The 57,671-nt window shown below is 44.9% G+C and carries 52 protein-coding genes and 2 tRNA genes (2 of these 54 cut by a window edge); 32 read left to right on the forward strand and 22 right to left on the reverse strand.

Annotated elements, in window-relative coordinates; genetic code table 11:
• The 4 genes from RTP55_RS05005 to RTP55_RS05020 form a co-directional block, all read left to right on the forward strand.
• Positions 1 to 539 carry the 3' portion of a homoserine kinase gene (locus tag RTP55_RS05005; protein ID WP_312115265.1) on the forward strand. The gene continues 445 nt to the left of window position 1, outside the view, so 539 of the gene's 984 nt are visible here — the last part of the coding sequence; its start codon lies off the left edge, out of view; its stop codon occupies positions 537 to 539.
• Between the two features lie 3 nt (positions 540 to 542).
• Positions 543 to 1,310, forward strand: a complete 768-nt coding sequence (locus RTP55_RS05010; RefSeq protein ID WP_065253845.1) for a DUF3800 domain-containing protein — start codon at positions 543 to 545, stop codon at positions 1,308 to 1,310.
• Positions 1,311 to 1,448: 138 nt separating this feature from the next.
• Positions 1,449 to 2,333 (forward strand): class II glutamine amidotransferase, encoded by an 885-nt coding sequence (locus RTP55_RS05015; protein ID WP_312384671.1) that lies wholly within the window; start codon positions 1,449 to 1,451, stop codon positions 2,331 to 2,333.
• 1 nt (position 2,334) lies between these two features.
• Positions 2,335 to 3,237: a histone deacetylase family protein gene (locus RTP55_RS05020; protein ID WP_312384673.1), complete on the forward strand. Its 903-nt coding sequence runs from the start codon at positions 2,335 to 2,337 to the stop codon at positions 3,235 to 3,237.
• A 90-nt stretch (positions 3,238 to 3,327) separates the two neighbouring features.
• Here RTP55_RS05020 and RTP55_RS05025 read toward each other — a convergent pair whose 3' ends face one another.
• The 5 genes from RTP55_RS05025 to RTP55_RS05045 all read right to left on the reverse strand — a co-directional run bounded on the left by RTP55_RS05025 (position 3,328) and on the right by RTP55_RS05045 (position 6,366).
• Positions 3,328 to 4,470: an aminotransferase class V-fold PLP-dependent enzyme gene (locus tag RTP55_RS05025; RefSeq protein WP_312384674.1), complete on the reverse strand. Its 1,143-nt coding sequence runs from the start codon at positions 4,468 to 4,470 to the stop codon at positions 3,328 to 3,330.
• A gap of 130 nt (positions 4,471 to 4,600) precedes the next feature.
• A complete protein-coding gene (locus tag RTP55_RS05030; RefSeq protein WP_076774781.1) occupies positions 4,601 to 5,089 on the reverse strand; it encodes a YchJ family protein in 489 nt (162 codons plus the stop codon).
• 1 nt (position 5,090) lies between these two features.
• A complete protein-coding gene (locus RTP55_RS05035) occupies positions 5,091 to 5,810 on the reverse strand; it encodes a metal-dependent hydrolase (protein WP_060996019.1) in 720 nt (239 codons plus the stop codon).
• Between the two features lie 369 nt (positions 5,811 to 6,179).
• Positions 6,180 to 6,255: transfer RNA gene (locus tag RTP55_RS05040), tRNA-Glu, on the reverse strand.
• Positions 6,256 to 6,290: 35 nt separating this feature from the next.
• Positions 6,291 to 6,366 (reverse strand) — tRNA-Ala (locus RTP55_RS05045).
• A gap of 204 nt (positions 6,367 to 6,570) precedes the next feature.
• Here RTP55_RS05045 and RTP55_RS05050 point away from each other — a divergent pair.
• The 8 genes from RTP55_RS05050 (at position 6,571) to glmS (ending at position 15,149) form a co-directional block, all read left to right on the forward strand.
• On the forward strand, positions 6,571 to 7,197 hold the full coding sequence (locus tag RTP55_RS05050; RefSeq protein WP_007115137.1) for a DedA family protein: 627 nt from the start codon (positions 6,571 to 6,573) through the stop codon (positions 7,195 to 7,197).
• Between the two features lie 173 nt (positions 7,198 to 7,370).
• The gene (gltX, locus tag RTP55_RS05055) at positions 7,371 to 8,867 is read left to right on the forward strand and encodes a glutamate--tRNA ligase (protein ID WP_312384678.1); all 1,497 of its coding nucleotides are present in this window, start codon (positions 7,371 to 7,373) and stop codon (positions 8,865 to 8,867) included.
• A gap of 158 nt (positions 8,868 to 9,025) precedes the next feature.
• Positions 9,026 to 9,541, forward strand: coding sequence for a 6,7-dimethyl-8-ribityllumazine synthase (gene ribH, locus RTP55_RS05060; RefSeq protein ID WP_007115135.1), 516 nt, complete (start codon positions 9,026 to 9,028; stop codon positions 9,539 to 9,541).
• A gap of 9 nt (positions 9,542 to 9,550) precedes the next feature.
• Positions 9,551 to 10,111: a transcription antitermination factor NusB gene (nusB, locus tag RTP55_RS05065; RefSeq protein WP_100274173.1), complete on the forward strand. Its 561-nt coding sequence runs from the start codon at positions 9,551 to 9,553 to the stop codon at positions 10,109 to 10,111.
• Positions 10,112 to 10,165: 54 nt separating this feature from the next.
• Positions 10,166 to 11,131, forward strand: coding sequence for a thiamine-phosphate kinase (gene thiL / locus RTP55_RS05070; protein ID WP_312384681.1), 966 nt, complete (start codon positions 10,166 to 10,168; stop codon positions 11,129 to 11,131).
• A gap of 14 nt (positions 11,132 to 11,145) precedes the next feature.
• The gene (locus tag RTP55_RS05075) at positions 11,146 to 11,724 is read left to right on the forward strand and encodes a phosphatidylglycerophosphatase A family protein (protein WP_312384683.1); all 579 of its coding nucleotides are present in this window, start codon (positions 11,146 to 11,148) and stop codon (positions 11,722 to 11,724) included.
• 45 nt (positions 11,725 to 11,769) lie between these two features.
• Positions 11,770 to 13,128, forward strand: coding sequence for a bifunctional UDP-N-acetylglucosamine diphosphorylase/glucosamine-1-phosphate N-acetyltransferase GlmU (glmU, locus tag RTP55_RS05080; protein WP_312384685.1), 1,359 nt, complete (start codon positions 11,770 to 11,772; stop codon positions 13,126 to 13,128).
• A 182-nt stretch (positions 13,129 to 13,310) separates the two neighbouring features.
• Entirely contained in the window at positions 13,311 to 15,149 is a 1,839-nt protein-coding gene (gene glmS, locus RTP55_RS05085) for a glutamine--fructose-6-phosphate transaminase (isomerizing) (RefSeq protein ID WP_312384687.1), read from the forward strand.
• Positions 15,150 to 15,216: 67 nt separating this feature from the next.
• Here the strand turns inward: glmS and RTP55_RS05090 are convergent, their stop codons facing one another.
• The 4 genes from RTP55_RS05090 to acs all read right to left on the reverse strand — a co-directional run bounded on the left by RTP55_RS05090 (position 15,217) and on the right by acs (position 21,415).
• On the reverse strand, positions 15,217 to 17,004 hold the full coding sequence (locus tag RTP55_RS05090) for an FMN-binding glutamate synthase family protein (RefSeq protein WP_312384688.1): 1,788 nt from the start codon (positions 17,002 to 17,004) through the stop codon (positions 15,217 to 15,219).
• A 154-nt stretch (positions 17,005 to 17,158) separates the two neighbouring features.
• The gene (gene fghA, locus RTP55_RS05095) at positions 17,159 to 18,043 is read right to left on the reverse strand and encodes an S-formylglutathione hydrolase (RefSeq protein WP_312384689.1); all 885 of its coding nucleotides are present in this window, start codon (positions 18,041 to 18,043) and stop codon (positions 17,159 to 17,161) included.
• Positions 18,044 to 18,085: 42 nt separating this feature from the next.
• Positions 18,086 to 19,195: an S-(hydroxymethyl)glutathione dehydrogenase/class III alcohol dehydrogenase gene (locus RTP55_RS05100; protein WP_312384829.1), complete on the reverse strand. Its 1,110-nt coding sequence runs from the start codon at positions 19,193 to 19,195 to the stop codon at positions 18,086 to 18,088.
• A 270-nt stretch (positions 19,196 to 19,465) separates the two neighbouring features.
• On the reverse strand, positions 19,466 to 21,415 hold the full coding sequence (gene acs, locus RTP55_RS05105) for an acetate--CoA ligase (protein ID WP_100274165.1): 1,950 nt from the start codon (positions 21,413 to 21,415) through the stop codon (positions 19,466 to 19,468).
• Between the two features lie 380 nt (positions 21,416 to 21,795).
• Here acs and RTP55_RS05110 point away from each other — a divergent pair, with 380 nt between their 5' ends.
• Positions 21,796 to 23,136: a BaiN/RdsA family NAD(P)/FAD-dependent oxidoreductase gene (locus RTP55_RS05110; RefSeq protein ID WP_312384693.1), complete on the forward strand. Its 1,341-nt coding sequence runs from the start codon at positions 21,796 to 21,798 to the stop codon at positions 23,134 to 23,136.
• Between the two features lie 153 nt (positions 23,137 to 23,289).
• On the opposite strand, the gene ygfZ is transcribed toward RTP55_RS05110, so the two are convergent.
• Positions 23,290 to 24,018 (reverse strand): CAF17-like 4Fe-4S cluster assembly/insertion protein YgfZ, encoded by a 729-nt coding sequence (gene ygfZ, locus RTP55_RS05115; protein ID WP_312384695.1) that lies wholly within the window; start codon positions 24,016 to 24,018, stop codon positions 23,290 to 23,292.
• A gap of 227 nt (positions 24,019 to 24,245) precedes the next feature.
• Between ygfZ and RTP55_RS05120 the strand changes: the two genes are divergently transcribed.
• From RTP55_RS05120 to pdxJ, 8 genes are all read left to right on the forward strand, one after another.
• Positions 24,246 to 24,611, forward strand: a complete 366-nt coding sequence (locus RTP55_RS05120; RefSeq protein WP_100274163.1) for a zinc ribbon domain-containing protein YjdM — start codon at positions 24,246 to 24,248, stop codon at positions 24,609 to 24,611.
• 189 nt (positions 24,612 to 24,800) lie between these two features.
• A complete protein-coding gene (lepA, locus tag RTP55_RS05125; protein ID WP_065253830.1) occupies positions 24,801 to 26,606 on the forward strand; it encodes a translation elongation factor 4 in 1,806 nt (601 codons plus the stop codon).
• A gap of 8 nt (positions 26,607 to 26,614) precedes the next feature.
• Positions 26,615 to 27,520: a signal peptidase I gene (gene lepB / locus RTP55_RS05130; RefSeq protein ID WP_312384698.1), complete on the forward strand. Its 906-nt coding sequence runs from the start codon at positions 26,615 to 26,617 to the stop codon at positions 27,518 to 27,520.
• Positions 27,521 to 27,627: 107 nt separating this feature from the next.
• Entirely contained in the window at positions 27,628 to 28,020 is a 393-nt protein-coding gene (locus RTP55_RS05135; RefSeq protein ID WP_312384700.1) for a DUF4845 domain-containing protein, read from the forward strand.
• 93 nt (positions 28,021 to 28,113) lie between these two features.
• Positions 28,114 to 28,899, forward strand: a complete 786-nt coding sequence (gene rnc / locus RTP55_RS05140; RefSeq protein ID WP_312384701.1) for a ribonuclease III — start codon at positions 28,114 to 28,116, stop codon at positions 28,897 to 28,899.
• Between the two features lie 115 nt (positions 28,900 to 29,014).
• Positions 29,015 to 30,064, forward strand: a complete 1,050-nt coding sequence (era, locus tag RTP55_RS05145) for a GTPase Era (protein ID WP_227715550.1) — start codon at positions 29,015 to 29,017, stop codon at positions 30,062 to 30,064.
• A 22-nt stretch (positions 30,065 to 30,086) separates the two neighbouring features.
• On the forward strand, positions 30,087 to 30,842 hold the full coding sequence (gene recO / locus RTP55_RS05150) for a DNA repair protein RecO (RefSeq protein WP_312384707.1): 756 nt from the start codon (positions 30,087 to 30,089) through the stop codon (positions 30,840 to 30,842).
• A gap of 39 nt (positions 30,843 to 30,881) precedes the next feature.
• A complete protein-coding gene (pdxJ, locus tag RTP55_RS05155; protein WP_312384710.1) occupies positions 30,882 to 31,631 on the forward strand; it encodes a pyridoxine 5'-phosphate synthase in 750 nt (249 codons plus the stop codon).
• A gap of 3 nt (positions 31,632 to 31,634) precedes the next feature.
• Here the strand turns inward: pdxJ and RTP55_RS05160 are convergent, their stop codons facing one another.
• A complete protein-coding gene (locus RTP55_RS05160; protein WP_312384714.1) occupies positions 31,635 to 32,198 on the reverse strand; it encodes a pilus assembly FimT family protein in 564 nt (187 codons plus the stop codon).
• 669 nt (positions 32,199 to 32,867) lie between these two features.
• On the opposite strand from RTP55_RS05160, the gene RTP55_RS05165 reads away from it, so the two are divergent.
• From RTP55_RS05165 to RTP55_RS05180, 4 genes are all read left to right on the forward strand, one after another.
• Entirely contained in the window at positions 32,868 to 34,025 is a 1,158-nt protein-coding gene (locus tag RTP55_RS05165) for an OmpA family protein (protein ID WP_312384717.1), read from the forward strand.
• Positions 34,026 to 34,191: 166 nt separating this feature from the next.
• Complete coding sequence (gene typA / locus RTP55_RS05170) at positions 34,192 to 36,030, forward strand: translational GTPase TypA (RefSeq protein WP_036595294.1); 1,839 nt, start codon at positions 34,192 to 34,194, stop codon at positions 36,028 to 36,030.
• Between the two features lie 193 nt (positions 36,031 to 36,223).
• Complete coding sequence (gene mscL / locus RTP55_RS05175) at positions 36,224 to 36,655, forward strand: large conductance mechanosensitive channel protein MscL (protein WP_036595296.1); 432 nt, start codon at positions 36,224 to 36,226, stop codon at positions 36,653 to 36,655.
• 92 nt (positions 36,656 to 36,747) lie between these two features.
• On the forward strand, positions 36,748 to 38,160 hold the full coding sequence (locus tag RTP55_RS05180) for a D-amino acid dehydrogenase (protein ID WP_312384718.1): 1,413 nt from the start codon (positions 36,748 to 36,750) through the stop codon (positions 38,158 to 38,160).
• Here RTP55_RS05180 and phoR read toward each other — a convergent pair.
• From phoR to dtd, 3 genes are all read right to left on the reverse strand, one after another.
• Positions 38,135 to 39,442: a phosphate regulon sensor histidine kinase PhoR gene (phoR, locus tag RTP55_RS05185; RefSeq protein WP_312384720.1), complete on the reverse strand. Its 1,308-nt coding sequence runs from the start codon at positions 39,440 to 39,442 to the stop codon at positions 38,135 to 38,137. The genes RTP55_RS05180 and phoR overlap by 26 nt on opposite strands.
• Positions 39,443 to 39,532: 90 nt before the next feature.
• Positions 39,533 to 40,231, reverse strand: coding sequence for a phosphate regulon transcriptional regulator PhoB (phoB, locus tag RTP55_RS05190; protein WP_007115106.1), 699 nt, complete (start codon positions 40,229 to 40,231; stop codon positions 39,533 to 39,535).
• Between the two features lie 190 nt (positions 40,232 to 40,421).
• Positions 40,422 to 40,874: a D-aminoacyl-tRNA deacylase gene (gene dtd / locus RTP55_RS05195; protein ID WP_312384722.1), complete on the reverse strand. Its 453-nt coding sequence runs from the start codon at positions 40,872 to 40,874 to the stop codon at positions 40,422 to 40,424.
• A gap of 151 nt (positions 40,875 to 41,025) precedes the next feature.
• Between dtd and asd the strand changes: the two genes are divergently transcribed.
• Complete coding sequence (asd, locus tag RTP55_RS05200; protein ID WP_100274153.1) at positions 41,026 to 41,859, forward strand: archaetidylserine decarboxylase; 834 nt, start codon at positions 41,026 to 41,028, stop codon at positions 41,857 to 41,859.
• Positions 41,860 to 42,056: 197 nt separating this feature from the next.
• Entirely contained in the window at positions 42,057 to 43,298 is a 1,242-nt protein-coding gene (locus RTP55_RS05205) for a multidrug effflux MFS transporter (RefSeq protein ID WP_312384726.1), read from the forward strand.
• A gap of 3 nt (positions 43,299 to 43,301) precedes the next feature.
• Here RTP55_RS05205 and RTP55_RS05210 read toward each other — a convergent pair whose 3' ends face one another.
• Both RTP55_RS05210 and rlmH read right to left on the reverse strand, forming a co-directional pair.
• A complete protein-coding gene (locus tag RTP55_RS05210; RefSeq protein WP_219299572.1) occupies positions 43,302 to 44,126 on the reverse strand; it encodes a DODA-type extradiol aromatic ring-opening family dioxygenase in 825 nt (274 codons plus the stop codon).
• 177 nt (positions 44,127 to 44,303) lie between these two features.
• Positions 44,304 to 44,810, reverse strand: a complete 507-nt coding sequence (gene rlmH / locus RTP55_RS05215) for a 23S rRNA (pseudouridine(1915)-N(3))-methyltransferase RlmH (RefSeq protein ID WP_312115360.1) — start codon at positions 44,808 to 44,810, stop codon at positions 44,304 to 44,306.
• 365 nt (positions 44,811 to 45,175) lie between these two features.
• Here rlmH and rnr point away from each other — a divergent pair, with 365 nt between their 5' ends.
• On the forward strand, positions 45,176 to 47,572 hold the full coding sequence (gene rnr, locus RTP55_RS05220; protein WP_409418416.1) for a ribonuclease R: 2,397 nt from the start codon (positions 45,176 to 45,178) through the stop codon (positions 47,570 to 47,572).
• Between the two features lie 178 nt (positions 47,573 to 47,750).
• Here rnr and RTP55_RS05225 read toward each other — a convergent pair whose 3' ends face one another.
• Positions 47,751 to 48,023 (reverse strand): hypothetical protein, encoded by a 273-nt coding sequence (locus RTP55_RS05225; protein WP_203172435.1) that lies wholly within the window; start codon positions 48,021 to 48,023, stop codon positions 47,751 to 47,753.
• A gap of 182 nt (positions 48,024 to 48,205) precedes the next feature.
• Entirely contained in the window at positions 48,206 to 48,994 is a 789-nt protein-coding gene (locus RTP55_RS05230; protein WP_284035078.1) for an endonuclease/exonuclease/phosphatase family protein, read from the reverse strand.
• Between the two features lie 284 nt (positions 48,995 to 49,278).
• Between RTP55_RS05230 and RTP55_RS05235 the strand changes: the two genes are divergently transcribed.
• From RTP55_RS05235 to RTP55_RS05250, 4 genes are all read left to right on the forward strand, one after another.
• A complete protein-coding gene (locus tag RTP55_RS05235; RefSeq protein ID WP_312384732.1) occupies positions 49,279 to 51,489 on the forward strand; it encodes a M3 family metallopeptidase in 2,211 nt (736 codons plus the stop codon).
• A gap of 39 nt (positions 51,490 to 51,528) precedes the next feature.
• Positions 51,529 to 51,780 (forward strand): YheV family putative metal-binding protein, encoded by a 252-nt coding sequence (locus RTP55_RS05240; protein ID WP_312384734.1) that lies wholly within the window; start codon positions 51,529 to 51,531, stop codon positions 51,778 to 51,780.
• 256 nt (positions 51,781 to 52,036) lie between these two features.
• Positions 52,037 to 53,272 (forward strand): hypothetical protein, encoded by a 1,236-nt coding sequence (locus RTP55_RS05245; RefSeq protein ID WP_312384736.1) that lies wholly within the window; start codon positions 52,037 to 52,039, stop codon positions 53,270 to 53,272.
• A 29-nt stretch (positions 53,273 to 53,301) separates the two neighbouring features.
• The gene (locus RTP55_RS05250; protein ID WP_312384737.1) at positions 53,302 to 53,802 is read left to right on the forward strand and encodes a hypothetical protein; all 501 of its coding nucleotides are present in this window, start codon (positions 53,302 to 53,304) and stop codon (positions 53,800 to 53,802) included.
• A 245-nt stretch (positions 53,803 to 54,047) separates the two neighbouring features.
• On the opposite strand, the gene pnp is transcribed toward RTP55_RS05250, so the two are convergent.
• The 4 genes from pnp to RTP55_RS05270 all read right to left on the reverse strand — a co-directional run.
• Positions 54,048 to 56,189, reverse strand: a complete 2,142-nt coding sequence (gene pnp, locus RTP55_RS05255; RefSeq protein ID WP_312384739.1) for a polyribonucleotide nucleotidyltransferase — start codon at positions 56,187 to 56,189, stop codon at positions 54,048 to 54,050.
• A gap of 397 nt (positions 56,190 to 56,586) precedes the next feature.
• Positions 56,587 to 56,856 carry a 30S ribosomal protein S15 gene (rpsO, locus tag RTP55_RS05260; protein ID WP_050324867.1) on the reverse strand — a complete coding sequence of 90 codons (270 nt, stop codon included), beginning with the start codon at positions 56,854 to 56,856 and terminating at the stop codon, positions 56,587 to 56,589.
• A gap of 208 nt (positions 56,857 to 57,064) precedes the next feature.
• A complete protein-coding gene (locus tag RTP55_RS05265) occupies positions 57,065 to 57,250 on the reverse strand; it encodes a hypothetical protein (protein WP_007115089.1) in 186 nt (61 codons plus the stop codon).
• Between the two features lie 25 nt (positions 57,251 to 57,275).
• On the reverse strand, positions 57,276 to 57,671 hold the 3' portion of the coding sequence (locus RTP55_RS05270; RefSeq protein WP_007115088.1) for a type 1 glutamine amidotransferase domain-containing protein. It continues 135 nt past the right edge of the window; 396 of the gene's 531 nt are visible here — the last part of the coding sequence; the start codon falls outside the window, past its right edge; its stop codon occupies positions 57,276 to 57,278.

Genomic DNA, 57,671 nt, shown 5'->3' on the forward strand with positions numbered 1-57,671 from the left:
CTTGGCATCTGGTGCGTGACCGTGAAACCAAGTTTATGCCAAGCGATGAAGCCAAACTGATGAATGATATTTGGCAAGCCTACGAAACTGTAGCGAGCAAAAATTTGCCAACAGGTTTATGTCATCTAGATATGTTTGCCGATAACACGCTGTGGGATTTTAGTGATGAAACCCAGCCAACACTCACAGGTTTGCTTGATTTTACCGAAGTCAGTGTTGAACATTTTGTGATGGATGTGGCGATTACCATTAATGATTTTTGCACCACTTGGGGTAACGCCAATGATGGCGAAGCGGTGAATTTTGATGACGCCAAAATGCAAGCGTTTTTACAAGGGTACGAGAGCAAACGCGCTTTGAGCGATGATGAGAAAGAGGCATTGCCGATTATGCTTGCCATGGCGGGCGTGACGTTTTGGCTGCTGCGTTTGAATGTGATTTATTATAACCGTCAGCAAGGTCGTACGGGCGATAATATTATGGTGAAAAATCCTGATTTGATGAAACGCTTGGCGGCATACCATTGGGCGAGAAAATAACAAATGTATATTGTTTATGTTGATGAAAGTGGTGATATAGGATTACAAAATAGCCCTTCTAATTATTTTTGCTTGAGTGCAATCATTATTCATGAAAGTAAGTGGGACCAAACCTTGAATTCAATCATTGACTTTAGGCGGTTTCTGAGAGAAAAATACGGGTTCAAATTACGTGAAGAGATTCATTGCTCACATTTTATTCACAAACCTGCTGAGTTCCAACGAATCGCCAAATCCATGCGTTTAAGATTATTGAGAGATGTAATTGATTTTCAAGCAAATTTATCAAACTATCAAATCATCAATGTAGTGGTAAATAAAAAGAATAAACAAATAGGCAGTGACATTTTTAATTTGGCATGGCAAACTTTAATTCAACGTATTGAAAATACATTGCAGTATCGAAATTTTATTGGTTCAACGAATATTCAAGATACTGCCATGTTATTTGTTGATAAAACTGATGAAGTCAAGCTAAGAAATCTCACCCGAAAAATGCGGCGTTATAATCCCGTTCCTAACAGCTTTAATCTAGGTGCTGGTTATCGTATCTTACCAACTAAACTAATTATTGAAGACGCAATTCATAAAGATTCTGCACATTCTTATTTTATTCAGTTAGCAGATGTTAATGCATATTTTCTCAGTCAAAAGTTTCAACCAAATCAGTATATTAAAAGAAAAGGTGGTAAAAATTACCTTGACCGCTTGCAACCAGTATTATTTAAACAGGCAAGTAAGAAAGATTTACTAGGAATTGTTATTCGCTAAAAAAGAAAGGTTCAGCTTTCGCTGAACCGATGAGTCCTACTGTAAAGTCTAGCTTTAGGTCAGACTACATCGTTATGATAGCATTTGCTATGAAATAGTTCAAGGAACTAAACCAAATATTACAAAAAGTGAATTTTAATGTGCCAATTATTAGGAATGAATTGTAACACACCCACCGATATTCATTTTAGCTTTGCGGGGTTTCGTCAGCGAGGCGGGCAGACCGATATCCATACCGATGGGTTTGGTATTGTGTTTTTTGAAAAAAATCCCGACCCATCACAGGGTAATCGTAAAGCTGGGGTACGTCAATTTCACGATGACAAGCCAAGTTTCTGCTCACCGGTGGCGGATTTAGTCAACAGTTATCCGATTAAGGCGATGAATGTAATTAGCCATATTCGAAAAGCCACGCAAGGCACAAATTGCTTGGCTAATACCCACCCATTTGTCCGTGAGGTATGGGGCGAGGAATGGGCATTTGCGCATAATGGGCAATTGCAGATGGATTTTATTGACCAGCTCAGCCCTGTGCCCACCCACTATCAGCCTGTAGGTACAACCGATTCGGAGATGGCATTTTGTTATCTGCTCAATCGCCTCAAATCACAATTTAGTGAGCCGCCCAGTGACGAGGTGTTATTCCAGTTTTTGACCACGATTTGTCGTGAGTTATCGGCGCTGGGCTTGTTTAATTGTCTCATTAGCAATGGTGATTGGCAGTTGGCCTATGCAGGGAGCTTGCTGTTTTTTATCACCCGTAAAGCGCCATTTGGTGAGGCGAAACTCGCTGACAGTGAGCTGGCGATTGATTTTAGTGAAGTGACTTCGCAGACCGATAAAGTGACCTTGATTACTACCATTCCTTTGACTTATAACGAACACTGGCAACAGCTGTATGTGGATGAATGTTTGATGTTTCGGGATGGCGATATTTTATTTAAAGATACCCCTGATAATCCGATCTGCTTAACCATTGAAGAAGGCATTGCCATCGCCCGCAAAGTAGGGGCGAGCTTATAATATGATAAAAGTCGCTTATTCTGATATTTTTAAATATGACGTCCCCGAACGCCATCGTTTCCCTATGCAAAAATATCCAATGATTGCGGCGCGGTTATTGGCGGAGGGTACATTGACCCAAGCCAATTTTTTTGCCCCGCAGCGATTGAGCGAAGACGAAATTCTCACCACACATACACAAAGGTACTGGCAGCATCTAAAACAGCAAACATTGCCTGCCAAAGACGCGCGCGCCATCGGCTTTGAGATGACGCCAAGGCTCGTTGAGCGGGAACGCGTGATTGCCCACGGCACTTATGAATGTGCGTTATTCGCCAAACAATTCGGTGTCGCGCTCAATATCGCAGGCGGTACCCACCATGCGTTTGCCGATCATGGGGAAGGGTTTTGCGTGTTTAATGATGTGGCGGTGGCGAGTAATTTATTGTTGGCACGTGGACAGGCGACCCAAATTCTGACCGTGGATTTGGACGTCCATCAAGGGAACGGTACAGCGCATTTGATGGCAAATGAACCTCGGGTATTTACCTTTAGCATGCATGGCGCAAAAAACTATCCGTTTCGCAAGCAAGCATCTGATTTGGATATTGATTTGCCAAACGAGACAGGGGATGACGCGTATTTAGCCATATTAATGGAGACGCTGCCCAGACTTATTGCAAAAGTGAAACCCGATATGCTGTTTTACCAGTCTGCTGTGGATGTGCTCGCCACCGATAAGCTCGGTAAACTTGCGCTCACCCGTGACGGCTGCGCCAAGCGCGATGCGTTTGTATTTAGCCAAGCCAAAGCCCATCGGATCCCAGTGGCGGTGGTGATGGGTGGCGGTTACTCAGAAAACATCGACGATGTGGTGGAAGCCCATTGCAATACCTTTCGCATGGCAAAAAGGCTGTATGAGTGAGTGTTAAGAGATAAAAAAAGCCCTGTTTCACAGAGCTTTTAAAATAAACCGTGGTTATGCTAATAAATGCACTCACACGTACGCTGATAATTAAGCTAATACTTTCTCAAGCGCTTGCTTAAAACGGCTGACGGTACCGTCAATATCCGTCAACTTATCCAGACCAAACAGACCTAAACGGAATGTTTTAAAGCTGTCAGGTTCGCCAACTTTCAGTGGGACGCCGCCTGCAATTTGTAAGCCTTGGGCGGCAAATGCTGCACCTTTGTGCATATCATCACGCTCAGTATAAACCACAATCACACCCGGCGCTTGGTAGCCTTCAGCTGCGACGCTGATGATATTGTGTTGATTGAGGACAGAGAGCACTTTTTGACCCAATTCAAATTGGGCGCTTTTGAGTTTATCAAGTCCAATCGCTTCGGCTTCTTTGACGGTATCGCGGAATTTGGTCAGCCCATCGGTTGGCATCGTCGCATGATACGCATGACCGCCATTTTCATAAGCGCGCATGATAGTGAGCCATTGTTTGAGATCGAGCCCAAAACTGGTCGATTCGGTGGCTTCTACTTTGGCAACGGCTGTTTCATTCATCATTACTAGCCCCGCACATGGCGTGCTTGACCAGCCTTTTTGTGGCGCAGAGATGAGCACATCAATGCCCAACGCTTTCATATCAAGCCATGCACAGCCGGATGCGATACAGTCGATGACCAGTAAACCACCGACACTATGCACCGCATCGGCAAGTTGTTTGATATAGTCATCGGGCAGCATCAAGCCTGCCGCGGTTTCGACATGCGGGGCAAATACCACCGCAGGTTTTTTAGATTGAATCTCAGCAACAGCCGTTTCGATTGCCACTGGCTCAAACTGCTGTTGTTGCCCAATTGAATCGCTGTTGTCACCGATGTGTGCGGTCAGGACAGTCACGTCATCCGTGATACGACCTTTTTCAAGGATTTGCGTCCAGCGAAAACTAAAAAAACCGTTGCGGATGATGAGCACTGTTTGGTCGGTGGCAAGCTGGCGCGCAACCGCTTCCATACCGTAACTCCCTGTACCCGGCACGATTGCCACCGCATCGGCGTTATACACGTTTTTTAAGCTTGTGGACAAATCATTCATCACGGTTTGGAATTTTTTGGACATGTGATTGAGCGAGCGGTCGGTGTAGACCACAGAGTATTCTAATAAACCGTCTGGATCAATATCTTGGCGTAGCGCTGGCATGGGACTCTCCTTTAATATCGTTGTCTTATCGCAAAATCGCAAATAAAATTAGTCTAGCAAAAAAGCCCTTTTAAAAAACAAAAAAATTGTAGAGCGGTTGTTAAAGTTTTTGTTATCAATGGTGCAGCGATTAAGCCAAAAACTGTCCGCAGCAGCGTTTGTATTTCTCACCACTGCCGCAGGGGCAAGGTTGCTTTTGGGTGACAGGCATGACCACTGTCGGATCTAAAAAATACCAACGGTTTATGCGACCGCTGGGGATGTTGACGAAGGTAGAAAGTTCATGATGCGCATCCTTGCCAGTGATTGAGTGAAAGAATGCGTTAAATTCCACTTGAGCGTGGCGTTTGCCAATTTTCGGCGTGTGTTTGATGACTGCTAACCCTGCCCAATCGGTCTGCTGCGCCCAGTCGCTAATGGCTTGGGTATCGAGTAACGGCTGCTGAAAAGGCGCGGTGGTGGCAACGATATATTCGATATGTTGAAGCACAAATGCTGCGTACCGAGCGCGCATTAGCTGTGCTGCGGTATCGGCGGTTTTTTGCCCCACATGCAGGGGCGCACAGCAATCAGCATAAGACAGTGTAGAGCCGCACGGGCAAGGTGATGTATGTGTCATGTTAATGAATGTTCGGTAGGTTGATGGCGGTAGGCAAGATATTTTTCTTTAAAATAAGCCAACTAATCGGGTCTTGTAGCGTCTGCCAAAATACTTTAAACGGCGGGGCAAACACAATCAGGGCAGCCAAGATGGCATATAAGCCCAAATACCAGCCTATTTGATCGAATTTAAACACTTTAAACGCGGTACCAAAAGATTTTTTGACGCTCAGCCCTAACAGGTTGACGCTAAACATCTCATCTAACAGCAGATGAACAATGGCGCCAAACATCAAAAACAGCCCTAAAAACCAACTGATAACAGCGCCTTGCTTAAAGCCATAAAAGCTGGCGTACACGAGGGTCATCGCCATAATCCCTAGATAGGGAATCGAGTGCACGATGCCACGATGCACCGTCAATTTGCTATATAAATTAAACACACCGTAGCGCATCAACAAATAAGATACTAACCACAATACAGCCAATGCAACCAACGAAAACTGCCCGACACACAAGATAACAATAAAAAATGCGCTCAACAGCGATATGACATTAAATCCTACGGTCGCGGGTACCGAGTGATCCAAATCAATATCGGGCAGCAAGCCACCAATGGTACCAGCCACCACACACATCAAATATTCAGGCGCGGTCAGCATCCCTGCCTTATAAATCACCAAGCCAGTGACGCCACTTGCGACAAAAGCCACGCTTATGTGGGTGTTAAAATTTGCCATAGTCTTCGCCCAGTTTCCCAATAGCTTAAAATCAGCGAGTCAATACTCGAGTGGTAAAATCCCGAGTGGTAAAATTTAGTAGCTTAAATCAAGTAGCTTAAATCAAGTAGCTAAAGGCAGATAGCCAAAAAATCATTTATCACATACGCAATTGCGCGCTCAATTATATGCTAATTTTGATGACAAAGCGTCAACTGAGCGCAAGGAAAATTGATTTTGTGGGGTGGGGCATGGAGAAAAGCAAAATGCTGTAACCTATGTAACCTAGGATGTGGCAAGGCAACACTATATACCACAAAAGCCTACGACAAACAGACAGCAAAAACAAAAAAGCCATCGTCCGTCAGACAATGGCTTTTTTAAAATTAGTGGCGTCCCCACGGGGATTCGAACCCCGGTTACCGCCGTGAAAGGGCGATGTCCTAGGCCTCTAGACGATGGGGACGCAATCGCACGAGGTGCTCTAAGCAGACTTAATAGTGGTGGAGCTAAGCGGAGTCGAACCGCTGACCCCTTGCATGCCATGCAAGTGCTCTACCAACTGAGCTATAGCCCCATTTTTGGGAATTATTTAGACTGCTTTGCCTAAGAGTGCGCGTATTTTATTGAAAACTGATTTTGCTGTCAAGATGATTTTTGCCTAAAAACACAAAATTTTTACCCATTCTTGCTATAATGATGCCTGGTTAATATTGCCTTCATATAACGACTGTAGATTAGTTATATTTTGTTGTTTTGTCTAAATTTATAAGGATAGCCCATGTGGTTGGTGAATTTTATTTTGCATATCGGTGAGCATTTACAAGAGCTGGTCAACAACTATGGCAATTGGATTTATGCAATTTTGTTTGCCATTGTGTTTTGCGAGACAGGTTTGGTTGTGTTGCCATTTTTGCCAGGGGATTCGATGTTGTTTGCCGCAGGCACCATTGCCGCAGTGGGCGATATGAATATCTTTGTGCTGATTGGTTTATTGATTGTGGCAGCAGTATTGGGCGATTTTGTCAATTTTGAGATTGGCAAACACTTTGGGCAAAAGTTATTTTCCAATCCCAATTCCAAGATTTTTAAGCAAAGCTATTTGCAAAAAACCCACGATTATTATGAAAGATACGGCGGACGCACCATTATTATTGCCCGTTTTATTCCCATTGTACGCACTTTCGCGCCGTTTGTAGGCGGGATGGGTAACATGAATTATTCCCAGTTTGCTCGCTATAACATCGTTGGCGCGGTATTATGGGTGGTATCTTTCACCACGCTAGGCTATTTTTTTGGTCAATTACCCTTTGTCAAAGAACATTTTTCGTGGATTATGATTGCGATTATCGTGTTTTCTGTGGTGCCTATGGTGATTGAAATCATTCGTCATCGCAAGGATAAATAATTGAATTAGTCCTCAAAAATAACGCTAAATGCCAAAATCAATCTAGCATTTAGCGTTGCCTTCCAAATTTATATTTTATCAGCCACCTATCATCGCTAGGATTCAATTTATAAAAATTCGATAGTCGGCTATAATAGCCGCTAATTTGAAATTTTTGTAAAATTGAGAAATCCATGTCAAAAGTCCGCACCCGTATTGCCCCAAGCCCCACAGGCTTTCCCCACGTTGGCACCGCCTATATCGCGCTATTTAACCTTGCCTTTGCCAAAGCGCATGGCGGCGACTTTATCCTGCGCATTGAAGACACCGACCAAACGCGATCCACTGCGCAATCTGAACAAATGATTTTGGACGCCCTGCGCTGGGTCGGTCTTGACTGGTCAGAAGGTCCAGACGTCGGCGGTCCACATGCACCGTACCGCCAAAGCGAACGCAAAGACATCTACAAGCAATACGCCGAAGAACTGTTAGACAAAGGTCATGCATTCCGCTGTTTTGCCACAGCCGAAGAGTTAGATCAAATGCGAGCCGAACAAATGGCGAGGGGTGAGACGCCAAAATATGACGGTCGCTATGCAAATCTTTCCCGTGAACAATCGGACAAGCTCGCCGCCGAAGGCAAGCCATTCGTCATTCGTATGCGTGTGCCAGACGAGGGTGTCTGCAAATTTGACGATATGCTACGTGGCGAGGTCGAGATTCCTTGGTCACAAGTGGATATGCAAGTGCTACTTAAAACCGACGGTCTACCGACCTACCACTTGGCAAACGTGGTCGATGACCATTTGATGCAGATTACCCACGTCATCCGTGGCGAAGAGTGGATTAACTCTGCCCCAAAACATCAATTATTGTATAAATATTTTGGTTGGGATATGCCAGTACTCTGTCATATGCCACTGCTCAGAAACCCCGACAAATCCAAACTATCCAAACGCAAAAACCCAACGTCTATCACCTATTACCGTGATGCAGGTGTATTGCCAGAAGCCTTGCTCAACTATTTGGGACGGATGGGCTACTCCATGCCAAATGAAGCCGAAAAATTCACCTTGGATGACATGATTGCCAGTTTTGACATCAAACGGGTGTCGCTTGGTGGTCCGATTTTTGACGTGGAAAAACTCACTTGGCTCAATGGCGAATGGTTGCGTTCACTGTCACCCGAAGCCTTAAAAACCAAAATTCTTGATTGGGCAAATGACAGCGACAAACTCACCGCCATTGCCAAAGCCATTCAGCCACGCATTAACTTGTTGTCAGATGCGGTGAATTGGTCGGGCTTTTATTTCCAAAACTTGCCAACCATTAGTGAGGTGGATTTTGAGCATAAAGTGCTATCCACGGAGCAAACCGTGGAGATTCTACAACTTGCGCAATGGCAGTTAGAAACCCTGCCTGTATGGACGGAGGAGCATATCCAAACGGTATTGTCTGGCTTGGCAGGCGAGATGGGCATTAAATTACGTGATTTTATGTCACCATTTTTTATTGCCATCGCAGGTAGCAAGTCAAGCACGCCTGTGATGAATTCAATGTATTTGATTGGGGCGGATATGACATTGCAGCGCCTGCGTCATGCCATTGAGGTATTGGGTGGTGTCAGTAAGAAAAAAGCGAAAGAATTGGAAAAACGCCATAAAGCATTGCCAAGCTTTTTGACCCAATAACCTTAATTGTTTTGTATAAAAGTCCGTCGCTATGGCGGATTTTTTATTTTAATGGAAGTAACCTAGGGTCATGCTAAATAACATGAATAAACCTAACAAAAATGGTATCATACCTAGCAAAATCAGATTCTAATTTTTACAATTTAAAGGTAATCATCATGGCAAATCTTCAAAACGAACTCGCCCAAGTACAGCATATCAGCGGTGAATTACACACCAATGCCCACGCCAAAATCGGTATGGTGGTAGGACGTTTTAACAGCTTTGTGGTAGAAAGTTTGGTCAGCGGCGCGATTGATACCTTACTGCGTCATGGTATCGCAGGTAGCAATATTACTGTCGTGCGTGTACCGGGTGCTTGGGAAATTCCACTGGCGGTTGCCCGTATGGCCCAAACCGATAAATTTGACGCTATCATCGGTTTAGGCGCGGTGATTCGTGGTAGCACGCCGCACTTTGATTTTGTCGCTGGTGAATCTGCCAAAGGTTTGGGCGCGATTGGGTTGGATTATGACGTGCCTGTTATTAATGCGATTTTGACCACAGACAGCATCGAACAAGCCATTGAACGCTCCGGCACCAAAGCAGGTAACAAAGGCTCAGAAGCAGCCATGGTCGCGCTTGAGATGATTAACGTGTTGGGTCAAATTGACGCACAAATGGCTGGTGAATAAGGTAGCGATATGACTGACAATTCAACCCACACTACACCAGAGCAGGCGAGTCAAGACAACGCCGTCAATTATAAAACCAGCCTGACCGCGATTCGTAAAGCACGCCGTTTTGTGGTGCAAGGGTTATATGAATGGCTGTTGACAGGCAACCCATCGCACGAAATTGAAGCGCATACCCGCAGTGAGAATGCCATGCACACGGTGCATTTGGGCTATTATCACGAGCTACTTAGCAAAATCATTGAGCAAAGCGATGACTTAATCGCCTATATCGACAGCCTACTTGATCGCCCTTGGACACGTCTAGATAAAGTTGAGCAAGCGGTACTGCTTGTCGGTGCGTATGAGATGAAGCAGCACTTGGAAGTGCCTTACAAAGTAGTGATTGATGAAGCGATTCAGCTCAATACCCATTTTGGCTCATCAGATGGCTATAAAATGATTCATGTGGTGATGGATAAAATCGCCAAAGACGCGCGTATGCCTGAAGTAGAGGCAGATGCCAAAAAAGCCAAAACAGAGGATGCGCCGCAGCCGCCATCGCAAGCGACCACTGAAGAAGAAAAATAATACCGTAAAGGGCGTACTTGCTACGCCCTTTTATGCTCGATACGGATGGCTAAGATGTCCGAATTTTCTTTGATTTATCAATATTTTCAACACTGCACACGCCAAAATCCTTTGACCCAAGTGGGTATCGGGGATGATTGCGCGATAAGCAGCATGCCAAGCGATTGCGAACTGGTGAGCTGTATTGACACGCTGGTTGCAGGTCGACATTTTCCCTTATCAACATCCGCTTATGCCATCGGCTATAAATCGGTCGCGGTCAATTTATCCGATTTAGCAGCGATGGGGGCGACGCCCTATGCGATATTGCTGGGTATTAGCTTGCCTGCTAAGCTTGCACAGGATGACTGGCTCAAACCATTCACCCAAGGCATCGCGGACATTTGCAACCGATTTGATGTCGAGCTCATCGGTGGCGATACCACCCAATCAAACACCTTAACCATCTCTGTCACTGCACTGGGTTTTGTGCCAACTGGGCAAGCTATTACCAGAGGGGGCGCAAAAGCCGGTGATATCATCTGTGTCAGCGGTGAGATTGGCTCAGCAAGTTTTGCCTTACAGCAGATTTTAAACGCTGAAGAATCTGAGCCGCACAATATTGCTTTACAACCAATCGCTTTACAGCCGGCACTCGATTTACCTGTTCCGCAAGTTGAGCTCGGGCAAAAATTACGTGGGTTTGCCCATAGCATGATTGATATTTCAGACGGGCTAGGGCAGGATTTGGGTCATATTCTAACCGCATCACAGGTGGGTGCGGTGGTTGATTTGGCCAATATTCCAACGCATCCACGATTACAAGCCTTACCAAATGCTGATAAGTGGCAACATCAGCTCAATGGCGGTGATGATTATCAGCTGTGTTTTACCATCAGTGAGCAAAATTTTGTCAAATTTAATCAACAATTTTCGGATAAAATTTTTGCCATTGGCAAAATTGTCACAGAAAACGGCTTGACGCTGACTTATAATAACCAACCAATTGAATTTTCAATCACTGGCTATCAGCATTTTTAGCCAAAGAACTTCCTATGACTCAACTGCACAAACCCGACGTCCGTAAAGCCAATGTTTGCCCGCCTTGTCCACCAACCGCAAGCGTTTGGGAAAAGCTGATTTATTGGCTCGGTATCGGCTTAGGCTCAGGATTGCCAAAGCGCGCTGCTGGGACGTGGGGCACGGTGGGCGGACTGGTGGTTGCCATTCCGATGTTATGGCTTGGCTTTTGGGGGTTTTTGGCGGTGACGGTGGTGGGCGCTCTAGTCGGTAGTTATATCTGCGGTAAAACCTCTGATTTGATGGGTGTACACGATGACCCGCATATCGTATGGGATGAATGGGTCGGCATGTGGGTGTCACTCTTGCCAATTTTGTGGCTGCATTTCTACGATGATGGTTTATTGCAAGGTCATCAGTTAAGTTTACTGCTACTATACTTTGCTGCATTTGTCGCGTTTCGTTTTTTTGATATTTTAAAACCCTTTCCGATTAAATGGGTGGATAAAAATGTAAGCGGCGGTTTTGGTATTTTGATTGATGACATTTTGGCGGGGCTGATGGCAGGGGTTGTGCTAATAGTCTTTGTGAGTGTGCTCGTTACTTATGTTTAATCTGTTGTATCATTAAAATTAGTTTAAAAAAAATAAGGGATTCCCATGACCAACTTAACCACCATCATCATGGCAGCAGGCAAAGGCACTCGCATGAAATCGAGCAAGCCAAAAGTGCTACAACCGCTGGCAGGCAAGCCTTTGCTACATCACGTACTCGCCACTGCCAAACAATTGGGTAGCCAAAAAAATATTATTATCTATGGTTTTGAAGGTCAGCAAGTCAAAGATGCCTTTGCCGATGAACAAATTGATTGGGTCGAGCAAGCTGAGCAATTGGGCACGGGTCACGCGGTGCAGATGACTTTGCCAGTGTTGCCTACGGATGGGAAAAGCTTGATTTTATCAGGGGATGTGCCACTCATTGGCGTCGATACCTTAGAGAAATTGGCAAATACAGACAGCCGTTTTGCCATGCTAACCCTAAACTTAGCCAACCCATTTGGCTTGGGTCGTATTGTGCGTGACAACGACCAAGTAATCGCCATTGTTGAAGAAAAAGATGCCAACGATGAGCAAAGAAAAATCACTGAAATCAATAGCGGTGTGTACTGTGTCGCCAATGATATTTTGCATCAATATCTCAATAACTTGACCAATAACAATGCCCAAGGTGAATACTATCTTACCGATATCGTCAAAATGGCGGTGGATGATGGCATCGAAATTGCCACCGTGTCGCCAACCCATCAGTTTGAAATCGAAGGCGTGAATGACCGTCTGCAGTTGGCAAATCTAGAGCGTACTTGGCAAACGCATCAAGCCCAAGCGCTGATGCAACAAGGCGTACATTTGATTGACCCAAGCCGTTTTGATTTACGCGGTTCGCTCAAAGTTGGCAAAGATGTGCAAATTGATATTAATGTCATCATTGAAGGTGACTGTGAGATAGGTGATAACGTCAAAATCGGTGCAGGTTGTATCATCAAAAACAGCAAAATCGCCAGTGGCACCGTGGTGCAACCTTACAGTCTATTTGACAATGCGGTAGTAGGCGCAGACAACCAAATCGGACCATTTGCCCGTCTGCGCCCCAATGCGGTCACTGATAAAGATGTGCATATCGGTAACTTTGTCGAGCTTAAAAACACCCAAATGGCAAGCGGCGCTAAAGCCAATCATTTGGCGTATTTGGGCGATGCCACCATTGGACAAAAGACCAATATCGGCGCAGGCACTATCACTGCCAATTATGATGGCGTCAATAAGTTTAAAACCGAAATCGGTGATGAGGTTAGAATTGGCTCAAATGCGGTGCTGATTGCCCCTGTAACCATTGGTGACCGTGCCACCATTGGCGCTGGTAGTGCCATCAGTAAAGCCTGCCCTGCCGAAAAACTCTCTATCGCCCGTGGCAAACAAGTCACGATTGAGGGTTGGCAACGTCCTGAAAAAAAATCTTGATATTTGAATTTTTGCCTAAATTTAACAAATTCTTGCTTAATACGATAAACTTGCTTTATACGATAAAGCCGTTTGGTTAAGCAACAATAAAACAATCTAACGACTGTGTAAACGGGGGGATTGTTTTTCACAGCAGTCAAATTTGATTGCTCACACCAAAAACTGGATACTAAGGAACAGTTATGTGCGGTATCGTTGGCGCCATTCGTGCGCAAGACAATGTGGTAGATTTTTTAACCGATGGCTTAAAACGCCTAGAATATCGGGGTTATGACTCATCGGGTATTGCAGTGCAAACCGATGAAGGACTCAAACGCGTGCGCCGAGTGGGGCGTGTTGCCTTGATGGAAGCCGCTGCCAAAGAGCGTGGCGTGTATGGTCACACCGGCATCGGTCACACTCGCTGGGCAACTCACGGCGGCGTCACTGAGCCTAACGCGCATCCGCATATCTCGGGTGATTTGATTTCGGTGGTACATAACGGCATCATCGAAAACTTTGAAGCCGAGCGCGCTCGCCTTCAGCAAAATGGCTATCATTTTGAGTCACAAACCGACACCGAGGTCATCGCCCATGCAGTGCACCAGCACTATGTACAAAACGGCGGTGATTTATTCAAAGCGGTGCAAGCGGCGACCCAACAATTTCATGGTGCGTATGCGATTGCGGTGATTGCCAACGATATGCCACAAAACATGGTGGTGGCGCGCATGGGCTGTCCATTACTCATTGGCTTAGGTGAGCATGAAACCTTTATCGCATCGGATGTCTCAGCAGTTGTCGCCTTTACCCGTCAAATCATGTATCTTGAAGATGGTGATATTGCCCAGTTAACCGCAGATGGCGTGGCACAAATGATTGACAAACAAGGCAATCCAGCGACCCGCAAAGCCACTACTTCGCAAGTGTCCTTAGCGTCTCTTGAACTGGGGGCTTATAGTCACTTTATGCAAAAAGAAATCTACGAGCAGCCAAAAGCAGTGTCAGATACTGCCGAAATCTTTTTGGATGCCGGGTTTATCGCCGAAAACTTTGGTGAAAATGCTGAAGCCGTTTTCAATGATATCGACAGTATTAAGATTCTTGCCTGTGGCACGTCGTATTATGCGGCATCGACCGCCAAATATTGGTTGGAAAGTATTGCCAAAATTGCCACCGATGTCGAAATCGCTAGCGAATACCGTTATCGTGAGGTGATTGCCAATCCAAAACGATTGATTATCACCATCTCGCAATCAGGGGAGACGCTAGATACCATGGAGGCGCTAAAATACGCACAAGCTTTGGGTCATAAACATAGTCTATCCATCTGTAACGTGATGGAATCCGCCTTGCCTCGTGCCAGTGAGTTAGTAGTCTACACCCGAGCCGGTGCGGAGATTGGGGTTGCTTCAACCAAAGCCTTTACTACCCAGTTAGTGGCTTTATTTGGTTTGGCGGTGACACTCGGTCGTGTGCGTGGCTATGTGGATGACACTAAACTGGTCGAATACACCAATGCGCTGCGCAGCTTGCCCAATGATATTCAATATGCGCTCAATCTTGAGCCACAGATCAGCAGCTGGTCAAGCAAATTTGCTGATAAGCCAAGCGCGCTGTTTTTGGGACGTGGTATTCATTACCCGATTGCATTAGAAGGCGCATTGAAGCTCAAAGAAATCACCTATATCCATGCAGAAGCCTATCCCGCTGGCGAGTTAAAACACGGTCCACTGGCATTGGTTGATGAAAATATGCCTGTGGTGGTGATAGCGCCAAATGACAGCCTACTCGATAAAGTCAAAGCCAATATGCAAGAAGTCTCGGCGCGTGGCGGTCAGTTGTTTGTATTTACCGATCTTGACAGTGATTTTTCCGATAGTGAAGGCGTACACGTGATTCGCACCCCACGTCATATTGGCGTGTTATCGCCCATTGTACACACCATTCCTGTACAGTTGTTGTCTTACCATGTTGCGCTTGCCAAAGGCACAGACGTTGATAAACCCCGTAATTTGGCCAAAAGCGTCACGGTGGAATAAACTAAGCTATAAGTTAAGCTGATACAAAAAAACCGCTAACGATTAGCGGTTTTTTTTGGAAAAAGTATTAAGAAGGGTCATCATCGTAGGTATAATAGCTATTTGCGGTTTCATCAAAGCTGTCGATACGTTCAGGATAATTGCCTTCATTAAAGCGCTTTTCGTTATGGTCATGGGCGTGACGCACATCGTGATTGTAAGCAATTAACGCCTCGTTATTTGCCAAAAAGCTATCAGGATTTGCCATGACCCACATTTGGTTAAAAACATCTGAGCGCGCCGATAAATTCAGTAACACGCCAGGTTCCGTAAAATAATAAAACTTGGATAATAGCTTAATCTGCCCATTTTCCAGTCGTCTGGCGATATGATACGCTTGTAAATCTTTTGGGTGGTGTAAACCCACCGCACCGACAATCGCTGCCAATGATTTAAGCGTATTTTTATGAAAATTATAGACTCGCTGTGCCTTATCAGGAATATGTAATGCCCGTTGACGATAGGGGTCTTGGGTGGCAACTCCAGTTGGGCATTTGTTGGTATGGCACGCGCGCGATTGGATACAGCCTACCGCAAACATAAAGCCACGCGCGGAGTTACACCAATCTGCACCCAGCGCTAGCATGCGAGCGATATCAAAGGCAGAGATGATTTTACCACTGACACCGATTTTGATTTTGTTACGCACCCCCGCACCCACCAGTGTATTGTGCACAAGCAAAAAGCCATCGAGTAGGGGCATGCCAACATTATCCATAAACTCAACAGGCGCAGCCCCTGTACCGCCTTCTGCACCATCAACCACGATAAAATCAGGGTAATTATCTGCTTCAATCATGGCTTTGACAATCGCCATAAACTGCCAAGGCTGCCCGACACACAGCTTAAAACCAACCGGCTTGCCCCCTGACAATTCACGCAGCTGTTGCCAAAACTGCACCATCTCACGCGGGGTGGTAAAGGCTGAGTGGCTCGCTGGGGAAATGCAGTCTGCATCCATCGGCACATCACGGGTTTCGGCAATTTCGGGGGTGATTTTTTCCTTGGGCAATACCCCGCCTTTACCAGGCTTTGCCCCTTGCGACAGCTTGATTTCAATCATTTTGACTTGCTCAATGCGTGAGCGTTCAGCGAATTTTTCGGGACTAAACGTGCCATCATGATTACGGCATCCAAAATACCCGGTACCTAGCTCCCAAATCAAATCGCCGCCGTGTTTTTTGTGGTACGGACTAATCGCACCTTCACCGGTATCATGAGCAAATCCACCGAGTTTTGCGCCCTGATTGAGCGCTTCGATTGCCGCGGCTGACAGGCTGCCAAAACTCATGGCAGAGATATTAAACACCGACATCGAGTAGGGCTGTAGACATCGCTCACCGCCCACCAGAATACGAAAATTGGTTTCTTTGAGGGGATAGCTAAGGGTGGATTGTAAAAACCATTCTTTGCCAGACTGGTATAGATTTTCTAACGTACCAAAGGCGTTGGTATCACTGACGTTTTTGGCACGTTGATAAGCAAGCGCACGCTGCTGGCGCGAAAACGGCACAGCAGCTTGGTCATCTTCAATCAAATACTGGCGCAGTTCAGGTCGAAACTCCTCCAATAGATAACGAATATGTCCCGAAATTGGATAGTTACGCAAGACGGCATGGTGTACTTGCATCAAATCATAAATGCCCACCACAAAGCCTATTAGACCAATCACTATCAGCCACCATTTGAGCAGCACAATCCCCAGGGCAAGGATGGCAAAGGCAATGACAAACACGCTGTAGCGAAACACAACGCCTTGCAAATAGGGCTCTTTATGGGTAGGGTTTACCGTGATATCAGTGCGCTTGTCAACCATGACAATCTTCCTTATCAGATAGGATCGCGGACAAAATCATTATCGCAAATTTGTTGTTATTTTAAATGTCGGAGGGGGTAATACGATGGCAAAATGGTCAATCACTTGTCAGCCGTGTGCGCTGACAAGTGATTGTGTGATTAAAATTCTGTGATTAGGCTTGAAGGGCAGCGGCGTGGTGCGCAAAATGGTCAGCGATAAAACTACTGATAAAATAGTAGCTATGGTCATAACCGTCCTGCATACGCAGCGTCATCGGATAATTGGCATCTTTGGCAGCTTGCGCAAAGAGCTCAGGTTTGAGCTGCTCAGCCAAAAACTCATCCCCGCTACCTTGGTCAATCAATAGTGGTAATTTTTTGCTATGCGCAGACTGTTTCATCCACGCTAAGCTATCGTAGTTTGCCCAGGTGCTTTGGTCATCGCCTAAGTAAGCGCTAAAGGCTTTTTGTCCCCAAGGCACTTGTGACGGTGCGACGATGGGTGAAAAAGCCGACACGCTGGCATAGCGCTGGGGATTACGTAGGGCAATCATCAGCGCGCCATGTCCACCCATACTGTGACCAAAAATACTGCGCTGGTCACTGGCAGGAAAGTGCTGTTCGATGAGATTAGGCAACTCATCGACGATATAATCATACATCTGAAAATGCGTTGCCCAAGGCGCTTGAGTGGCATTAACATAAAAGCCTGCCCCTTGCCCCAAATCATAAGCGCTGTCATCAGGCACATCGTTACCGCTCATATCGACACCCCTAGGACTGGTATCGGGTGCTACCACAATCACGTTGTGACGACTGGCATACTCAGCAAACCCAGATTTTTGAATAAAGTTTTGCTCAGTACACGTCAGCCCTGATAGCCAATACAGCACCGCACATTTTTGAGCTGTTGTTCCAGTGGTTTCGGTTGCTTCATTGACGATGGCTTTGGGTGGCAAATAGATGGCAAATTTCATCTCCGTGTGTGTGGTAGCACTGGTATGCTGCCACACTTGTAGGTCACCACCGTGCAATTTATGCGATTCAATTTTTTTCATGGTGAATTTCCCATTCTTTGTAATGCCAAGTTTGGTAATGGTTTAGTAATGCAACACTGAACGAATGGACTCACCTTTATGCATCAAATCAAATGCGGTATTAACATCTTCAAGCCCCATGGTATGGGTGACAAAAGGTGCCAGTTGGATATCACCGTGCATGGCTTGCTCCACCATACCTGGCAGTTGTGAGCGACCTTTCACCCCACCAAATGCAGAGCCTAACCAGCGGCGACCTGTCACTAGTTGGAACGGACGAGTGGCAATCTCTTGACCTGCGCCCGCGACACCAATAATTACGCTTTGACCCCAACCGCGATGCGCGCATTCAAGTGCCGAGCGCATGACATTGACGTTACCGATACATTCAAAACTGTGATCCACACCCCAACCTGTCATCTCAACAATCACTTGTTGAATGGGTTGGTCATAATCTTTTGGATTCACAAAATCAGTCGCGCCAAACTCACGGGCTAACTCAAATTTGTCGGGGTTGGTATCAACCGCAATAATGCGACCTGCTTTGGCAAGTTTGGCGCCTTGAATAACAGCAAGCCCAATACCGCCAAGCCCAAACACCGCGACGCTATCGCCTTCTTGTACTTTAGCGGTATTTTTTACCGCACCTAGTCCTGTGGTCACGCCGCAACCTAATAGACAGACTTGCTCAGGATTGGCTTCAGGATTGATTTTAGCAAGCGATACGTCAGCAACGACAGTATATTCACTAAACGTCGAGCAGCCCATGTAGTGATAAATTGGCTGACCTTGATAGCTAAAACGGGTAGTACCATCAGGCATCACGCCTTTACCTTGGGTAGCACGCACCGCGACGCATAGGTTGGTTTTGTCACTTTTACAAAATAAACATTCACCACATTCAGCCGTATATAGCGGAATGACATGATCACCAGGTTGTACACTGGTTACCCCTTCACCGACTGCCATCACAATACCTGCGCCTTCATGACCCAAAACCGCTGGAAAAACCCCTTCAGGGTCATCGCCACTTAAGGTGAATGCGTCCGTGTGGCAAACGCCCGTATGGGTAATTCTGACGAGTACTTCGCCTTTACGCGGTGGCTCGACGTCGATTTCGACGATTTGTAATGGTTCTCCCGCAGCGAAAGCTACCGCAGCACGCGATTTGATGGGTTTGCTAAAATCTAATGGCGCTGTGGCCGCAGTCATATCAGTCATCGGTTTATCCTTGTTATATTGGTTTTATTAAAAATGCCTTTGGTCGGCATTATAACATAACCAATTATCGCATGATTAAGCTTGAAATTGTAAGCAATTGGGTTTAATTAATTCATCATTAAAATTAAAAATTTGAATTGGATTTTTAAAAATATTTAACAAATGAAAAACGATGAAAAAAAACGCCTGTAGCTACAGACGTTTTCTAAATTTGGTAAGCCACTAAGCAGGTTGTTTATCGGCTTTAACCACATTGATAAGGTTATCAACCACCTCTGGTTCTGCCAAGGTCGAAGTATCACCCAAACCTTCAAATTCATGCGCGGCAAGTTTACGCAGAATACGGCGCATGATTTTACCGGAGCGCGTTTTTGGTAAGGCTTCGACCAAATATAGCGAGTCTAAGTTGGCGATTGGACCAATCTCACCACGGACATGACGGTTGATTTCACCTTTGAGCATCTCGCTTGGCTCTTCGCCTGACTTTAAGATGACATAAGCGGCAACGCCTTGGCCTTTAAGCTCATGCGGCATACCCACAATAGCTGCTTCAGCGACGGAAGGATGCGATACTAACGCACTTTCAATCTCTGCCGTACCTAGGCGGTGACCAGATACGTTTAAGACATCATCTACACGACCTGTGATCCAATAATGACCGTCTTCATCGCGCAGGGCACCATCACCTGTGAAGTAAGCGCCTGGATAGGTGCTAAAGTAAGTTTCTAAAAAGCGTTTATGGTCTCCCCAAATGGTACGCATTTGACCCGGCCAACTGTCTTTGATGATTAAGTTGCCTTCAGCAGCACCCGTTAATTCAGCACCTTCGGCATCGACAATCGCTGGCTTGACGCCATACAGCGGATTCATCGCGGAGCCTGGTTTGAGATCAACCGTATTGGGGATTGGCGTCATCAAAATACCCCCTGTTTCAGTTTGCCACCAAGTATCGACAATCGGACAACGACCTTCGCCCACCACGTTATAGTACCAGTTCCAGGCTTCAGGATTGATAGGTTCACCCACTGAGCCCAACAGACGTAAGCTAGAACGGTTTGATTTACGGACGTAATCATCGCCTTCTTTCATCATCGCGCGAATGGCGGTTGGTGCAGTATACAAGATGGTAACGTCATGCTTATCAACGATATGACCGATACGCGCCCAATCTGGGTACTGCGGCACCCCTTCAAACATCACGGTTGTTGTGCCGTTGGCAAGCGGTCCATACACCACATAGGTGTGACCGGTGACCCAGCCCACATCCGCGGTACACCAAAATACGTCATTGTCTTTGATATCAAACACGTCACGGAAGGTGGATAACGAATAGGTCAAATAACCACCGGTGGTGTGTACCACGCCTTTGGGCTTGCCAGTTGAGCCTGAAGTGTAAAGCAAAAATAACGGGTCTTCGGCATTCATTGGTTCTGGTGGACAGTCTTCCGACGCATTGTCGATTAAGTTGTGATACCAAATGTCGCGGCGACCGCTCATTGGGATGGATTCACCGGTACGGTACACCACAATGACCTTTTCAACACATTCGGTGCCGTCATGGTCTAGCGCACGATCCACATTTTGTTTAAGCGGCGTATGTTTACCACCACGCACAGATTCATCAGCGGTAATGACAATTTTTGATTGGCTATCGATGATACGGCTGGCTAGACTGTCTGCTGAAAACCCGCCAAATACCAATGAGTGAACCGCACCAATCCGCGCACAAGCCAGCATCGCAACCGCCGCTTCAGGAATCATCGGTAAATAAATGGTGACGCGGTCGCCTTTTTTGACGCCTTTACGACGCAGTGCACTACCAAGGCGGCATACTTCCGAATGTAGCTCTTTGTATGAGATAATTTTATGAAGTGAGGGGTGATCGCCTTCCCAAATAATCGCAGGCTTGTAAGGGTTTTCAGCGACATGACGGTCAAGACAGTTGACCGATAGATTAAGCTCACCATCTTCAAACCATTTAATGCTAAAATTGTTTAGGTCATAATTGACGTTTTTGATTTTGGTAGGTTTTTTTATCCAATCAACCCATTCAGCGCGTTTTGCCCAAAACGCTTCGTTATTTTCCACAGATTCTTGATAGGTCTCGGCGTATTTTTGGGGAGTGGTGTTGGCTTTAGCGGCAAATTCAGCGCTATGAGGGTAGCTCTTCATAAAACATTCCTTGTTATGACAGGGTGGTGGGGTAATACTCTAAATGGCTACGAACTGACAAACGGCTCAAATAGGTAGCGGGCTTAACTTCAAAAACAACATTTTCACGTTGATAAGCTAACATTGACAAGCTGCCAGTAACACAGGCCATCAACAGAGCGATGAAACGAGCCATCAATAAACGTCCGCTCACTATGAAAATGCAATACAATCTAATCTAATCCTTGATTCTAGAGTGCCTTTTCCTTAGTTTGGCAAAAAATTACAATTTTTGCAATGTTACTCAAGATATTTTAAGGATATTTTTTCAGATCTTGGACAAACATCTTGATTCTAAGCGGATTCCACTTTCGTCTTTTACGTAATAAATAGCGGTCATCATGCAGCAACAACATACTTCACCAAATACTTCACCAAAGATTGACACGGCTCAAAATCACGCTGGGTCAACAAACGCACCGTCCACGTTTGCGTATGATGTCATCATCATCGGAGCAGGGGCATCAGGGCTATTTTGTGCATTGACAGCGGGCAAGCGCGGACGGCGTGTGCTCGTGGTAGATCATGCCAATAAAGCGGGCAAGAAAATTCTTATGAGTGGCGGTGGGCGCTGTAATTTTACCAACTATGACATTGAGCCCAAACATTATTTAAGTAGCAATCCGCACTTTTGCAAATCAGCATTGTCACGCTATTTAAATTGGGATTTTATTGGCATGGTTAGCCAGTATCAGATTCCCTATCATGAGCGTGAGCATGGGCAACTGTTTTGTGATACCTCTGCCAATGATATTTTGCAAATGCTGTTGACCCAATGCCGTGCCAACCAAGTAACTATTCAACTAAAAACCACCATCCAGCAAATCCAAGCGTTACCCGACAATACGGGGTTTGTGTTAACTGTCAATCAACCAGCTAACCAACAGCCTCATCAACCAGCGCATCAAAAAAGTAGCGAGCAAACCTTAACTTGTCACTCGTTGGTAGTCGCCACAGGCGGACTGTCAATTCCGACCATGGGTGCGACAGGGTTTGGTTACCAAGTAGCGCAGCAATTTGGGCATACCATTGTGCCAACATCGGCAGGACTAGTACCCTTTACCTTTACCGATAAAATTGGCGATGCGATTAAATCGTTATCGGGGGTTAGTTTTGAGGTCATTGCGTTTAACGAGCGCATCAGTTTTAGGTTGCCCGTGCTATTTACCCATCGCGGTTTATCCGGGCCTGCGATGTTACAGCTATCGAATTATTGGCAGGTGGGCGAGCCGATTTTTATCAATTTATTCCCAAACTTTGATATGGCAGCATTTTTAGCCGAGCAAAAAAAACAGCACCCAAAACAGTTGATCAGAACCGTGCTAAACGACCAGATAAGCGCGCCGGCGCTACCTAAAAAAGTGATTGCTACTTTGCAAAATTTATTGTGGCAAGACATGGCTGAGACTGAGCTTGCCAATATCAAAGACGAGAAGTTAGCGCAGCTTGGTGAGCAGTTCAATGCTTGGCGTTTGACGCCATCAGGCACTGAAGGCTATCGTACAGCTGAAGTCACACGCGGCGGCGTTGCTACTGATAAAGTCTCCTCAAAAACCATGCAAAGTCAGTTACAACCGAATTTGTATTTTATCGGAGAAGTGCTCGATGTTACTGGTTGGCTAGGTGGCTACAATTTCCAATGGGCTTGGGCAAGTGGGTTTGTGGCTGGCGAAGTGGTTTAGCTATAAATATAAAATGAAAGAGGTTTAGCTATAAAATGGTTTAGGTTTGAAGTGGGTTAGGTATTGATAAACCTAAAAAAATGGTTAAAAAAGGCATCAGTGAAATGCCTTTTTTATTTTAACACATTTATTTTAATCAAGTTTGGTGGGTGTTTAGTGTTGGCGCGCAACCGGTTGTTGCAGTGCTTGAGGTAATTCAAGAATGGTCAGGTTACTGGCGGCAATATCATCGGGACGCCCGACGACCAAGGCTTCAAAACCTGTGTCAGTAGCAATGCTATTGACCACATCGACACTGCCAATTTTTTCACCTGGGTTAGGTATATCACCGGTACCTGCTACGCGGTGGAGCCAAGCTTTCGGGCTGGCCTTAAAATATAACCGCGCAATGATTTCTTGGCCTAAATAACAGCCTTTATCGTAGTCAACGCCGCCGTGTTGGTGTAAACGCAACTCCTGGGGTTGCCACAAGCCTGCGGTGGCTTTGACAATCCAGTAATTGCCTGTAGCGATACTTTCTTTTTGCCATGCTTTGCGGTTAGCGTCGGTGTCAGTGCCATTCTCTGACTCGCTAAAACTAGGTAACCCATTGTTAACAACCGTAAAAATATCACGCGGGTTTGATAGGGTGAGTTTTGAGAACGCCGCATATTTTTTGATATGTTTGGCAAACTCATCGGCACAGTCTTGACTGATGACGATTTGGTAAGCGTCATCCGCTATTTTTCTAATCCAAATACCCAACGCAACACGCCCTTTGAGATTACTAATCGCGGTCGCTTGGTATTGGTCGCTGAGTTTGGTGACGTTGCAGGTTAATTGTCCTTGCAAGAATTTTTGGGCATCGGTGCCAGTGATATCAAAGACGACAAAATCTGTCATGGTGGCTCTCTTTTTATTTGCTAAAAAAACTATAATCAAAGTTTTGCACAATTGGGCTCGGACTGCAATCATGCTTTACTAGCTTATGCTTGACTAAGTACTGTTACTAGGTCATTTGTCAGAGGGTTTGTCTGTGCTGGCTGATTACTATTATTGGGGTGACTTATCGCGTACAATACATCATTTAACGACTGTTAAATTTTTTCTAAGATAATTGAGCGCGTGCTATGAGTTTACCTGCCTGTCCCCCATGCCCCAAGTGTAAAGAAAATTATACGTACCAAGATGGTGATTTACTGATTTGCCCGATGTGTGGCTTTGAAGCAGAACAGCAGGCATGGCAAGCGGGCGAAACCGAAGCAGCCAGCGAACAAGTTATTAAAGATGCCGTCGGCAATGTGTTACAAGATGGGGATAGTGTGACGGTTATTAAAGACTTAAAAGTCAAAGGCGCAAGCACGCCCATTAAAGTTGGTACCAAAGTCAAATCCATTCGCCTGCTCCATGATGCCCCGGATGATCATGATATTGATTGTAAAATTGACGGTTTTGGCGCCATGAAACTCAAATCCAGCGTCGTCAAAAAAGCCTAGCTTGGGAAGGGTTTGGGCTTTGTTTGGGGCTTTGGGTTTGCAACAGAAATTGACACCCAAAGCTTATCTTTTTTTATGACCTCCCAAAAGCTGTCACAATAAATTCAGTAGGTGATTGTAGAAAAATACGTTACAATAAGGCTATTTTTCTACAAATTTAATCATATACTTTTTTGTTAGTAGGTAATTGTGACCGCCTTATCTCATATTCGTAATTTTTCTATTATTGCCCATATTGACCACGGTAAATCCACGCTTGCCGACCGCATTATCCAAATGTGTGGTGGTCTACAAGCACGTGAAATGCAGGCGCAAGTACTTGACTCGATGGATATTGAGCGCGAGCGCGGTATTACCATTAAAGCTCAATCTGTCACGCTGTATTATAACCACCCAAACGGTGACAAATACCAATTTAACTTTATTGATACCCCAGGGCACGTCGATTTTTCGTATGAAGTGTCGCGCTCACTAGCGGCTTGTGAAGGCGCTTTGCTGGTGGTTGATGCCGCGCAAGGCGTAGAAGCGCAGTCGGTTGCCAACTGTTATACCGCGATTGAGCAGGGGCTTGAAGTATTACCGGTACTCAACAAAATTGACTTACCGCAAGTGGATCCCGAGCGCGTGATTCAAGAAATCGAAGACATTATCGGGATTGAAGCGATGGATGCACCGCGCGTGTCTGCCAAGACAGGGGTGGGCGTGGATGATTTGCTACAAGCGATTGTTGAGCGTATTCCCGCGCCTGAAGGCGACCGTGATGCCCCTTTGCAAGCGTTAATTATTGACTCATGGTTTGACAATTATCTTGGGGTTGTGTCACTGGTACGTGTGCGTCAAGGGACGCTCAAAAAAGACGATAAAATCCATATCAAATCCACCAAAGGTACGCATATTGTGACATCGATTGGGGTATTTACCCCAAAATCGTTTGAGACCAATATCTTAGAAGCCGGTGAAGTAGGCTTTGTGATTGCCGGTATCAAAGACATTGGCGGCGCGCCTGTGGGCGATACTATTACCCTTGCCAAAACCCCAGATGTAGATAGCATACCAGGGTTTAAAAAGGTCAAGCCGCAAGTCTATGCCGGTATGTTCCCTGTTGATTCGAGTGACTTTGAGGCGTTTCGTGAAGCGCTACAAAAACTGCAAGTCAATGACGCTGCGTTGTTTTTTGAGCCTGATACCTCTGATGCACTTGGGTTTGGTTTTCGCTGTGGTTTCTTGGGGATGCTCCATATGGAAATCATCCAAGAGCGTCTTGAGCGTGAATACGATTTAGATTTGATTACTACCGCCCCGACCGTTATTTACGAAATCAAAAAACGCAATGGTGAGATTATCCAAATCGATAACCCATCAAAAATGCCTGACCCAGGTCTGATTGATGAGTTTCGTGAGCCGATTGCGCGCTGTCATATTCTGGTGCCACCCGATTATTTGGGTAACGTGATGACATTATGTATCGAGCGTCGTGGTATCCAAGTTGATATGAAGTTTATGGGACAGCAAGTGCAGTTGACCTTTGATATTCCGATGGGCGAAGTGGTCATGGACTTTTTTGACCGTCTAAAATCAGTGTCACGTGGCTTTGCGTCACTTGATTACGGTTTTGAGCGCTTTGAAACAGATAAACTGGTACGGGTAGATGTACTCATTAATGGCGAAAAAGTTGATGCATTGGCGATGATTTGTCATGCTGAGCAAGCGCGCTATCGCGGTAATCAGCTGGTTGAAAAAATGAAAGAATTAATTCCACGCCAAATGTTTGATGTGGCAATTCAAGCGGCGATTGGTAGCCAAATCATTGCCCGTAGTACCGTCAAAGCCATGCGTAAAGACGTACTTGCCAAATGTTATGGTGGTGACGTGTCACGTAAGAAAAAACTACTGTCAAAGCAAAAAGAAGGTAAAAAACGCATGAAGCAAGTGGGACGTGTTGAGATTCCACAAGAAGCGTTTTTGGCGGTATTAAAAGTGGATAATCAGTCGTAGAGGCAAGTATGGATTTTGATTTTAATTTGATTCTTGTCCCTGCGACCTTGATTTTGGGCGCTATTTGGCTACTGGATAAATTGGTACTAAAGCAAAAGCAAAGCAAAGGATTGGAGAAATCGACTGCGCCGGTGCGATGGGCGTATGATTTTTTCCCGATTTTAGCGATTGTGCTCGTAGTGCGCTCGTTTTTGATTGAGCCGTTTAATATCCCCTCATCGTCGATGGTGCCCACCCTTTATACGGGTGACTTTATTGCGGTCAACAAATACGCGTATGGTATACGCTTGCCACTGGTGAATACCAAGGTGCTTGATTTGGGCGCGCCACAGCATGGTGATGTGGTGGTATTTCGCTATCCTGAAAACCCAAAAATTTATTATATCAAGCGGGTGATTGGCGTGGGTGGGGATACGGTGAGCTTTAACAACGGGCAGTTAAGCGTCAATGGCAAAGCGATTGCGACCACGCCAGCAAACTTTACTCCCGACCCTAAGATGACAGCGCAGCTATATCCGCCAGGTAAAACCGAGACCGGTGAGCTTGTGACAGCTGAGCAAGCAGCACAACTGGGCAATCAAGAAGAATTGTCTGCCAAATACGTGCAAGAATCACCCAGTAGCAATCATCAACATTTGGTGCGCTATTTGGGTGACAAGAATTGGTATCAATATGCCAGCTTTTTGCAGCAAGCCTCACCTCAATTGATGGCGAGCCAAGGTCAACAATGGCAACTAACAGTGCCTGAAGGACACTATTTTGTGATGGGCGATAACCGTGATCGCAGTGCTGATGGTCGTTTTTGGGGGTTTGTACCTGATGAGAACCTAGCGGGTAAAGCCGTGTATGTGTGGACGCACAAAGCCAGTGGATTAAGTTTACCCACTTTTAATCGCAATGGCGCAATACACTAACCGCTTGCTTTAAAAAATTGGATATCAAAGCCTTTGTTGTTGAGAATATTTAATTAACTAAAGCTTACATTAACCTATCTTGAGCGATGATAAAAGGAGAATACGGCATGAACCTACCAAGTCATCAGCGCGGCGCCAGCGTTACGGGTATCGTGATTATGATTGTACTCATCGTCATGTGTGCCAAAATCGGTTTAGCTATTATCCCTGCCCAAGTCGGTCACTACCAACTCAAAAAATCGTTGGCTTTTGAACTCAAAAAGTCCAATGACAATAAAGAAAGTGTTAAAGAGTTTTTAGGTAATGTCAATTCCCAATGGCATATCAACGGTGTCAGCCAAAAGGCAGAGGACGTCGTGGAAGTGGTGGATAATACGCCAGGTGCGATGTCAGTGAAATTGAAATACGATGAAGCAAACAACTTTTTTGGTAACATCGATATCGTCAATCGCTTTGAAGATACCATTAGCGCAGAAGATGCCAAAGTCGCCAAGCAATAGTTATTAGTTATTGAGCTTATAGCCCCAATCTTAAGTAAGTGATAGCCATGTGATGATTTAAATGGCGAATACTTTTCTAACAATTTGAAGCAGATGAATTTACCAATCACTATCCCTACCTTTAATCTCAAAAAACTACCGCCACAAGTGCGTCAATTAACCGCACTGTTTTATCAAATGGGTTATCAGTTTGATAATGTGAATTTACCCATTATGGCACTCATGCATCGCTCATTTGATAGCGAACACAATTACGAGCGATTAGAGTTCTTGGGAGATGCATTGCTCGGTGTGATCATCGCAGAAGCCTTATTTTTGCGCTATCCTGACTATAATGAAGGTCGGCTCAGTCGCTTACGTGCGTCGCTTGTGCGCGAAGAAACCTTGGTGATTATTGCAAAGCAGCTTAATTTGTCAGATTATTTGATTTTAGGGGTGGGCGAGCGTAAAGGCGGTGGTCGTCAGCGCGCCTCAATCTTGGCAGATAGCGTTGAAGCCTTGATTGGCGCTATTTATCTTGATAGTCAAAATTTTGATACGGTTAAAGCTTGTGTACTGACATGGTTTGAAGATTTGTTCGAAAAAGTGAAAGAACAAAAAGTGCTAAAAGATGCCAAAAGCCGTTTACAAGAGCTGTTGCAAGCACACCAACTTGCGCTGCCCCGCTATGAAGTGACCGAAACCATTGGCAATGCCCCCAATCAAATTTTTGTGGTCAGCTGCCAAGTCGAAATTATTTTTGACAATAAAACCGCCAAACCCATAGCACCGACCCAAGCTTTAGTCACAGCACAAGGGGAAAGTCGCCGTATTGCCGAGCAGCGCTGCGCTGAAGCCATGCTGACTAAAATCAGTGATTTGTTACCGCCGCTGCGCTAATTTGCCGACCTGCCATACGGTCAACACCCAAATTTGCTGAAATGCTTACTGAAATTTGCTCAAAACTCTTCTACAATAATTTGTACCCTTTAAACCAATGTTGAGATCCCACTTTATGTCTAACCAAGCAGACGCTACCCAACAAACCACCACTGACCCAGCTGTCGACAATCCATCAGCGGACAACAACCAGGATGTTATCAGTCAATTCTTCAGTGGGCAAAGTGAAGCAGCGCCCGTGCGCGCAGTGGATTTTCGCACGGGTTATGTAGCCATTGTCGGACGTCCAAACGTGGGTAAATCAACGTTAATGAATCATGTGTTGGGTCAAAAATTGTCGATTACCTCGCGAAAACCCCAAACCACCCGCCATCGCATTATGGGAATTTTGACCAACGAGCAACTACAAGCAATTTTTGTTGACACCCCAGGTATCCATAGCCGCGAAGTGCGCGCTATCAATGAGCGTATGAATAAGGCAGCAACTTCGGCTTTGGCAGACGTTGATGCGGTATTGTTTGTGATTGATAGCCTAAAATGGGTGGAAGATGATGAGCTGGTGTTTGCCAAAGTGCAAAATTTGGGTGTCCCTGTGATTGCAGTGGTTAATAAAAGCGACACCATTAAGGACGAAGCTCAGCTGTTTGCGCTACTACAAAAACTGCATGATACCCAAGTATTTAGCGATATCGTGCCCGTATCTGCATTACGTGCGCATAACTTAGATGAGCTAGTACGAGTCATCGGTAAGCATTTACCGATTGCAGCGCCAATCTATGATGCAGAACAAGTTACTGACCGTTCGGAACGTTTTTTAGCCAGTGAAATCATTCGTGAAAAAGTGATGCGCGCATCGGGCGATGAGATTCCTTACGATTTAACCGTACAAATCGACACCTTCAAGGATGAGCCCGCGCATCAAGACCCAAAAACAGGCAAATGGCGTAAAGCTGTGACCTTTATCGATGCCACAATTTTTGTCGAGCGTCAAGGTCAAAAGGTGATTGTCATCGGTGATAAAGGCGAAAAAATCAAACAAATCGGCATCGAAGCGCGCCAAGACATGGAAAAAATGTTTGATAAAAAAGTGATGCTAACGCTGTGGGTCAAAGTCAAAAAAGGCTGGTCAGATGATGAGCGTGCGCTAACGAGCTTGGGCTACTAAGCAATAAGGCAAATAAGCTACTATGCGCAATCAACTGCTAACAGGTTATATTCTGCACCAGAAGCCGTATGGTGAAAGCCGTAGTTTAATTTACCTGTTTAGTGAAGAATGGGGGGTAGTACATGGTATCGGTAAAAAAAACTTACCGCTATTTGTCCCCATACAATTTTTTGGCAATGGTAAAAACAGCCTAAAAACCTTTAGTCAAAGCCAAATTTTGCAAAATCACATTACCCTCACAGGACAAAGCCTGTATGCAGGCATGTATCTTAACGAGATTTTGCAAAAACTATTGCCTGTTGAAGAGCCGTTTGCTGAGATATGGCAAGCATATCAGCAGTGTGTTGCAAACATGGCAACGCTGTTTGTTGAGCCAGCGCAATCGCCATATGATATGACCCGTCTAAAGTGGTATTTAAGACGCTTTGAAAATGTATTGTTTGAACAATTAGGCTATGGGTTCGATTTTGCTAAAGATGCGTTAGGGGATTTAATAGTCTCATCGCAGCGTTATCAATACCAACTACAGCAAGGATTTATGCCAGTTTTACCCTTGGATAAACCCGACATATCATTAACAGGTGAGCAGCTGCTAACTTGGTATCAATGTTTGCAAGATGAAGCTAGCTTTAACCAAATGATGCAACAAGATTTTGATTTAGCCAAACAATTGGTCAATAGCATCAGTGCCATGCACCGCCATTTGATAGATAATTTACTCAATTATCAAACCCTGCAAAGCCGAGAACTTTGGCAGCAGCTTACCCAATATCAATAAGCTTACTCAGTATCAATAATAGACAAAATAGGGAACGTCATGACCAGCAATCAACCCTTACTCGGTGTCAATATCGACCACATTGCTACCCTGCGTCAAGCGCGCGGCGTGGCGTATCCCGATCCTGTGGCAGGGGCATTAATTTGTGAGCAGGCAGGGGCGGATGGTATCACGCTGCATTTGCGTGAAGATCGTCGTCACATTCAAGATGATGATGTTTATCGACTTGCCAAAGTCATAACCACTCGTATGAACCTTGAAATGGCGGTCACTGACGAGATGGTTGCGATAGCCTGTGATGTTAAGCCAGCTTGGGTGTGCTTCGTCCCTGAAAAACGCCAAGAACTGACCACCGAAGGCGGGCTTGATGTGATTGGCAATCAGCACAAAATAGCCAGTGCGATTCAACAGTTACATCAGGTCGGCACTCAAGTGTCACTATTCATTGATCCAGAGTTGGCGCAAATTGATAAAAGCATTGCGCTCGGGGCAGATGCCATTGAACTACACACGGGCGCCTATGCTGACTATTGTTTGCAACATGACCAAGTTAAAATTAGCCATGAAATCAGCCGTATCACAACAGCCGTGACTCATGCCCACGAAGCAAAAGCAAGTTTACTGGTCAATGCGGGGCACGGTCTTACCCGTGACAATGTTGCACCCATTGCCAATATGGGTGGCATCCATGAACTAAACATTGGTCATGCCATTATTGCAGACAGTGTGTTTATGGGGCTTAGCCAAGCAGTGAGCGCAATGAGAAAAGCATTTACCGCAAAAGCCTAACTGTTAGGGGCAGTTAAATTGTTCAACTGAGTAGGGCTTATATTTAATAATGCCTGTTTTGCTAAAACTTACCTTTAATCGATTATCGACCTTACCATCTAAAGGGCAGTATTGAATATTACCCATATAACCAATGGGTCTAGCGTTTTCTGGCTTAAAAATAATATAGTTGTTATTCAGCGAGATATTTGCCGTAAGCACACCCCAAGACAAGTCTAACGTAAGCTGATGATTGAGTTTGTCTACCGCTGCCTCATAGCTGTTATTGTTATTTTTATCGATAAAGCTAATCAGCTGATGACCGCCAGTTGTCACGCAAGCCAAGCTATCGCTAGCGACACAGGCGACAACTGGATTTTGATAAATCAACGCCTCTTGTTTTGCCCTGCTTAAAAAATTCATTAAACTTGAAGCGGTGCTTTTTGCTTCCATTTGCTTTAAGCTGTTGGTAATAGTAATCGAAGCCATCGCTACGATGATAGATAAAACAGCCACAACGACAACTGTTTCAATCAAAGTAAACCCCTGTCTTTTTGTTGAGAACACATTGGATTTCGAATCATTCATGCTATTAGAGCTACCGGCTAGATCATGATGGAATAACACAATAAACGATTTTAGTTCATTATTATAGAGAGTTTTGATAAATTAACAAACGAATATTGATATAAAAGATAGGATTAGCTGGTTATAACGCTAATAAAAGCGACCAAAAGACTGGTACTGTCTGACCTGCTGAAGTCTTCAAAACCGATTGATGGGTTTACATGTTAAATCATCTATACGATGTTATTAATGTTAAGCCATTATCTAGACGAAACTGTTTTAGTGGTATGGCAAATGTATCACTCACACATTAAGTAAATGAATGTCACTAGAATGTATCATTTAGTGACAGTATGAATTTAAGATATGGTAAATTTAAATAGACTGTATTAAAATCCTTCTCAAGATAAGTGTATAGTTCTGATGTGTAATGTCGAATCATGATGGTTGTTGAATTTTTAGTATCGGGCGAAAGTGATTAGCTTAGCTACTAAAAAATAAAAATATAACATATTGTGATGTTCGTGTAATATTGTGTAGCAATGTAAAAAAAAGAGTTGTAAACACAATTTTTAGGCGTTAAGCTATATTTAACAAGTTCATAAATTGCATGTGTTTTGATGTGTTATTTTGTGAATTAACTGTCAGGTTATTTTAATTTAAAATGAGCCAATCCTTTGGAGGAATTCTATGAAGCTAAATAAAATCGCTCTAGCAGTTGTTGCTGCAGCTGTTATGCCAGTAGCCGCTAACGCAGGCGTTACTGTTACACCTTTACTACTAGGTTATCATTATGTAGACGGTATCAGCAAAACTGAAGATAAACAAGGTGAGCAATTCGCAGGTACTCATCAACGTAACGACTTGTACACTGGTGCAGGTATTGGTATCGAATTGACACCTACTATCGCACTTGAATTAGAGTACGGTGAAACTGATTCTGACGCATTGTATGCCAATGGCGATAAAGTTAACGGACATAAGTTTGAACAAAAATCATACTCAGGTAACTTTACTATCGGTACTGAAACCTTTAGTGGCTATACTAACAGCCCATTCAAGCCATATGTGTTAATCGGTGCAGGTCAATCAAAAACCTCAATGGCATTTGATGATGGCAGCAAAGCAACTTCTAAAGACACTATCGGTAACTTAGGTCTTGGTGCTTACTACCGAATCAATGACGCATTAAGCTTACGTGGTGAAGGTCGTGCGATCTATAACTTCGATAACGATTGGTGGGAAGGTCTAGCGTTAGCAGGTCTTAACGTGGTTCTAGGTGGTCACTTGGCACCAGCAGCACCATTGGTTGAACCTACTCCCGTTGAGCCAATCGTTTTGACTGATGGTGATGATGACCAAGATGGCGTACCAAATAGCGTTGACAAATGCCCAGGCACTCCATTAAATGTTGTTGTAGATGCTGACGGTTGCCCACGTGAAATCCCATTTGATGATTCATTACGTATGGAATTACGTGTATTCTTTGACAATGACAAAACTGTCATCAAAGATCAGTACAAACCAGAAATCCAAAAAGTTGCTGAAAAAATGAATGAATATCCAAATTCAACAGCTTCAATTGAAGGTCACGCTTCAAAAACTGGTCCATCTGCGCGTTACAACCAACGTTTGTCTGAAGCACGTGCAAATGCGGTTAAATCAATGTTAGTTAACCAATTTGGTGTTGCACCACAACGTATTAGCACAGTGGGTTACGGTTATGACCGCCCAATCGCAGACAACAACACTGCTGAAGGCCGTGCAATGAACCGTCGTGTATATGCTATCATCACTGGTAACAACTCTGGCACAACTGTTCAAACTAAAGACATGAACGTACAATAATTAGTTATTAAATAAAAAAAGCTACCCTCGTTGGTAGCTTTTTTTATTTTTATTATCAGCTATAAACTCAACTTAGATAAATTTAATCTATTTTTAACGATAAGATGTTATACTACCGCGTGTTTTAATTTTCCTTCCTAGCCGAATTTTCAAGAGCTATTTTTTTATGTCAGATTCAATCAAAAATCTTCGCAATATTGCGATTATTGCCCACGTTGACCATGGTAAAACTACTCTAGTCGATAAACTGTTACAACAATCAGGTACTTTTGGTGAGCGTGCCGCAGAAGTTGAACGCGTCATGGACTCTAACGCATTAGAGCAAGAGCGTGGTATTACCATTTTAGCCAAAAATACGGCGATCAAATGGACCAATCCTAAAGACGGCGTTGAATACCGTATTAACATCGTCGACACCCCCGGTCACGCTGACTTCGGTGGTGAAGTTGAACGTGTGATGTCGATGGTTGACTGTGTGTTGTTATTAGTTGATGCCGTTGATGGTCCTATGCCACAAACCCGTTTTGTGACCTCAAAAGCATTTGCCCGTGGCTTAAAGCCAATCGTGGTGATTAATAAAATTGATAAACCAAGCGCCCGTCCAGACTGGGTCATGGATCAGGTGTTTGATTTGTTTGATAATTTGGGTGCGACAGATGAGCAGCTAGATTTTCCCATCGTTTATACCTCTGCCATGAATGGTATTGCAGGGTTATCGCCTGACGAGCTTGCAGAAGATATGCAGCCATTGTTTGAAACCATCGTTAATGTCGTTGAGCCACCACAGGTGGATACGGACGGTCCATTCCGTATGCAGATTTCAAGCCTTGATTATGATAACTTCAAAGGTTTGATTGGTATCGGTCGTATTCAGCGTGGGTCAGTTAAAACCAATACGCCTGTAACAATTGTGGATAAAGAAGGTAATAAACGTAACGGCCGTATCCTACAAATTATGGGTTACCATGGTCTTGACCGTATCGAAGTACCTATGGCGCAGGCCGGTGATATCGTCTGTATCACGGGTATCGATGCGTTAAATATTTCTGATACTATCTGTGATCCACAAAACGTAGAAGCCTTACCACCGCTAAGTGTCGATGAGCCAACCGTATCGATGACTTTCCAAGTGAACAACTCACCATTCGCGGGTAAAGAAGGTAAATTCGTGACGTCACGCAATATTCGTGAGCGCCTAGAACGTGAGTTAATTCATAACGTGGCACTTCGCGTAGAAGATACCGACAGTCCTGATAAATTTAAAGTCTCAGGTCGTGGGGAACTTCACTTATCTGTATTGATTGAGAATATGCGCCGTGAAGGTTTTGAGCTGGGTGTGTCACGTCCAGAAGTAATTGTTCGTGAAATCGAGGGTGAGAAACAAGAGCCCTTTGAAAATGTGATTTTTGATGTTGAAGAACAGCACCAAGGCGCGGTAATGGAGCAAATGGGCTACCGTAAAGGCGAATTGACCAATATGGAAGTTGACGGCAAAGGTCGTATCCGTATTGAAGCGGTAGTACCGTCACGTGGTTTGATTGGTTTTCGCTCTGAGTTCTTAACCATTACCTCAGGTACCGGTATCATGACCTCAAGTTTCTCACATTATGGTCCTGTCAAAACAGGCGATGTGGCAAAACGCCAAAATGGTGTGTTGATTTCTATGGTGAATGGTACTGTATTGGGCTATGCGCTATTTAACCTTCAAGAACGTGGTCGTATGTTTGTATCACCGCAAACTGAAGTCTATGAAGGTATGATTGTTGGTCAAAACTCACGTAGCGATGACATGGTAGTCAATCCAACCAAAGCAAAACAGTTGACGAACGTGCGTGCCAGTGGTACCGATGATGCGATTATTTTAACGCCGCCAATCATTTTTACCCTTGAACAAGCGCTTGAATTTATTGAAGATGATGAGCTGGTTGAGGTGACACCAAAATCAATTCGTCTACGCAAAAAATACTTGACTGAAAATGAGCGTAAACGTAACGGTCGTAAATAATAGCGGGTCTAAGCTATAAAATTTTGAAAAAGCCTAACATTTATTTACAAAAAGCTTGTACCTGTTACAAGCTTTTTTAATTTAATCTACACACTGGCAAAGCAAATATTTAAAATTTTACACAATTCCTTATGATGATAAGGGTTTTTTAGTCAACGATTGTAGCAATTATTTTGAAAGTAGGAGAAGTTATATGAGTATGATGTCAGAATTTAAAGAGTTTGCCCTCAAAGGCAATGTGATGGATTTGGCAGTGGGTGTCATCATCGGCGGCGCATTTGGTAAAATCACCACGTCGTTGGTAGAAGATATTATTATGCCGATTATCTCTGCGATTATGGGCGGCAGAATCGACTTTACCAATATGTTTGTGGTGTTAGGTGATGTACCTGCAGGCACCGCTATGACGTATGATGCGCTGAAAAAAGCGGGTGTGCCTGTATTTGCATATGGTAATTTTGTCACCATCTTAATCAACTTTATTATTTTGGCATTTATCATTTTTATGTTGGTGAAAGCTATGAACCGCCTACGCCGTCAAAGCGAAGCACAAGAAGCGGCTGCACCAGAACCTTCAGAAGAAGTACTATTGCTGCGTGAAATCAGCAGTAAATTAAGCAAATAACGGTTTGTAAAAAAGCTGATAGATTAAAATTTCAGCCCATGTTATTTATAAATGAAAAAAAGCCTCCATGATAACTGGGGGCTTTTTATTGATTGCTAGTCAATCTACCTTTTTTATCTATACATATTCATCAGCTAACGACAGTAAGGCAAGTTATGACAAAGCAGGTAATCGTGCTTGGTGCAGGGGTGGTGGGTGTCACCACTGCTTGGCAGCTTCGACAAGCAGGGTTTGAGGTAACGGTAATCGAGCGCGAAAGTAGCGCGGCATTGTCAACATCGTTTGCCAATGGTGGGCAAATATCTGTGTCACATGCCACGCCTTGGGCAAATCCTGATACACCCTATAAAGCGCTAAAATGGTTATTGCGAGAAGATGCGCCATTGTTGTTTCGCTGGCGTCGGTTGTTGGGTTTGCCCGGCAGTACAGCGCAAGATACAGCCCCTGATATGGCACTGTGGCGATGGGGTTGGCAGTTTTTGCAGCAATGCAATGCGAAAAGTGCCGATGCTAATTTGGTGCAGATGGTCAATTTAGGATTATACTCTCGGCAGATACTGGGGGAGGTTAGGGCGCAAACACACATTGATTATGACTGTCTGACACGCGGTATTATGCATTTTTATACCGATCATGCTGAGTTTCAGGCAGCGATAGCACCCACTAAACGGATGCAGCAATTGGGTTGTGATCGGCAAGTGATTAGTGTGGATAAAGCGATAGAATTAGAGCCTGCGTTAACTGGTATTGGCAAAGAATTGGTTGGAGCGACTTATACGGCACTTGATGAATCAGGGGATGCCCAAAAATTCACTCATCGCTTGGCAGCACTTTGTCAACAGCAAGGGGTAACATTTTTATTTAATACTGCTATCAAACGACTTATTTATCATAACCAACACATTGATGGTGTGGAAGTAATCTCCGTTGATAGTAGAGACAATACCGCTTTGCCAGCGCAGTCACAGATACTGTCCGCCGATGCGTATGTACTGGCGTTAGGGAGCTATAGTCCTGCCTTAGTCAAAGCATTGGGTATCAATCTACCCATCTATCCTGCCAAAGGCTATTCAGCCACTTATGCTGTGTTGCGACCCGATGAGACACCTTATGTAAGCTTGATTGATGATGAGTTTAAACTGGTATACTCGCGCTTAGGCGATCGCTTGCGAGTAGCAGGAACGGCTGAATTTAACAGTTTTAACCTTGAGCTAAATCCCATTCGTTGCCAAGCGATTACGCGGCGGGTGAGAGAGGTGTTTGGAGATGCGGTAGATTTGACCGAGCCGAATTATTGGACAGGGCTGCGACCGATGACACCGTCAAATGTGCCGATTATCGGTCGCGCGGTCAATCGCCAAGGACGTATTGATAATTTGTATCTCAACACCGGACATGGCACTTTGGGCTGGACGCACTCGAACGGCTCAGCAAAAGCGATGGCTGATATCATGCAAGGGCGTCAGCCACCAGTAAATTTTAACTTTGTGGGCTTGCAGGATTAAGGGATTGGGTTGGGATACTAGCAGATTTTGGAAAGGTCACAGTAAAGGTCGAGCCTTTGCCAACTGTGGAGGTGATATCCAAGGTGGCATGATGCTGATACAAGACATGCTTAACAATTGCTAGCCCCAAACCAGTACCCCCTGTGTCACGGCTTCGACCCGTGTCCACGCGATAAAAACGCTCGGTTAAGCGCTGAATATGGCGCTGCTCGATACCAATGCCATTGTCGGTCACGCTAAAACATACCCCCGCGTCACACTCATGCCAGCTAATACTAATCTCCCCACCTTTGGGGGTGTATTTCATGGCATTGGTAATCAGGTTACTGAGCGCACTTCGCAGATAATCTTCATAACCCAAAATATGTAACGTGCTGTCGATATGCAAATGAATCATATGGTCGTATGACTTGTTGTACATTTGCGCATCGTCAAACAATTGCATCAGCATTTTGGGAATATCAATGTCTTTGGGCTCAGTAGGTTTTTCATCGTTCTCTAGTCGAGATAATAACAGTAAGTCATTGATGATGTTATTCATGCGCTGACTTTGCTGCATCATCTGAGTAAACGCGCGAGCAATACGCGGATCTAAATCAGGCTGTTCACTCAAAGTCTCCACATACCCCATGATGACGGTAAGCGGTGTGCGAAGTTCATGCGAAACATTGGCCACAAAGTCTTTTCGCATCTGTTCTAAATGCTGAAAACGGGTGACATCATAAATCAGCAGTAATTTTTCTTGCCCAAATTTGGTAATCTTGCACTGCACATAGCGCTCGATATTAGACGGGTTATGGATACGCACACCATCTGGATAGTCTTCAATGTGGTGATAATATTGATGAAAAAGCGGGTTGCGAATAATGGTCAACACATTGCGACCTTGGTCGGGCGCTTTAAATTGAAAAAGCCGCTCGGCAGAGTTGTTCCACCATTCGATACAGTCGTTTTTATCAATCAGAATAATCGAGTCTTGCAATGCGCTCAGCGAGTCACGCACTTTTTGCACCAGCGAAACGGTTTGCTGATGCGCCAATTTCTCTTGGCGATTGACTTGGTAGATATTGCTGGCAACGACACTAAGGTTGGACTCAAATGCAGGCGGCGGCTCATCGGGGTTTTTGTTGTACCATGCTTTAAAGCGTTGTATCGACCATAAAAAATATAGCTGATACAGGCAAAGCCCTATCGCCAGTCCCCAACCCCAAAACCCTAATAGCCCGCCAATCAACAGCCCCGCAACCCCAACTGTCACCACGGGTAAAATGCTCGACCACATATTAATTTTTCTAGCGTCCATTGAGAAAGCTTACTATAGCGAAGTTGGGATAAGTTGGCAAAAATTTCAATGCGATTAATCAGACTATTGTTAGTCGATTTTATTAGAAAAGCGATAGCCTGTGCCACGTACAGTTTGGATATAGTCCGCAAACCCAAATGGCTCAAGCACTTTACGCAGGCGGCGGATATGCACGTCAATGGTACGATCTTCGACATACACATTGCCACCCCAAACTTGATCGAGTAGCTGGGTACGGGTATAAGCCCGCTCGGGATGACTCATAAAGAAAGCCAGTAGCCGATACTCTGTCGGTCCGATATCTACCGCTTTGTTATTGGCACTCACGCGCTGACTGGCAGGGTCTAGCGACAAGCCGCCCACATCAATGGGTTTTTCGCCTGACAATGCGCTACTACGGCGCAATACCGCTTTGATACGGGAAACCAATTCACGGGTGGAAAACGGCTTGGTGATATAGTCATCTGCCCCAGCGTCAAGTCCTTGAACTTTGTTGTCTTCTTCGCCTTTGGCGGTGAGCATGATGATAGGAATTTCAGAGAGCATTTCATCTTTTTTCAGGCGGCGGCATAAATCAATGCCTGATAGCCCATTGGGTAGCATCCAATCTAATAAGATGAGGTTGGGACGATGATCTACCACCAAATGATGGGCTTGAGAGACTTCTGAGGCTTGCAAACAATCAAATCCTGCCATCTCTAGTGTGGTCACGATCATTTCTCGAATGGCAGGCTCATCTTCCACTACCAAAATAGTTTCATTTTTCATAAATTTCTCAAGCGATAAAAATAGGCAACTGTTTGTCAAAATAATTTTATGACAACAATATTACAATGCCCATATTACAACTTCAGAATATGACAAAAAAATGACAATGATAAGCTTTTATGGCTTTTATTTGTGGTGTTGTAAAAAATTCGGCGTTTGACTCAATTTTTGGTACTTAACATAGGTCGCATCACAGTTCAAAAATAAAATTTATCGGACCATCGTTGCAACTGCTGACTTGCATGTCTGCACCAAATTCGCCTGTTTGCACGGCTGCATATTGCGTCTTGGCATACGATACTATCTGGGCAAACAAAGCTTTGGCAGTGTCGGGCGCCATCGCGGGCTTAAAATCAGGACGTCTACCCGATTGGGTATTGGCAAGGAGGGTAAACTGCGACACCAACAGTAAGCCGCCATTAACCTCTTGCACATTTTTATCCATTTTGCCTAGCTCATTTTCAAATACGCGATAGGTGAGGATTTTATCAATCATTTTTTGCCCCATCGCAAGCGTATCATCATGCCCAAGGCCAAGGTAAACAAGTACGCCGTGTGCAATCTCGCCGACGATTTGTTGTGGGTGAGGCGCTTGGTTAACTGCTACTTTGGCAAATTTCACCCGTTGTAATACTGCTTTCATGATTTTTCCTATCCGTCAGTTTGAGCGTAAGCGGCTTAACTTAAAAGCTAGCTTGTCGCTTAGCTCGTAGCCCAGTGTTTAATATACCGTGATTCTAAGGGGGATTTTGATTATAATAAGCCAACTTTAAAATGCCAATCTCGAGTAACTTATGACCTTGTTTACGACGTTACAATCGCTTGTCCCACAACAAAAAATCAGTGAAATCGCAGGTCGTCTTGCCCAAAGCCGTCATCCGATGGTGAAAAAAACCTTTATTCGTACCTTTGCTTCGGTGTATGGCATCAAGCTAGAGGAATATGCGCGCGGTAGCTTTTCTCAGTATGACAGTTTTAATGATTTTTTTACTCGTGAGCTCAAAGACGGCGCGCGCAAGATTGATGATGACTCAGATGCGCTGATCTGTCCTGCAGATGGCATGATATCGCAATTGGGGCAAATCGATAAAGACCAAATCCTGCAAGCCAAAGGCAAATCGTATGAAGTCGGGCAATTGCTCGCCGATTATGAACTTGGCAAAGCCATGCAAGAGGGGAGTTTTGTCACCGTGTATTTGGCACCGACCAATTATCACCGCGTGCATATGCCGTTTGACGGTACCTTGGTAGAAACCATCTATGTGCCAGGACAGCTATTCTCGGTCAATAACGAGACCGCTGAAAACATTACCGATTTGTTTGCGCGTAATGAGCGCTGCGTGTGTGTGTTTGATACCGAATTTGGTAAAGCCTGCGTTGTGCTAGTCGGGGCGATGATTGTAGCAGGGATTGAAACAGTGGCCACAGGCAAAATCAAACGTAGCGATCGCGTGCAGCGTCAAACCCATCAGATGACATTGAAAAAAGGCGATGAACTTGGGCGGTTTTATTTGGGCTCAACGGCGATTGTGGTGTTACCAAAATCAGCGGGCATGGCTTGGGGCGCAGGTCTTTATAATTCAGTGCCGGTGACAATGGGTCAACGTCTGGGTACTTTTTTGCAGTAAGCTGTCAAGGTATAGGCTAAAAAAGGTGGCAAAGGCTGCCTTTTTTATGCTGTGTTTTAGCCAATCTACATGGTTGATTGCTCACATAAACTAAACGATAACGAAAAATATTTTAGGAAAATTTGTTTATAATAGCCGACTTATGATTTTTACCTGCTTTTTTATTTAGACGCGCTTTTTTATTTAAACTGATCACTATGAACCTACCGCAAACACCGCACCCTCAACTATCGCACGACTTAGACTATCCGACAGTTTGGATTATGATTTTGGGGTTGATTATTGCTATCGGTCCGCTGTCGATTGATATGTATTTGCCGGCCTTGCCCAGTATGGCAAAAGATTTTGGCGTAGCAACGGCTTTTATGTCTAATTCGGTACCTGCCTATTTTGTGGGATTGGTGGTCGGGCAGTTGTTTTATGGTCCGATTTCGGATCGGATTGGGCGCATCAAGCCCTTGTATGTGGGCATGGTATTGTATGTGATTGCCTCGGTGATGTGTGCAACCACCACCAATGAATACGTGTTGTTTGTCTCACGAACGCTACAGGCGTTGGGTGCGTGTGTGGGAACGGTGGTGTCGCGGGCGATGATTCGTGACCGCTTGCATCCTAAGCAAATGGCAAAGGCTTTTTCGCTGATGGTCCTAGTGATGGGGATTGCGCCGATTTTGGCACCAAGCCTAGGGTCGTTGTTGTTAAAAGTCGCCAGTTGGCGGGTGATTTTTTGGTTTTTGGCGGGGTTTGGTATTTTAAATATCGTGCTGACCCGGCTGTTTTTGCATGAAACCTTGACCGATGAGTTTCGCAACAACCGTCCGATGAATGACGTGCTCAGTCAATACTGGGATTTGCTCAAAGATACCCAGTTTAATTATCCTGCGATTGGCGCAGGGCTGCTGATGGGTTCGATGTTTGTGTATATCAGCGCGGCACCTGAGCTAATTATGGAAGGATATGGGGTGACGCCGCAGCATTTTAGCTGGATTTTTGGCATGAATGCGGCAGGTTTTATTGGGTTGACACAGGTCAACCAATGGTTGGTGAACCGTTATCGTCTAGTCAGCTTGCTGCGCTTTGGGGCGGTGATGCAAGTAATCGCGGCAGCGTGTTTGATGCTGCTAGGCTTAGTCTTTGGCACGCAAGCTTGGCTGCCGTTGGTGCTCGCCAGTATTTTTTGTTGTATTGCAGGGTTAGGACTCACTCAGCCCAATTCAGGTGCCATTGCTTTGGCATTTCAAAAACACCGCGCTGGCATGGCGAGTGCCTTGCAAGGCTCTCTTAACTTTGTCGTCGGTATTTTTGGCGGATTAGTATTAAATATCCTGCCCTTTAATCCCGTCGCCAAGCTAGGTATTACCATGTTTATGCTCATGACTATCGGCGCATTTTTGGTATTTCAAATCGACAAAAATCTTGATGTGGCGGATGTGGACTAAGGGTTAGTCAAACCGATACACATCCATACCCAAACTAAAATGGGCAAAACTTTCATGCACGATACTCATCTTTGAGCCTGCGCCTGCCGCAAAAAATAACGGCAATAAATGCTCAGGGGTGGGGTGATTGTGATGAGCAAATGGATGTGACCGCCAATCTAAAGCCGTTGGCATATGTTGTTTGAGTTGATGAATCAACCAATATTTAAATTCACGTGCCTCAGCATCCACCTCACCACTATCAAACTGTACCTGCGCCAAATTATGGGTGACACTGCCAGAGCCGATGATTAATACTTGCTCTGCCCGTAGCGGCGCTAATAAAGCCCCCAGCTGAAAACACGCATAACTATCAAAATGCTGCGGCAGCGAAAGCTGCACAATCGGCACATCTGCCTGCGGATACAAATGCACTAGCGGCGACCATACCCCATGATCAAAGGGACGCAGTCGATTGACCGACGTGCTAACACCCAAAGCCTGCAACTGCTGTGCCAGCTGCTCAGCAATCAGGCTATCGCCTTTGACAGGATAATCGATTGTATACAGTTTCTTTTGAAAGCCGCTAAAATCATGCCAAGTAGCGGGCGCCGCATTGCCATTGATTTCTAGATGCTGGCTTTGCCAATGCGCAGAGATGATGATAATCAAGCGTGGTTTTGGTAGATTTTGCCCAAATTTGTTCAGCGCTTGGGTAGTACGGTTGTTTTCGATCGCAATCGTCGGCGCCCCATGTGAGATAAACAAACTGGGCAAGGTATAAAGCTGGTACGGTGTTTTGGGTAAAAATGGCTGCAGGCTGATTGGTTGTTTCTCGGTTTTTTCCATCAATTTTCTTAAAGTTGCAGTGATAAATAGAAATGATAACGAATGAATAAGGATTAACTAAAAAGGATAAGGATTAACTAAAAAGGATTAATAGGTTAAATAAGGGAAAAATTCGCAAAAACAAGCCATGTCAGCGATTTCATACATAATCAAACATAACAGGTTGACTGGAAAAACTTAAAAATAATCACCGCGATGATACGGATGATGATGGATAATGGTCATAGCGCGGTACAGCTGCTCCATCAGTAGCACACGCACGAGTGGATGCGGCAAGGTGAGATTGGACAGCGACCATTTGAATGTCGCATGGGCTAAAACCTCTTTTGAAATGCCATCAGCACCCCCAATCACAAACGCCATGTCATCACCCAACTGCATGGCTTCGCCAACTTTAGCCGCTAAATCTTCGGTTGATAGATTTTTACCGCGGACGTCTAGGCAAATCAGCTGCTCGCGTTTGCCTGCTGAATTTTTGGCTTGGTGCGCTTGCAGAATTAGTCCGCCTTCGGTGATGGCATATTTTTCAAGTTCGGCAGACGAGGGGTTTTTGGTACGTTTGCAGGCGGGGATTTCAACGATTTCGGTGCTAAGCATGGGCTGAATACGTTTATAATAGTCGTCAAATCCCGTCTGCACCCAAGCTGGCATTTTTTGTCCAACGGCTAAAATTCTTGCTTTCATGGGTCCCCCTTTGTTATCTTTTGACCAATCTATGTCGCTGTCTATGTCACTGTGGTGATTCACCGTTAGCCATTAAACACTCATTATCGAAGCCAACTATATTTTCGCTATCGAAGTCAGCTATATTAAAGCTTACTTAAAACTTAAAATAAACCATTTAAAAACCAACCATTTAAAAACGCTTGCAACGCACCCATATACAATGCAATAAAGCCTAAATCAACCTAAGCTGAGCTAAGGCCTGAACTAAAACTAAGCTGAGCAACAAAATTTTAACATGATTTTATCGCTGTGATGGATAATACTTCCCCTAGCATTTAACGAAAATGATAAAATAATTTGACTGACAAAGTTTAAAAGTTTAAATGATAAAAAAAGACGACAACAATATGAAAAATTGGCAAGACCCCAATGCCGCTGTTGAAGCAGCCAACTATGACAACCCGATTCCAAGCCGTGTACTGATTTTACAAACCCTACTTGAGCGCGGACAAGCTACCCAACACGAGCTTGCGACGATTTTTGATTTGGATGACGATGAGTACGACGCACTGGGCAACCGCTTAAAAGCTATGCTGCGGGATGGACAATTAAGCCGTGATGCCGACGGCGGCAATCCTTATATTTATCGCCCATTGACTGAGAACGATGCCGTAACTGGCGTGGTCGCTGCCCATGCCAAAGGCTTTGGCTTTGTCGTGCTTGATGATATGCCGGATTTGTTTTTGAATGAAACTGAAATGCGCTGGGTATTTCATGGCGATAAAGTAAAAGCCATCGCTACTAGTACCGACAACCGTGGTCGTATGATGGGTCGTGTGTTGTCAGTGGTATCCCATGCCCAGCTACAATATATTGGTAAACTTGCAAAAGATGACGATGGTTACTTTGTAGAACTGATTAGCCCAAACAATCATCAACCGATTACGGTGACGGAAGAAAACGTCGAAGCGCTACAACTCAAAATGGGTGACCCCGTCAAAGTCGATATCATTGACTATCCCACCCAACATGAATATGCGACGGGGAAAATTACTGAAAGCTTGGTCGATGATAACGAGCGTGAATTGATTATCAAAACTACGCTGCTAAATTACGATATTCCCCATGAATTTAGCCCAAAAGTCATGCAGCAAGTCGATGCCTACAAAGAGCCGACACAAAAAGACTATCAAGACCGTATCGACTTACGTGCCTTGCCGCTAGTCACCATTGATGGCGAAGACTCGCGCGACTTTGATGATGCCGTCTATGCCGAAAGACGTCGCGGCGGTGGCTACCGCTTGGTCGTCGCGATTGCCGATGTCAGTCATTATGTGACTGCCAACTCAGTACTTGATCAAGAAGCCTATGAGCGGGGTACATCAGTTTACTTCCCGCATTTTGTGGTGCCGATGCTACCTGAAAAACTCTCCAACGGGCTTTGCTCTTTAAACCCAAGTGTTGACCGCTTGTGTATGGTAGCCGACATCATACTATCGCGTAGCGGTAACGTGACCAGCTATGAGTTTTATCCAAGCGTGATGCACTCTCAAGCGCGATTGACTTATAACCAAGTCAATGATTATTTTGCCCAAGTTCAAGGGGAAACGCCCAAATCCGAAGTGCCTGTCACTATCACCGGTAATAAAGCGGTCAAAAAATCAATCGATGTGCTGTATGATTTGTACAAAGTGCTATTGGTCAAACGCGAACAGCGCCATGCGATGGAATTTGAAACCCAAGAGACTTATATCAAGTTTGATGAAGCAGGCAAAATCAGCGCCATCGTGGCACGGACGCGTGGTGACTCGCATAAGCTCATCGAAGAGATGATGCTATTGGCAAATACCTGCGCGGCTGAGTTTTCGCTCAAGCATGAATTGCCGGTCTTGTATCGCAATCATGATACCCCAGAGGCAGAAAAAGCCGCTCGCGTCAGTGACTTTGTGAAGCATTTTGGTTTGTCATTTCCTGAAGAAAACCCGACGCAGGCAGATTATCAGCGTATCATTGAAGCGACACGCGAGCGCCCTGATGCGATTAGTATCCATAGTGTGCTACTGCGCTCCATGCAGCAAGCCAACTATGCAGCGACCAATATCGGGCACTTTGGGCTTGCGTATGAGGAATACAGCCACTTTACCTCACCGATTCGCCGTTATCCCGACTTGATGCTACACCGTGCCATCAAAGCCAAAGTGACGGGCAAAAAAGCGCCGCTGCCAGATTGGTCACTAGAAGATGCGGGTGAGCAGACCTCAATGACAGAGCGCCGTGCCGATGAAGCCAGCCGTTTTGTTGAGCAGTGGCTCAAAGCCCATTATATGAAAGACCATATCGGTGAAGCGTTTGATGCAGTGGTTACCACAGTGACCAATTTTGGCTTGTTTGTGACTCTCACTGATTTATTCATTGATGGCTTGATTCATATCTCGCATTTGGGCGAAGATTACTTTGTATATGATGACAAGGCGCAGCAGTTATTTGGTGAAAAATCAGGACTGGTGTTTGGACTGGGTGATAAAATCCGTGTCAAAGTCGCTGCCGTCAATATGGAGACCCAGCAGATTGATTTTGATTTGGTGGCACAGCTGGAAAAATCGTCATTTAATAATCGCGGTAAAGGCAAAAGTCGCGGTCAATCGCAAGCGGCCTCTAATTCTGTTCAATCCAATCCCAACGCGCCATCTAATCCTAACGCGCCATCTAAGCCAAATGAGAACGTCAGGAAAGCAAAAAGCGCTAAAAATAAAAGTAACGCGCGCAACAAATCTCGTTAATGAAAAAAAGGGCAATATAATTTGCCCTTTTTTTATCGTTGAAACAAATACCTACTAAAACAAAAAACGCCTTTGTCCACTTAATCTTAGTCATTTGATGTTAGCGACTTAATATTAGCCACTTGATGCGCTTTAACCAGTCTTGCTTGGCGGTGCTAGCAGCTAATACGCCAAGTTATTATTGCGTGGTTTTCTCTGCGCTCGCCAAGTTGTTGGATGAGGTCTGAGCGGTTTGATTCAAATCTGTTGTTGCCTTATCAAGCACTTGTTTAGGCTGCTCGCCAATCGATGACGTATCGTTTGATGCTATGGCTAAGGGCGCCGAGGCGGCACTACTATTGGCTTGATTGGATGCAATGACTTGCTGGGTACGATGTGATGATATTAGGTTAAAAATGGCGAGTGCGGTGATGCCTAATATCGCAAAAATAATGAGTAATTTTGGCTGCATGAGGATTTCCAGTGTAGCGTCAATTTGGCTAACCGATGTCTAAAGCCTGACGTCTAAAGTCTGTGGCTTAAAACGTCAAATCGGGTTTCGCTAGGACAAAAATTGACAGTCATGTCTATAAAAATTGCTAGGCTACCTTGCTGCAAAAATCATGCAAGTTTAATCTGTTAATCTTTTAATGTCTAATCTGGCAGCAGACTGACTTCGGCACTAACCGGCAAATGGTCAGAGAGATTTGACCAAGGTTGTCCCTTATGCACCCAAGCACGGTGTACTTGTAGGTTACGGACATAGATACGGTCAAGGCTTAATACCGGAAGCTTGGCAGGGAAGGTGGGCAGTAATTTGCCATGGTGGGTCAGCACGGCTTCTTGTAAATTAAGGTCACAGCCAAGCTTTTGACAGGATAACTTTTTCCAGTCATTGAAATCGCCTGCCAATATCAGCGGCGTGGATTGGTCGATTTCGTTATTGATATACTGGCTTATCACCTCATATTGTTTTTCACGGTCATTTTCCCTTAAGTTTAGATGCGCGCAAAGCACGATGATGGGCGTATGCCAGCCTTTGGGCTGGATTTCGCAGTGCAATACACCACGCTGCTCAAGGCGGCTCACTGTGATATTGACATTGTGTTTGGGGTCGAGCGGATGGCGACTTAGTACCGCATTGCCATGATGACCGTGGTTATATTCGACGTTTTTGCCATAGCTGTTTTCAAGCTGTAGATACTCGCCAAACCATTCATGTTGGGACTGGTCGGGAAATTCATTGTATTTCACCACCCGTTTGAGATTTTGACCTTGGACTTCCTGCAAACAGATAATATCAGATTGCACTTGGTCAAGTGCAGCAGCGATGCCTTCCATTTTGACAAAACGATTGAGGGGTGACATGCCTTTATGGATGTTATAACTGGTGATGATTAGGCTGTTTTTTGGTTGTTTGGCGCCTGATACTTGGTTAGACACTATTTCGTTAGATGCTACTGGCTTAGGTGTTATTTTTTTAGGTGTTAGTGAGCGCATAATAAAATCACAGTGATAAACATGGCATTATTTTAACGTGAAATTGTACCGCTGGCTTGTTTTGACAAAAAATTGTCACAATATAATGATTGTCGACATTTATGTCGCAAAGCTGTGTAGCAAAATGGGGTAGCTTTGCCAAGCGTTGCGGTTTTTATGCTAAAATTTTGGGCAATGACGACTTTTACTTTCAATCATCAACGAGCGATAAAAAATTGGAAAACAGTATGACCAACGATGTAGAAAATCCGACAAAAAATTTACACCTTGTTGAATTTAATCAATTAGCGCTTGAGCGACTCAAAACGGCAATCGATGAGGCGTTGGCGAATGGACATGCGTTTTTGACTATGCTTGATGATGAAGCCGACCTCGATAACAAAGCTGGGCAAGCTAATAGTCAAGTTAACGATGCACACCTCAGCAGCCAACAAGCGCTCAATGATATCATCGCTTTTGACCATGTGAATTTAGCATTAGACCGCAGTTGGGGCTTGCTATCGCACTTAAATAGCGTGGTCAGTGATGAGCCAATCCGTGAACTGCACCATGCATTATTGCCCGCGCTTTCTGCCTACGGTACGGCGGTTGGTCAACATCTCCCGCTGTATCAACGCTATCAGCGTGTGGTGAGCGATCAGTCATTTTTTGAGCGTTTAGAGCCTGCAAGACAACGCTCGTTGACTTTGGCGCTACAGAGTTTTGAGTTATCTGGTGTGGGTTTAGCGGAGGCGCAAAAACAGCAATTTGCTACCCTTGCCAGCGAGTTATCTACGCTATCGGCTAAATTCTCCGATAACGTGCTCGATGCTACCCAAAGCTACTTTTTACCGTTAAGCGAATCGCAACTGGCAGGACTGCCTGAATCTGCGCTTGCCATGCTGGCAGATGCGGGCAGGCGATACACAGAAAAATTCCCTGAGCAAGTATTGGCAACACCTTATGTCGCGACACTTGATATCCCAGTCTATCTTGCGGTGATGACCTATGCCGATGACCGCGAGTTACGCGAAACCTTGTATCGTGCGTATGTCACTCGTGCCTCTGAATTGTCAGCGCAGCCAGAATTTAATAATGCCGATATCATGGCGGATATCTTGGCAAAACGCGCACAAAAAGCCCAATTATTGGGCTATGACAATTTTGCTGAATTATCACTTGCCACCAAAATGGCGGACAATGTCGACACTGTAGAGCAGTTTTTACGGGATTTGGCAGACAAGGCACGACCCTTTGCCATGCAGGATTTAAAACAACTGCAAGTTGAAGGTTTGGCGTTTGGCATCGGTGATGAGGGCGATGAGGTGCGACCTTGGGATACGGCGTATCTGGCAGAAAAAGTCAAACAACGTCAATTTAATCTATCGCAAGAACAAGTGCGTCCGTACTTCCCAGTGCCGACAGTCATCGCAGGCTTATTTGAGATTGTGCAAAAACTGTATGGCATTCAGATTGAAGATAAAACTGCAAGCACCCAGCGCTGGCATGATGACGTGCGTTTTTATCAAGTTTTTGATGAACATCAGCAGCTTATCGGTGGTTTTTATTTTGATTTATATGCCCGTCCTGGCAAACGCGGTGGCGCATGGATGAGTGGTTTTCAAGCGCGTTATCAACACGATGATAGCGGTTATCAGCAGTTACCTGTTTGTTTTATGGTGGCAAATTTTAGCCCTGCGCCAACGGGTACACAGCGCGGCAAACCTAGCTTATTAACCCATGATGAAGTGTTAACCCTTTTTCATGAGTTTGGACATGGGTTGCACCATCTGCTCACTGAAGTGAATGTTGGCGATGTGGCAGGCGTGAATGGCGTCGAGTGGGATGCAGTTGAGCTACCCAGTCAGTTTATGGAAAACTGGGCATGGCACCCTGAAGGGATTGCATTAATCAGCCGTCATGTCGATACCGGTGAAACGTTGCCAGAGAGCATGCTACAAAGTATGCTCGCTGCCAAAAATTTCCAAAGCGGCATGCAAACCCTGCGCCAGCTAGAGTTTGCGCTATTTGATTTGTTATTGCATGCCAAAACCCCAGCACCCGACTATCACCAGTTACTGGCGTTACTCGATAGCGTGCGTGCCGATGTGTCGATTATGCCGACCGCCAGTTATAACCGTTTTGCCAATGGCTTTAGCCATATTTTCGCAGGCGGCTATGCGGCAGGGTATTATTCTTACAAATGGGCAGAACTGTTGTCAGCCGATGCGTTTAGCAAGTTTGAAGAAACCAGTATTTTTGATAAAAACGCTGGCAAATCCTTCCGTGATAACATTTTAGCCAAAGGCGGTAGCCAATCTGCAAAAGCCAACTTTGAGGCATTTCGCGGTCGTGAAGCCCGTATTGATGCGCTGTTACGTCACTCGGGATTTTTAACCAGCAGCTATGATGAACTGCTGAGCGATGACACTGATAACGCCAACACCCAAGCTTGGTAACACGGTTGTCAAAATACAGGCTATTAAAAAGAAGAAACTATGAGATATCAATCCAATCGCCCCAAACGTCAATTTTTGGCAGGGGTGGCTTGTCCAAGCTGCAAAGCACTGGATAAAGTTGTTCAGATTCAGCTATATCAGCCCGAGTATGATGAGTATATCGAGTGTACGGCATGTGGCTATAACGAGCGTCGCCCAACACCCGATGATGTCATTGACATTCAGCAATCTAATCATCAGGAAACCGTTCATTATGGCGACGATGGCGCGGGTATTGTTAGATTTAAATAAGCTAAGTTTAAGCGGTTTGGGTAAATTTTGACAAGGTTAACGAGTTTAACTACCCCTGATACAATTAGCGTGGTCAAAGTATGGCGTTCAAAGTAGGTTTTTGTCTCAAAAGTTGTTATTTTTGATTGCGGTTTGTTATAGTAACAAGCAAACGAATGTACACCATCATTTTCATGCCAGCTTGGCATATACATCGCTAGCATGAAATCGTACAGATATCTGACCCGCCCGATATGGATAGGGATATTGACCCAACATGAAATTATTTAGCCTAAAAAAAGACAATGACTCTATAGCCCCGACTAGCGAAGATGCCAATCCATCATCACAGCTGGCTGAAAATCCAATGATAGGCGTGTCAGATAGTGCGTTGCAGCTTGATACAACTAATCAGCCGCCGATGCAAGCGACTAACTATTCAGACACATCTCCAAACACATCCCCAAAAACGACAGCAATCAAAAATGCGTTTTCGCTAGATACCATTGATTTAAACCAGTTGGAAGACGAATTACTTCATGGCAAAACCGACTATACCGCAGATAACACAAAAGCGGCTGATACTGTCGCGCTCAAAAAGCTGAGTTTTGATGATTTTGATTTGGATGAGCTACCCAGTGATGTTGAACCCAACACTACTGTGACTCTGCAAGACACTGCTAATACATCGACATTGTCACAGCCCGTACCGTCACAGACAACCGATAACGCGCTGACATTTGATATTGATAACCTACCGCTAGCAGCTAAGCCAGACCCAGACCTAAACCTAGAACCAGACCCCCATAGCGCGCAAGCACAGCCCATCGCATCACAAAGTAGTGATGAAAATACTGACGAAAGTAGTGATAAAAAAATTATTGAGACTATCGAGGCTATTGAAACGACGCCACCGGTTGTATTAACCAAAACAAAACCCGAAATTAAAGCGGTTATCGCCCAGATAGCAAACCCATTTTTAAGACCGCCAAGTCAACCACTAGCGAAACGGACGTTAAAAAAACGCAATCAACTTGGGTTGCTAGTGGGTGCAGGGTTGGCTCTAGCTGCCTTGGTATGGTTTTTTATAGGGCAGTCAAACGAGCCGAACAAATCCACCGCGCAGAGACAGATGCAGACACAGACGCAGACCCAAGCGCACGCAATACCCAAAACTGCAGCACCTGTGGTAAAACCACAAGCTAGCGCTAGCTTGCCTGCCGCGTCAACCGTCACAGTGGATGCAACCACTAGCTCAGCCCATGCGACCGCAGCGCTACCGGCAATCACGCCAGAAGAAATTCTTACGCCGACACTACCTGAAGATCCGGCAATTGCCAAAGAAGAGCTGAGTCGATTGTCAGAGCAGAGCGCGCAGCTAAAAGAGCAAGAAACCATGATGCAAGACCAGCTGCGTATGATGAATGAGCTGAGTAGTAAAAAAGAAGAGCGTATCCAGCTGCTAGAACAGCAAGTTGCACAGCTTGAGCAGCAAAAAGCCGCCAACAAATAACCACCAATAAGTAACTGGAACGCTAAGTAGTGCTGACCCAAGTCGATAAAAAAACCTTGTTTCAAGACCGCTATCAAGCGCTCATTATGCCCGTCCCGGTGTCAGGTGTTTTTCGTCATCGCACCTTACTTAAGTACCAATCGCTGTATCCTGAGCATTATACCGTTTACAAGCAAGCCTGTGAGCGTTCGCAGCTGCTGCTCGGTGATGTGTTACAGTTTACGCCGCAGCGTGATTTGGCGGGTATGGCAGTCGGTGGGGCGTTGTCAAAGCCACAGTTCATCGTGGATATGGCAATCACAGAATTTGCCGAAAATCCGCCGCATGTTGAGTATATGGTGTCAGCGTTACAAAAGTTAGAGAAAGTTGTGTTTGATTGGGGACGGTATCAAGGTATTCGCCGTGTGGCAATATTGGCAAGTGATGAACTCATTTTGCCAAAAGACAAAAGTTTTGATGAAGATATTTTGCCATTAATGGAAAAATACCTTCAGCCCGTGAGTAATTTGAATTTGGTGGTTTATCGCTAACGCTATTAGTTTAAATAGTTTTCAATGGTTGAGGTTTTATCGAGGGCTACTCAGCGATTCATTGTCGCCATCGGCGTATTGCAAGTAGTAAATTGCCAACGGGGTCAAAACCTTCTTATTATCGGGCATTTTTTCTAATTACTGTAATGATGGTTTCATAGCATTTGCCAAAATTTATCCCAAAAAAACCGCTTTACCTTACGATAAAGCGGTTTTTAATTTTTGATAGCTAAATTTTAATAAAACTATTCAGCCGCTGGCGTTTCAGTATCAGCAGGTGCAGTTGGCGCGATGGTTTGATCCACGCCTTTCATGGTAAGTTTAATGCGACCACGGTTGTCGATGTCTTGTACCAGTACATTCACCATTTGACCTTCTTTTAGCACATCATTCACGTTCTCGATACGTGCATCAGAGATTTGTGAGATATGCACCAGACCGTCAGTGTTAGGTAATACATTAACAAACGCACCAAACTCAACAATACGAGCCACTTTACCTGTATAAGTCTTACCGACTTCTACTTCTGCCGTAATCGCCTCGATTTTAGCAATCGCGGCTTTGGTCGCGGCTTTGTTTTCACCAAAGATACGAATGGTACCGTTGTCATCAATATCAATCACTGCGCCTGTTTCTTCAGTTAATTGGCGAATGGTTGCACCACCTTTACCAATCACGTCACGAATTTTTTCAGGGTCGATATCAATCACCGCAAAGTTTGGTGCATGGGCGTTGATTTCTTTACGGCTGGTTGAAATGACTTCATTCATCGCATTTAAAATATGGATACGACCCGCATGCGCTTGGTGCAGGGCTTTTTCCATAATCTCTGGGGTGATGCCTTCGATTTTGATATCCATTTGTAGTGCAGTTACGCCATTGGCAGAACCCGCGACTTTAAAGTCCATATCACCTAGGTGGTCTTCATCACCCAAGATGTCAGACAGCACGGCAAAACGCTCACCTTCTTTAACCAGACCCATTGCGATACCAGCAACAGGCGCTTTTAGTGGTACGCCGGCATCCATTAACGCCAGTGATGCGCCACAGACAGATGCCATTGATGATGAACCATTGGATTCGGTGATGTCAGATACGATACGAATCACGTATGGGAAACGGTCACTATCTGGCAGCATGGCTTGTACACCGCGACGTGCTAGGCGACCATGACCGATTTCACGGCGTTTTGGACCGCTGTCACGACCCGTTTCGCCCACTGAGTAACTTGGGAAGTTATAATGCAGCATGAAGTGGTCTTGTTTGGTGCCCGCAAGGGTGTCAATCATGTTCACATCACGGCTGTTGCCAAGCGTGGTGGTAACGAGTGCTTGCGTTTCACCGCGCGTAAATAGCGCTGAACCATGCGTGTAAGGCAGTACGCCAACTTGGATGTCTAAGGCACGGACAGTTTGTAAGTCGCGACCATCGATACGGGGTTTGCCAGACAAAATATTGTCACGTACCGTACGGTATTTTAGGGTTTCAAATAGCTCTTTGATTTGTGCCACGTTGTCGGCGTAGCCTTCGGCTTCCGCATCACCGGCTAAGGCTTCAATCGCTTGGTTTTTGATTTCATCAAGGCGAGTATAACGGCTGGCTTTTTCGCTGATGGTATACGCTTCTGAAATCGCTGCAGCAAATTGATTTTGTAGGGTAGTTTGCAAGGCTTCGTTGACGGCAGGGGCAACGAATTGGTTTTTTTGTACGCCAACTTCTTTGGCAAATTCATTGATGGCATCAATCACGACTTGTTGCTGGGCGTGACCGTATAGTACCGCGCCAAGCATTTGGTCTTCTGATAGTTCTTTGGCTTCAGATTCGACCATCAATACCGCAGATGACGTACCCGCGACCACCAAATCGAGCGAGCTTTGTTTTAGCGCTTCATGGTTTGGGTTTAGCACATATTCATCATTGATAAAACCGACACGTGCCGCACCAATCGGACCATTAAATGGCGCTGATGAAATTGCCAATGCCGCTGAAGTACCAATCATCGCTGCGATATCAGCATCTTGTTTTTTGTCTGACGAAATCACCGTGGCGGTCACTTGGATTTCGTTGAAGTAGCCTTCTGGGAACAATGGACGAATCGGGCGGTCAATGAGGCGTGAGGTCAAGGTTTCCATCTCAGATGGGCGACCTTCACGTTTGCCATAGCCACCTGGGATTTTACCAGCAGCGTACATTTTTTCTTGGTAGTTGACGGTCAATGGGAAAAAGTTTTGACCCGCTTGCGCCTCGTCTTTTACCACAACAGCCACTAGCACAGAGACGCCGCCCATGTGGACGACCACTGAATTAGCTTGGCGTGCAATGCGACCTGTTTCTAACGTAACTTGTTGATTACCATATTGGAATTCTTTAGTAATGATATTAAACATAATGCGGTTTTATCCTTTGTGTGATGAAATAGGGCGATTTAAGTTTTAGTAATAGCCCCTAACGTTTGTGTTCTTTTCAAAAAATACAAACGTTAGAAGCAATCTACCAATTCGCTTGATAGCAGCCTTAAATCAGCCTAAATTAAAAAATACTTTAAAAAAAGTAAGTGTAAACTGCGATTGTGCAGGCACAATGCGTTGTCTATTTTACCTAGTTTTGTGGCGAATCACCACCTTTTAACTGCGCTTTAACCCCTAATAGCAAACGATGGGTAATAACTAAGCTAACAGCGAGGGTAAAAGTGAAAAGAAAATTCGCTAAAAATATTGAACCCATAAAAAAGCGGCTACCCAAAAGCAGCCGCTGATTGAATAAAGCAAATAACGTGCTGATAAATTAGCGACGTAAGCCTAATTCATTGATCAATGCAGTATAACGGTCTGCATCTTTACGTTTTAAGTAATCAAGTAACGTACGGCGTGAGTTAACCATACGAATCAAACCACGACGGCTGTGATGGTCAGCTTTGTGTGCTTTAAAGTGTGGTTGTAAGTCATTGATACGTGCGGTTAATAACGCCACTTGAACTTCTGGAGAACCTGTGTCATTTTCAGAGCGTTGGAATTTTGCGATTACATCTGCGCGGTCTTGGTTAGTCAACATAATGTTTTCCTAGCTTTTTTAGCATAAAATGAGAAGCCTAATCGGCTATCAGTCGAGTCGATTAGTGTAAAAAAATCAGGATAACCACGCTTCTCAGTAGTTAACCGTCAAAAAGGAGTATTATTTTACCAAATATTGCCCAATAAAAAAACCCTAATCTGCATTAGGGTGTTGAATTTATTAAGGCTTTTAATAGATTCAAGCTTTCAACTTACTGATTGCCCGTAGGCTGTTTGGGTGTTTCGCTATTAAGGCGGTCAAGCTGCTCTTGTGGCGCGGTGGTGAGTTTATCAGAAGTCACTTCATCCGCATCATTAGGCGTAGTATCGGCAACAAATGTCGCGTCAGACGCTTTCTTGTCCATTTTTTCAATATCTGTCATGGTAGTTGGTTGCATGGCAATCTCCTTTTCTTATGCTTATTTAAGCTGATTTAGTCAATGCTTGGTCAATCGCTTCAGCAAAATCTGGAATATCTTCAGGTTGACGACTGGTAATCAAATTACCATCTATCACCACTGATTTGTCTTCAAACTGCGCACCGGCATTTTTTAGGTCAGTGGCAATGGTTTTATAAGCAGTTAATTTTTTACCACGGGCAATTTCGGTATCTGCAAAAATCCACGGGGCATGACAAATCGCTGCAACAGGTTTACCGACATTCATGAATGCTTTTACCATCGCTTGGGCATCGGTATTTGCCCGCAACACATCGGCATTGGCACCACCACCTGGTAATACAATCGCATCATAATCGGCTGCGTTGGCTTCACCAATTAATAAATCAGCGGTAAAGGTGTCAGCAGGGTCAGTATGATT

Source organism: Moraxella sp. CTOTU47579 (genome assembly GCF_032004885.1).
In the GTDB taxonomy this organism is placed as follows: Bacteria; Pseudomonadota; Gammaproteobacteria; order Pseudomonadales; family Moraxellaceae; genus Faucicola; species Faucicola tetraodonis.

Coding starts and splice junctions, on each gene's coding strand:
- era (WP_227715550.1), top strand. CDS start 29,015: ATGTCTAACCAAGCAGACGCTACCCAACAAACCACCACTGACCCAGCT.
- typA (WP_036595294.1), top strand. CDS start 34,192: ATGTCAGATTCAATCAAAAATCTTCGCAATATTGCGATTATTGCCCAC.
- RTP55_RS05135 (WP_312384700.1), top strand. CDS start 27,628: ATGAACCTACCAAGTCATCAGCGCGGCGCCAGCGTTACGGGTATCGTG.
- RTP55_RS05240 (WP_312384734.1), top strand. CDS start 51,529: ATGAGATATCAATCCAATCGCCCCAAACGTCAATTTTTGGCAGGGGTG.
- RTP55_RS05265 (WP_007115089.1), bottom strand. CDS start 57,250: ATGCAACCAACTACCATGACAGATATTGAAAAAATGGACAAGAAAGCG.
- RTP55_RS05225 (WP_203172435.1), bottom strand. CDS start 48,023: ATGCAGCCAAAATTACTCATTATTTTTGCGATATTAGGCATCACCGCA.
- RTP55_RS05075 (WP_312384683.1), top strand. CDS start 11,146: ATGACTCAACTGCACAAACCCGACGTCCGTAAAGCCAATGTTTGCCCG.
- thiL (WP_312384681.1), top strand. CDS start 10,166: ATGTCCGAATTTTCTTTGATTTATCAATATTTTCAACACTGCACACGC.
- RTP55_RS05245 (WP_312384736.1), top strand. CDS start 52,037: ATGAAATTATTTAGCCTAAAAAAAGACAATGACTCTATAGCCCCGACT.
- fghA (WP_312384689.1), bottom strand. CDS start 18,043: ATGAAAAAAATTGAATCGCATAAATTGCACGGTGGTGACCTACAAGTG.
- recO (WP_312384707.1), top strand. CDS start 30,087: ATGCGCAATCAACTGCTAACAGGTTATATTCTGCACCAGAAGCCGTAT.
- pdxJ (WP_312384710.1), top strand. CDS start 30,882: ATGACCAGCAATCAACCCTTACTCGGTGTCAATATCGACCACATTGCT.
- RTP55_RS05015 (WP_312384671.1), top strand. CDS start 1,449: ATGTGCCAATTATTAGGAATGAATTGTAACACACCCACCGATATTCAT.
- RTP55_RS05205 (WP_312384726.1), top strand. CDS start 42,057: ATGAACCTACCGCAAACACCGCACCCTCAACTATCGCACGACTTAGAC.
- ygfZ (WP_312384695.1), bottom strand. CDS start 24,018: ATGACAGATTTTGTCGTCTTTGATATCACTGGCACCGATGCCCAAAAA.
- dtd (WP_312384722.1), bottom strand. CDS start 40,874: ATGAAAGCAGTATTACAACGGGTGAAATTTGCCAAAGTAGCAGTTAAC.
- asd (WP_100274153.1), top strand. CDS start 41,026: ATGACCTTGTTTACGACGTTACAATCGCTTGTCCCACAACAAAAAATC.
- RTP55_RS05010 (WP_065253845.1), top strand. CDS start 543: ATGTATATTGTTTATGTTGATGAAAGTGGTGATATAGGATTACAAAAT.
- RTP55_RS05120 (WP_100274163.1), top strand. CDS start 24,246: ATGAGTTTACCTGCCTGTCCCCCATGCCCCAAGTGTAAAGAAAATTAT.
- RTP55_RS05165 (WP_312384717.1), top strand. CDS start 32,868: ATGAAGCTAAATAAAATCGCTCTAGCAGTTGTTGCTGCAGCTGTTATG.
- mscL (WP_036595296.1), top strand. CDS start 36,224: ATGAGTATGATGTCAGAATTTAAAGAGTTTGCCCTCAAAGGCAATGTG.
- gltX (WP_312384678.1), top strand. CDS start 7,371: ATGTCAAAAGTCCGCACCCGTATTGCCCCAAGCCCCACAGGCTTTCCC.
- RTP55_RS05090 (WP_312384688.1), bottom strand. CDS start 17,004: ATGGTTGACAAGCGCACTGATATCACGGTAAACCCTACCCATAAAGAG.
- RTP55_RS05020 (WP_312384673.1), top strand. CDS start 2,335: ATGATAAAAGTCGCTTATTCTGATATTTTTAAATATGACGTCCCCGAA.
- RTP55_RS05160 (WP_312384714.1), bottom strand. CDS start 32,198: ATGAATGATTCGAAATCCAATGTGTTCTCAACAAAAAGACAGGGGTTT.
- phoR (WP_312384720.1), bottom strand. CDS start 39,442: ATGTGGTCGAGCATTTTACCCGTGGTGACAGTTGGGGTTGCGGGGCTG.
- RTP55_RS05235 (WP_312384732.1), top strand. CDS start 49,279: ATGACCAACGATGTAGAAAATCCGACAAAAAATTTACACCTTGTTGAA.
- rnc (WP_312384701.1), top strand. CDS start 28,114: ATGAATTTACCAATCACTATCCCTACCTTTAATCTCAAAAAACTACCG.
- lepB (WP_312384698.1), top strand. CDS start 26,615: ATGGATTTTGATTTTAATTTGATTCTTGTCCCTGCGACCTTGATTTTG.
- RTP55_RS05025 (WP_312384674.1), bottom strand. CDS start 4,470: ATGCCAGCGCTACGCCAAGATATTGATCCAGACGGTTTATTAGAATAC.
- RTP55_RS05050 (WP_007115137.1), top strand. CDS start 6,571: ATGTGGTTGGTGAATTTTATTTTGCATATCGGTGAGCATTTACAAGAG.
- RTP55_RS05210 (WP_219299572.1), bottom strand. CDS start 44,126: ATGGAAAAAACCGAGAAACAACCAATCAGCCTGCAGCCATTTTTACCC.
- RTP55_RS05110 (WP_312384693.1), top strand. CDS start 21,796: ATGCAGCAACAACATACTTCACCAAATACTTCACCAAAGATTGACACG.
- rnr (WP_409418416.1), top strand. CDS start 45,176: ATGATAAAAAAAGACGACAACAATATGAAAAATTGGCAAGACCCCAAT.
- nusB (WP_100274173.1), top strand. CDS start 9,551: ATGACTGACAATTCAACCCACACTACACCAGAGCAGGCGAGTCAAGAC.
- ribH (WP_007115135.1), top strand. CDS start 9,026: ATGGCAAATCTTCAAAACGAACTCGCCCAAGTACAGCATATCAGCGGT.
- phoB (WP_007115106.1), bottom strand. CDS start 40,231: ATGAAAAATGAAACTATTTTGGTAGTGGAAGATGAGCCTGCCATTCGA.
- acs (WP_100274165.1), bottom strand. CDS start 21,415: ATGAAGAGCTACCCTCATAGCGCTGAATTTGCCGCTAAAGCCAACACC.
- rlmH (WP_312115360.1), bottom strand. CDS start 44,810: ATGAAAGCAAGAATTTTAGCCGTTGGACAAAAAATGCCAGCTTGGGTG.
- RTP55_RS05035 (WP_060996019.1), bottom strand. CDS start 5,810: ATGGCAAATTTTAACACCCACATAAGCGTGGCTTTTGTCGCAAGTGGC.
- RTP55_RS05030 (WP_076774781.1), bottom strand. CDS start 5,089: ATGACACATACATCACCTTGCCCGTGCGGCTCTACACTGTCTTATGCT.
- glmU (WP_312384685.1), top strand. CDS start 11,770: ATGACCAACTTAACCACCATCATCATGGCAGCAGGCAAAGGCACTCGC.
- glmS (WP_312384687.1), top strand. CDS start 13,311: ATGTGCGGTATCGTTGGCGCCATTCGTGCGCAAGACAATGTGGTAGAT.
- pnp (WP_312384739.1), bottom strand. CDS start 56,189: ATGTTTAATATCATTACTAAAGAATTCCAATATGGTAATCAACAAGTT.